Raw genomic sequence first — 54,279 nt, forward strand, 5'->3', positions numbered from 1 at the left:
TCAACCTCATCTGGGTGATCGACAGCCTGCTGCTGCTGGTGGTCGGCTGGGTGTCGCCGAACCTGTTCGGCTACGCCTTCGTCATCGCACAGGCGCTGGCAGTCGGATTGCTGGCCGAACTGCAATGGTTCGGGCTCAGGCACTCGCAGGCGGCCGTGATCTGATGGCCCCGGTTCAGAGGCCGCGCAACGCCAGTTCGGCACCGAGCAGCAACAGGCCGATGAAGAACCAGCGCTTGAAGCGCTCCGCGCTGATGCGTTTGCGCAGCCACTGGCCGGCAGCCATGCCCAGCAGAGCGGGCAGCAGGGCGAGGGCCGACAACCCCAGCACCGCCGGTTGCAGCAGCTCGCCGCTGTGACCCAGCGCTGCCGCCAGGGCCAGGGTCGAGGCGCTGAATGACAGGCCCAGGGCCTGGACCAGATCGTCCTTTTCCAGACCGATAGCCTGCAGGTAAGGCACGGCGGGAATCACGAACACGCCGGTGACCGCGGTGATGGCGCCGGTGGTCGCTCCGATCAGCGGGCTCAGCCAGCGCTCCCTGATCCGCTCCACGCGAAAATGCACCTTGGCCAGGCCGAGCAGTGCGTAGACCACCAGTGCGGCGCCAAGCCAGCGGGTGGCGCCGGGCAGGTCGAGGCTCTGCAGCAGGCCGGCGACCAGCAGCGTACCGAACGCTATCCCCAGTAGCATCGGCCACAGGCGCCGCAGCATCGGCAGTGGGTTGCGTCCGTCGCACAGTTGCCAGATGTTGGTCACCATCGACGGAATGATCAGCAGCGCGGCGGCCTGCAGCGGCGCCATGACCAGACCGAGCAGGCCGACGGCGATGGTCGGCAGGCCGAGGCCGACCACACCCTTGACCGTGCCGGCGAGCAGGAAGGTGGCCAGTATCAGGGGCAGGTGCTCGGTCATCGCGCCGCTCCCCGTTCATGAATGGCACGGCTGTCGGCGGGGGCCTCGTCGCGCTCGAGCATGCCGTAATCGCGCAGCACCTGGGCCACGCGCAGGCGATAGTGGCTGAAGACCTCCTCGCGCCCGGCGGTCTGCGCACGGCGGTGTTCATCGCGCTGGCGCCAGGCCTGGACCGCGGCTTCATCCTCCCAGAACGACAGCGAAAGGATCTTCCCCGGCTGGGTGAGGCTCTGGAAACGCTCGATGGAAATGAATCCCGGCTGCTCGGCGAGCAACGGGCGCAGCTCCGCGGCGAGGTCGAGATAATGCTGTTGCTGGCCTGGCATGGCCTGAACTTCGAAGATCACGGCGAGCATCGGGCTCTCCTGGCTGGCATTGGTTGAGGTTGCCTGCCAGTATCCACATTTGCTGCACGCCATGTTTCGTCGTGAGGTGAATTATGGAATACGCACCGGGTTTCAGTTCGATCGCCGCTCTGCTCGCCGATGCCGGACGCGCTGCCATGGTCTGGGCGCTGATGGACGGCAGCGCGCGTCCCGCCGGCGAGCTGGCCTTGCTGGCAGGGCTGTCGCCATCGTCCACCAGCGCACATCTGGCCAAGCTGGTAGAGGGCGGTCTGCTGGCGCAGCAGCGTCACGGGCGCAATCGCTATTACCGCCTGGCCGGGCCGGAGGTGGGGCAGCTGGTCGAGGCGCTGGCCAATGCAGCACTCGCCGCGCAGCCACGGCAACCTCGTGCCATACCGATCTCACGTGGTACGCCGCAGGCGATGCGCGAGGCGCGCACCTGCTACGACCATCTGGCCGGCGAGCTGGCGGTTGGCATGTTCGAGCGCATGCGTGCAGCCGACTGGCTGAGCGAGGAGGGCGGTGCGCTGAGATTGACCGCAAACGGCGAGCAGGGTCTGCAGGCATTGGGCATCGATCTGCAGCAGGTCAATCGTCAGCGTCGCCAGCGGCTGTGTGCCTGCCCGGACTGGAGCGAGCGCAAGCCGCATCTGGGCGGCGCGCTGGGGGCGGCATTGCTGAAGCTGTGCGAAGGCGAGGGCTGGCTGCGGCGCAGCGGGGGCTCGCGTGCGCTGCAGGTTTCCCCGCAGGGACGCAGGGCGATCATGGCGATCGCCCTGGAGTAGTGGGGCTGCTGTCAGGCCTGGGGGCTGACCGGCTTGCCGCCCTTGGGCTTGAAGTACAGGGTGGTGCCACGGCCCAGGTTGTCCAGGCTGACGTGATCCTTGGCCACCTCGGCCTCGATCAGTTCGTCCTGACCCTCGACCTTGAGGGTGATGCGGGTGATCGCACCGAGCAGGCGGATGTCGCGCACTTCGCCGGCCTGGTAGTCCGGGCTCGGTTCGCTGGCCAGCTCGACTTCGTGCGGACGGAACAGCAGGTGATGATCGCTGCCGACGTAGAGGCGGTTGGCGTCACCGAGGAAGTGGTAGACGAAGTCGCTGGCCGGATGCTCGTAGACCTCGGCCGGAGTGCCGATCTGCTCGATCACGCCCTTGTTCATCACCACGATGCGGTCGGCCACTTCCATGGCTTCTTCCTGGTCGTGGGTAACGAATACGCTGGTCAGGTGCACCTCTTCATGCAAGCGCGCCAGCCAGCGGCGCAGCTCCTTGCGCACCTTGGCGTCGAGGGCGCCGAAAGGTTCGTCGAGCAGCAGCACCTTGGGTTCCACCGCCAGGGCACGGGCCAGGGCGATACGCTGGCGCTGGCCGCCGGACAGCTGTTCCGGGTAGCGATCGCCGAGCCAGTCGAGCTGCACCAGATTGAGCAGTTCGTGGACCTTCTGCTTGATCACCTCTTCGCTCGGGCGCTCGCGCTTGGGTTTCATGCGCAGGCCGAAGGCGACGTTGTCGAACACGGTCATATGGCGGAACAGCGCGTAGTGCTGGAACACGAAGCCGACGTTGCGATCACGCACGTCGTGCTCGGAAACGTCCTCGCCGTGGAAGCCGATGGTGCCGCTGTCCGGGGTTTCCAGGCCGGCGATGATGCGCAGCAGGGTGGTCTTGCCGCAGCCGGACGGGCCGAGCAGGGCGACCAGTTCGCCGCTCTGAATGCTCAGATTGATTTCGTTCAGCGCCTTGAACTGGCCGAACTGCTTGTTGACGCCTTTTACTTCGATACTCATGGCAAATGCCCCTGATTGTTCCGTGGGCCGGGCCGCCTTGGCGGCTCTGCGGCGGTCAGTCGTCTCGGTTGGCTTGCAGTTGGCGGCTCAGACGCGCCTCGCTCCATTGGCGAAGCAGCAATACCACCAGGGCCATGACGAGCAGCAGGATCGCGACGCTGAAGGCAGCGACGATGTTGTACTCGTTGTAGAGAATCTCGATATGCAGCGGCAGGGTGTTGGTGTACCCGCGGATATGCCCGGAAACCACCGAAACTGCGCCGAATTCGCCCATCGCACGGGCAGTGCACAGCACCACGCCGTAGATCAGCGCCCATTTTACGTTAGGCAGCGTGACATGCCAGAACATCTGCCAACCGTTGGCACCGAGCAGGCGCGCGGCCTCTTCCTCGGTGGTGCCCTGCTCCTCCATCAGCGGAATCAGTTCGCGGGCGACGAAGGGGAAGGTGACGAAGATGGTGGCCAGCACGATGCCGGGCACGGCGTAGACGATCTGCAGGTTGTGCGAGTCGAGATACGGCGCGAGATAGCTCTGCGAGCCGAACAGCAGCACGTAGATCAGGCCGGCGACCACCGGCGATACCGAGAACGGCATGTCGATCAGGGTGATCAGGATGCTCTTGCCGCGGAACTCGAACTTGGTCACTGCCCAGGCTGCGGCGACGCCGAACACCAGATTCAGCGGTACCGAGATGGCGGTGGCCAGCAGGGTGAGTTTCAACGCGGAGATGGCGTCCGGTTCGCGGATCGCGTCCCAGAAGAATTCCAGGCCGCGGCTCAGGCCCTGAGTCACCACCATATACAGCGGCAGTACGAGAATCGCGGCGAACACCGCCCAGGCGATGACGATCAGGACAATGGCGCCGACGGAGCGGCTGGCCGGGCGCGCAGCCGCGCTCTGGCCAAGGGTTGCAAGGCTCATGACGGGCTCCTCAGAGTTGCGGCTGGGTACGGCGCTGCAGGATGTTGATCAGCAGCAGCAGGATGAACGACACCACCAGCATGATCACGCCAATGGCGGTCGCACCCGGGTAGTCGTACTGGTCCAGCTTGGAGACGATCAGCAGCGGCAGGATCTCGGTCTTCAGCGGGATGTTGCCGGCGATGAACACCACCGAGCCGTACTCGCCGACGCCGCGGGCGAAGGCCAGGGCGAAACCGGTCAGCCAGGCGGGCAGCAGGCTGGGCAGCAGCACGTGACGGAATACCTGCAATGGATTGGCGCCCAGGCAGGCGGCGGCTTCCTCGACTTCCTTGGGGATGTCGGCCAGCACCGGCTGCAGCGTGCGCACCACGAACGGCAGGGTGACGAATACCAGCGCCAGGGTTATGCCCAGCGGGGTATAGGCGATCTTGAAGGGAAACAGCGAACCGATCAGACCATTGGGCGCGTACAGCGCGGTCAGGGCGATGCCGGCCACTGCGGTGGGCAGGGCGAACGGCATGTCGACCATGGCGTCGATGATCTTGCGGCCGGGGAAGGTGTAGCGCACCAGCACCCAGGCGATGATGGTGCCGAGGATGCCGTTGAGCAGCGCCGCGGCCAGCGCGGTGCCGAACGACAGCTTCAGCGAGAATTGCAGCTGGCGGTTGTTCAGCAATGCCCACCACTGTTCGCCGGTCAGTTGCAGCGAGAAGAGGAACATTGCGCCCAGCGGAATCAGCACGATCAACGCCAGGTAGGTGATGGTGTAGCCCAGGGTCAGCCCGAAGCCGGGTATGACCGGGGAGGTTCGACGAGACATGGGGTGTCCTTTTGTACAGGTCCAGAGTCACGAAGCCCTCCAACCCGGAGGTTGGAGGGCCTTGAGCGGTCGAGCCGAGTTACTGGTTGATCTTGGTGAAGATCTGGTCGAACACGCCGCCGTCGTCGAAGTACTTGGGCTGCGCGTCTTTCCAGCCGCCGAAGTCCTTGTCGATGGTGACCAGCTTGAGGTCCTTGAACTGCTCCTTGAACTCGGCCGCCACCTTCTGGTTGCGCGGGCGGTAGAAGTTCTTCGCGGCGATGCGCTGGCCTTCTTCGCTGTACAGGTGCTCGAGGTAGGCCTCGGCCAGGGCGCGGGTACCCTTGCGGTCGACGTTGGCATCGACCACGGCGACCGGCGGCTCGGCGAGGATCGACAGCGACGGGGTGACGATTTCCAGCTGGTCGCCGCCTTCTTCGGCCAGCGACAGGTAGGCCTCGTTTTCCCAGGCCAGCAGCACGTCACCCAGACCACGCTGGACGAAGCTGATGGTCGAGCCGCGGGCGCCGGTATCCAGCACCGGAGCATGGCGGTACAGCTCGGTCACGAATTCCAGGGCCTTGTCTTCGCTGCCGAATTTCTCGCGGGCAAAGGCCCAGGCAGCGAGGAAGTTCCAGCGTGCGCCGCCGGAGGTTTTCGGGTTCGGGGTGATGACCTCGACGCCATCTTTGACCAGGTCGTCCCAGTCCTTGATGTTCTTCGGGTTGCCCTTGCGCACCAGGAACACGATGGTCGAGGTGTACGGGGTGCTGTTGTCCGGCAGGCGGGCCTGCCAGTTCGGGTCGATCAGCTGCTGGTTGAGGTTGATCGCGTCGATATCGCCGGACAGCGCCAGGGTCACTACGTCGGCACGCAGACCATCGATCACCGCACGGGCCTGTTTGCCCGAGCCACCGTGGGACTGCTGAATGGTCACGGCCGGGTTGCCCTTGGCCTGCCAGAACTTGTTGAAGGCGGCGTTGTATTCGACATACAGCTCGCGGGTCGGGTCGTAGGACACGTTGAGCAGCGGCTGGGCGAAGGCCGGGCCGGCGATCAGGGTGCTGGCCAGTGCGGCCAGGGCGAAACGACGAATGGACATGGTGCAGCTCCTAACTGGTGGAATTCTTGTGTTGGCGTAGTCGGTGTCAGGCGAGGCGAACTGTTTCGAGCCCTCTGGTGGTCCAGTCGGGCTGCATCATGTGTCAGTTGTTCTTGGTGCTCGGCTGTTGCAGGCGGATCTTTTCCTTGCGTTCGATCTGCACTACCTGGCCGTTGTGAACGGTGATTTCCACCGAACCGAATTTCAGGCCATGCAGGGCAGTCTGGATCTCGCGCAGGATGCTGGCTTCATCCTGGCCTTCGAGGTTTCTCAGCGTCGCGGTCATTTCCAGGCTCCTTATGAATTAGGTCGCCACGGCGGCGGTATGGAGTTCCGACGCTGGCGTGGAGCGGATAGTAGAGAGGCTGAAATATTCTTAAAAATACTGTTTTTGAACATTTATATTCTTTTAAGAAATATGGGCGATCATAGACGCCTCATGCCCTTATGTAATAAGCAAAGAAATTCTTATTCTTTTTGTATTGGCTTAACGCTGCCTAGACTGACGCCATTCGATTCAGAGAGGTGCCGTCATGGGCAGCGAAGCAATCCGTTATCTGATCCTGCCGGGCTGGCAGGGCTCGCCCGACGAGCATTGGCAAAGCCACTGGCAGCGCAGCCTGCCCAACAGTTCGCGGGTGGAGCAGGCCGACTGGCTCAATCCGCAGCGCGCGGACTGGGTGGCTGAAGTCAACCGGGCCGTGGCCGCCGATCCGCGCCCGGCAATCCTCATTGCCCACAGCCTGGGATGCGTGACGGTGGCCCATTGGGCCGCGCAGGCGCCGGTCGAGCTTCTGCGTCGGGTACGCGGCGCCTTGCTGGTGGCACCGGCCGATGTCGAGCGTCCGGGTTGCCCCGAGCCGCTGCAGAATTTCGCGCCGATGCCGCGTGATCTGCTGCCGTTTCCCAGCCAACTGGTAGGTTCGGACAACGATGCGGCGGCCAGCGCCCTGCGCGCACTGGAGCTGGCGCGTGCCTGGGGTAGCGAGGCGGCAATCCTGACCGGTGCCGGGCATATCAACGTGAAATCCGGCCATCGCTACTGGGAGCAGGGCTTCGGCTATCTGTATCGCCTGCAGGGCCGTATCGATCAGCAGGCGCGCCTGCGCGCCTGAACAGCCCGTCACGGGCAAACCCTTTCGGAGCGGGATCGGGCCAGGCAGCCGCCCGCTCTTTTTTATGACCTGCCATCCATGGCGGCCGCCCTTCGGTCCGTTGCGGAGCAATGCTGATGATTGCTCCAGGCAATTTTCATTCGCGTACAGGCTGCGCCGGTCAGGTGTGGCTTAGGAGCTGCACATCATGAGTTTTTCACCGGGTTTCCCTCCGCCATTGACCTTCGCCGACTCGGACAAGAGCCCGCTGAGCATCCGCGCCAAGGCGCTGGTATTCGTCGACGAGCGCTCACGTCAGCTGCGCGAGCAGGCCGAGGCCCTGGCGGGCAACGGTCAGCCGCTGCTGATTCTCGGCGAGACTGGCACCGGCAAGGAGCTGCTGGCGCGCTACATCCATCGTCAGAGCGAGCGCGCCGGTCTGTTCGTGGCGGTGAGCTGCGCGGCGATCAGCCCGCAATGGGGGGAGGCCGAGCTGTTCGGCCATGTCGGTGGCGCCCATGTCGGGGCTGCCAGCAGCCGCGCCGGCTGGTTCGGTTCGGCCAATGGCGGCACGCTCTATCTGGACGAGATCGCCGACCTCTCGCGGCCCTTGCAGAGCAAGCTGCTGGCCGCGCTGGAAACCCGCGAGGTGTATCGCGTCGGCGCCAGCCAGGCGCTGCCGGTGGACGTGCGCCTGGTGGCAGCGAGCAGCATCGAGCTGTCCCGCGCCGTGGCTGCCGGTACCTTCGACGAGCGCCTGTATGCCTACCTGTGCGATGGCCAGCTGCAGTTCCCGGCCTTGCGCCAGCGGGTGGGCGATATCCTGCCGCTGGCCGAATACTTCCTCGGTATCCATGCCTCGCGTCTGGGCCTGGCCGTCCCGCAGATCAGCCCGGCGGCGCAGGCCGTGCTGGAAGCGCACCGCTGGCCCGGCAATACCCGCGAACTGGAAAACGTCATCCACTTCGCCCTGCTGCTGGCCGGCAATGGTGAGATCGGGTCGGAACATCTGGAGCTGCCAGGCGTCGCGTAGCCAAGGGCCCGGACTTCATCGGGGCGGGGCCGTTACGGCGCCAGCAGTGATACCGACTTGATCTGCGCCCAGAGCTTTTGCCCGGCGTGAATGCCCAGCTGATCGAAGGAGTAGCGGGTGATCCGCGCCAACAGGCGCTGATCGCCCAGACGCAGGGTCAGCAGCATCTGTGCGTCGAGCGCCTGCCAGCTGTCCACCTGCGCTGGCAGCAGGTTGAGCAGGCTGCTGCCTTCGGCCCGCTGCAGGCCGAGGCTGACGTCGCGCGCCTTGATCTTCACCCGCACCGGGTGGCCGTCGGGTAGCGCTGCATGTGGCAGGCGCAGGCAGGCTTGGCTGCCGGGCAGGCGCAGTTGCAGCAGGTCGTAGGCAGCATCATGACCGCACACTTCGCCATCGATCACCGCTTCGGCATCCTCGTCGCTGGCGAAGGGCAGGTCGGCGCGCAGCAGGGTTTCCTTGAGCGGGCCGCTGGCGCGCACCTGGCCTTCGTCGAGCAGCACCAGGTGATCGGCCAGGCGCGCCACTTCATCTGGCGCATGGCTGACGTACAGCAGCGGAATATCCAGCTCCTCGTGCAGGCGCTCGAGGTAGGGCAGCACCTCCTGCTTGCGCTTGAGATCGAGCGAGGCCAGCGGCTCGTCCATCAGCAGCAGGCGCGGGCTGGTGACCAGCGCGCGGGCGATGCCGACGCGCTGGCGTTCGCCGCCGGACAGCGCCGAGGGCATGCGCTCGAGCAGATGACCGATGCCCAGCAGTTCCAGCGCCTGATCCAGCGCCACCTTGCGCTGTGCGGGCGGGATGCGTTTCTGCCCGTACTCCAGATTCCGGCGCACGCTCAGGTGTGGGAACAGGTTGGCGTCCTGAAACACGTAGCCGATGGCGCGCCGGTGGGCGGGGAGGAAGAACCCGCGCTCGCTGTCCTGCCAGAGTTCACCGGCCACCTGCAGGTAACCCTGCTGCGGGCGATCCAGCCCGGCGAAGCAGCGCAGGCAGCTGGTCTTGCCCGAACCGGAATGACCGAACAGTGCGCTGACGCCCCGCGCCGGCAGGTCGAGGTCCACGTCCAGGCGAAAGCCGGTGTGCTGCAGCAGAAAGCGTGCGCGGATACGCCCGTCATCCGCCATGGGCAGGGGCGCGCTCTTGCCGAGACCGAACATCACCAGGCCCTCAGCTTGCCGCTGCGCCCGCCGTACAGCGCCAGCAGGACGATGAAGGAGAAGGCCACCATGCCGCCGGCCAGCCAGTGCGCCTGGGCGTAGTTCATGGTTTCCACATGGTTGTAGATCTGCACCGACACCACCTGGGTCTTGCCGGGGATATTGCCGCCGATCATCAGCACCATGCCGAACTCGCCAACGGTGTGAGCGAAGGCCAGGATCGATGCGGTGACGAAGCCCGGGCGCGCCAGCGGCAGCACCACGCTGAAAAAGCTGTCCCAGGGGCTGGCGCGCAAGGTCGCCGCGGCCTCCAGCGGGCTCCGGCCGATGGTCTCGAAGGCGTTCTGCAGCGGCTGCACGACGAAGGGCAGGGAATAGAAGATCGATCCCATCACCAGGCCGGTGAAGCTGAAGGTGAAGGTACCCAGACCCAGGCTCTGGGTCAGCTGGCCGAAGAATCCCTTGGGCCCCATGCTCACCAGCAGGTAGAAGCCGATCACCGTCGGCGGCAGCACCAGCGGCAGCGCCACCACGGCACCGACCGGGCGTTTGAGCCAGGAGTCGGTGCGGCTCAGCCACAGTGCGATCGGCGTGCCGATGATCAGCAGCAGCACGGTGGTCAGCGAGGCCAGTTCCAGGGTCAGGACTATGGCATCGAGGTCGTTCTTCGACAGCGGCATGGGCGGGTTCCGGCAACTGGCGTCTGGACAAACGTAGCCCGGACGCAATCCGGGGCCTGCTCAGGCAGATGGCCCCCGGATTTCATCCGGGCTACAGGGATTACAGTTTATAGCCGAACGACTCGATCACCCTGGCGGCTTCCGCGCCTTTCAGGTACTCGACCAGTGCTGTCGCGGCCGGATTGTTCGCGCCTTGCCTGAGGATCACCGCATCCTGCCTGATCGGGTCATACAGGGCCTGCGGCACGATCCAGGCCGAACCGCTGCCGAGCTTGCCGTCCCTGTACACCTGCGACAGCGCGACGAAACCCAGTTCGGCATTGGCGGTGGAGACGAACTGGTGCGCCTGGGTGATGTTCTGGCCCTCGACCAGCTTGGCTTTCACCGCCTCGCTCAGGCCCAGCCTGTCCAGCACCTGCGCCGCTGCCAGGCCATAGGGCGCAGCCTTCGGGTTGGCGACGGCCAGGTGCCTGAACTGGCCGGCTTTCAGCGCTGCATCGGTACCGTCGAGGTAGCTGGCATCGGCCGACCACAGCACCAGACTGCCGATGGCGTAGGTGAAGCGCGAGCCCGGTGCGGTCGCGTTTTCGCTTTCCAGCCTGGCCGGCGTCGTGTCATCGGCGCTGAGCAGCACATCGAACGGCGCGCCGTTGTTGATCTGCGCATAGAACTGCCCGGTGGCGCCGAAGGAGGCGACCAGCTTGTGCCCGGTGGCTTTCTCGAATGCCGGCGCGAGGGCCTGAAATGGCGCGGTGAAGTTGGCGGCCACCGCGACCTTGACCTCGTCGGCCATGACAAAGCTGGTGAACAGCAGACCGAGTGCGAGCAGGCTGTGCATGAGAGGCTTGAGCATATGGCGTCCCTGTTGTCCTGGGCGGGAGGACGAATGCGGCAATCCTACATCGTTATGTCATTTTGTATATAGCGCCGGTAGCGTGCCGCCTTGATGGGCGATGGATGCATCCATGACTATCGGTGCAGTGATCCTGCAGCCGGCGGCACTCAACTGGCCTTGCGCTTGCCCGCAGACAGCCGCGAGACGCCCAGCAGCACCAGCGCCAGGCCGCCGATCTGGTACAGGGTGATGGCTTCGCCAAGCAGCGCCCAGGCGGCGAGCAGCGTCAGCACCGGGCCAAGGTTGCCGAACAGGGCGGCATGGCTGGCGCCCATGCGCTGCACCGCCAGCGCCATCCAGTAGATCGGCAGCACCGTCGACAGCAGCGCCATCAGCGAGCCGTGCAGCCACACCTCGGCCGGCAGGTTGAGCAACTGCGCGGGGTCACGGGTGAGGCCGTAGTGCGCCAGCACCATGATCGCCGAGGCGCCGCCAGCCAGCCCGGCCAGGCGCATCGAGCCGACCCGGCGAATCACCACGCCGGTGCCCAGGTAATACAGGGCGTAGGTCACCGCACTGGCGAACACCCAGGCGGCGCCGAGCAGGATCTGCTCGCTGTCGCCCTCGACGCGGATGTCATGCACCAGCGCGATGCCCAGACCCAGGTAGCACAGGCCCAGAGCGAGGAAGGTGCGCGGCCCCGGTCGTTCACCCATTGCCAGCATCTGCAACAGCAGCACCAGGGTCGGATAGGTGAACAGGATCAGCCGCTCCAGCCCGGCGCTGATGTACTGCAGGCCGTAGAAATCGAACAGACTCGACAGGTAGTAGCCGAACATCCCCAGCAACAGGACGTGCACCCAGTCCCTGGCCGACAGCCGTGCCTGCCCGCTGCCCCGGCTCAACCACAGCAGCCAGGCAAACAGCGGTAGTGCCAGGCCCATGCGCAGGCTCAGCACGGTGACGGCGTCCACTGGCGCTGCGGCATAGGCGAGCTTGACGAAGATGGCTTTCAGGCTGAAGCCGGTGGCCGAAAGCACGGCGAACAGCACGCCGTTGTCCAGGCTGCGTTGGTAGGTGGCGGTCAGTGCGTTCATGAGCGGGGCTGCGGCAGGAATCGAGCTGTTATTCTGAGAGGAAAGCTGCGCGGCCAGAATCGCAATTTCACGAAGATGGCTTTCTGATCTGGAGAAGGCTCCATGCATTTCGATTTGCCCGACCTGCGTCTGATCGCGGCGATTGCCGCCACCGGCAGCCTGAGCAAGGCGGCGGCGACCTTTCCCGTCGCGGTGTCGGCGGCCAGCACCCGCCTGCGCCTGTTCGAGGAGCGCTGCGGGCTGACCCTGTTCGTGCGCAGCAGCGACGGCATGAGCCTGACCCCGGCTGGTCGCCTGGTGCTGGAAGCCTGCCAGGGCGTGCTCAAGGAGGCCCGCCAGCTCAGCGAAACCCTGCAGGAGCTCAATGGCGAGCGGCGTATAACCCTGCGCCTGGCGGCTTCGACGGTGGCCAACAGCACCTTTCTGCCGGCGGCGCTCGGGCCGTTCCTGGCCGATTACCCGGAAGTGGATCTGCAGCTGGCCGAGTACAACAGCAAGGATGTGCTGCAGGCAGTCAGCGACGGCAGCATCGATATCGGCGTGTATGACGGCAACCTGCCCACCGACAATCTGCTGTCGCTGCCGTTTCGCAATGACCGCCTGGTGCTGCTGGTGCCGCAGGGACATGCGCTGATCGGCCAGCCCCCTGCTTCGCTGCGCAGTGCGCTCAACTTTCCCTTCGTCTGCCTGCCGGCCGAGCGCGCGATGCAGCGCTTCATCGAGTACATGGCGGTGCGCAACGCGCTGCCATTGAAGGTGCGGGTGCGCGCGCCGAGCTTCGATGCCATCGCCCAGCTGGTGGCGCAGGGTGTCGGCGTGTCCATGCTCCCCGAGGTGGCCGCGACCCGCTTTGCCCAGGAACTGCCGGTGGCGGTGGTGATGATGGAGGATGTCTGGGCCACCCGCGAGCTGCGCCTGTGCGTGCGCAGCTGGGATGCGTTGTCGTCCCATGCGCGGCAGTTAGTCAGTTATCTCTCGCCCGAGCGGTCATCCGGCGACGACCTGAGTGCGTGACGTAGGAGCGGCTTCAGCCGCGATAGAACCGCTCGCCGCTAAAGCGCCTCCCACGGTGCGTGGTTTGAGCGGCTGCCAGTGCAGTGTGGGAGGGGCTTTCGGCTCTGGCGTCCTGCTTCGCGCTACCTCCTGCATCCATGCAGTCGTAGCCGCGACAGCCCCCACCAGCACTTCCACTGCACATCACTTGAAGAACTGGCTGGGTGTCAGACCGAACTGCTTCTTGAACATGGTGGTGAAGGCGCTGGGGCTGTCGTAGCCCAGCTCCCCGGCGATGTCGATGATCTTCTCGCCCAGTGCGATGCGCTCCAGCGCCAGCAACAGGCGCGCCTGCTGGCGCCATTGGCCGAAGGTCATGCCGGTGCCTTTCTGGAACAGGCGCTGGATGGTCTTCTCATCCAGGCCCAGGCGGTCGCTCCAGTCAGTCAGGGTTGAGCCGTCACCGGGATGATCCTGCAGCGTCGTGCAGATCGGTTGCAGGCGCGGATCGGCCGGCTGCGGCAGGTGCAGCGGCAGGGTCGGCAGGATGCGCAGTTCGTCGAGGATCAGACGCATCACCCGCGCCTCGCGCGAGTCCTCGGCATAGGGATGGGTGATCTCGACGGCAGCGCGGATCAGCTCGCCCAACAGCGGCGAGATGGCCACCGCGCGGCACTCGGTGGGCATGTCCGGCAGGCTGTCAGGGCGCACGAACAGGCTGCGCATCTTGACGCTGCCGACACAGCGGATCGCGTGCACCTGGCCGCTCGGCATCCAGATGCCTCGGCTCGGCGGCACCGTCCACTGGTTCATCGCCGAGGTCACCACCATCACCCCGGATATGGCGTAGATCAGCTGGTGCTTGTTGCGGTGCGAGTGCGGCTCGATGACGGCGTTGACCGGGTAATCCGTGGCGCTGCTGCTGACCAGCCAGGGAGAGGCGTCGATGTCGGCCAGCAGTTTTTCGGGCAAGCGCATGGGTATGCCTTTTTTGCGAGGGTTGTTTCCCGATCTTCGTGAGACAGGCGGTTGAGCGGAGCCTAGCATAGCGCCGTCCCTTACCTCGTCCGGAAGCTTCAAGCATGTCCAGCAGTCCTGCCGCTACCTCCCTGGCTGGTGCTTCGCCCGTCGCTCAGGCCAGCCCCCTGGTGATGCGCGTGATCGGCGCCTGCGCCCTGGCTCACCTGATCAACGACCTGATCCAGGCGGTGTTGCCCGCCATCTACCCGATGCTCAAGCTCAACTACGGCCTGAGCTTCGCGCAGATCGGCCTGATCACCCTGACCTTTCAGCTCACCGCCTCGCTGCTGCAGCCCTGGGTGGGCTATCACACCGACCGCCATCCTAAGCCCTGGCTGCTGCCGGCCGGCTCGCTGTGCACCCTGGTCGGCATCCTCATGCTGGCCTTCGTTGGCAGCTTCCCGGCGATCCTCATGGCTTCGGCGCTGGTGGGTATCGGCTCGTCGACCTTCCACCCCGAAGCGTCGCGCATCGCTCGCCTGGCCTCGGGCGGGCGCTACGGCCTGGCGCAGTCCACCTTCCAGGTCGGCGGCAATGCCGGCACTGCCTTCGGCCCGCTGCTGGCGGCGGCCATCATCATTCCCTACGGCCAGGGCAACGTCGCATGGTTCGGCCTGTTCGCCGCCTTCGCCATCGTCGTGCTGTACGGCCTGAGCCGCTGGTATCGCCACCACCTGACGCTGTTCAAGCTCAAGCAGGGCGGTGTAGCTACTCACGGGCTGTCATCCGGGCGGGTGAAGTTCGCCTTGCTGATCCTGGCGCTGCTGGTGTTTTCCAAGTACTTCTACATGGCCAGCTTCACCAGCTACTTCACCTTCTTCCTGATCGAGAAGTTCGACCTGTCGGTGGCCAGCTCGCAGCTCTACCTGTTCCTGTTTCTCGGCGCGGTGGCAGCCGGCACCTTCTTCGGCGGGCCGATTGGCGACCGCATCGGGCGCAAGCAGGTGATCTGGTTCTCCATCCTCGGCGTGGCGCCGTTCTCCCTGCTGCTGCCGCACGTCGACCTGTTCTGGACGGGCGTGCTGAGCATGGTGATCGGCTTCATACTCGCCTCGGCATTCTCCGCCATCGTGGTCTTCGCCCAGGAGCTGATGCCGGGCAACGTCGGCATGATCGCCGGGCTGTTCTTCGGCCTGATGTTCGGCTTTGGCGGCATCGGCGGGGCGCTGCTGGGCTACCTGGCGGACATCCACGGCATCGAGGAGGTATTCCTGATCTGCTCCTTCCTGCCGCTGCTGGGCATCCTCACTGCGCTGCTGCCAACTCTGAAGGCGCGTTAACCCATCCGTCGCCACACGCTGGCCAGCCAGGGTTGCTGGTCGCGTGGCAGGCCGGCGGGGCGGTAGTAGTGCTCCAGTTCGACGAAGCCGGCTGCCGTGAGTCGTGCGCGCCAGCGTTCCAAGTCGTGGTAGCTGCCGTAGCGCGGGCCGTTCCAGCCTTCCTGATTCTCACCACGCGGGTTGGAGCTGAACAGCACGCCGCCGGGCTTGAGTGCCGCGTGCAGCTGGCCAAGCACACGCGGCAGTTCCTGATCCGGCACGTGGAACAGGCTGGCGTTGGCGAAGATGCCATCGAAATGCGCGGCTGGCAGATCCAGTTCGAGAAAGCTCTGCTGCCACACCTCGCAGTCGCTGTCGGCTTGCGCCATGGCGACGAACTCGGCGCAACCGTCGAGGCCGATGGCCTCATGGCCGAGCCTGCTGAAGGTGCGCAGGTCGCGCCCCGGACCGCAGCCGAAATCGAGAATGCGCCAGGGCTTTTGACCTTCGATATGACGCAGCAGCGCGGCGATGTTCTGGCTCACGTCATGGTCGCGGGTACCTTCGCGAAAGTCCTCGGCGCTGCTCTGGTAGTGGGCCAGGGTGAGGGCGCTGATCTGCGCGAGTTCTTCGGGGCTCAGGGGCATGATGGCGGTCCGCAAAAGAAGGCATTAAACCTGCTGGCGGTGGCTGCTGGCCAGTGAGGCGGGTGATGCCACAAGGCCGCCAATGAACCACCGCTGAGCTTTGACAGTCCCATTTTCCGAGGGGTACAGGCCGGCTGGCTGCAGTCGGGCGCCCACAATCAGGAGAAAATGCGATGGTTACGCACTACAAGGTCTCTGGCCACCTCGCGTGTGGCTCTCATGGTGAAAAGCTGTCCTCCACCAGCGATCTGGCCAAGGTCAAATGCCGCAATTGCCGCAAGACCGAAGTCTTCACCGAAGCACGTCGTAAAGCCCGCAATTCCGCCCGCCGCGCCGCGCGTCGGGAAAAGACTGCCACTGCCGTCAGCGACTGGCGCACCTCCTGGGAGGCGCGTCTGGCCGCCTTGCCAGGTCCGCAGCGTTTGCCGCGTGGTTTCGGCGACCAGGCATACGTCTAGCCGGGTGACGAGCGCTGCAGGCACCTCGGCCGCGAGCCGAGCCGCCGCGCCGGTCGCGGCTGAGGTGCTTCCGGCGTTTCGCTGCCGTGGTCCATCCAGGTCTTGAGTTCGATACGCGCAACAGGCTGTTCCCGCGTTTGCTCCGTAGCTCGGCTTTGCCTTAGATTGGCCGGCTCACCTCGACCGGAACCGCCCGGTCATGCCTCAAGGTCTGCGTCGTGTCTGCTGCTCTGCCCGCTTCCGTTTATCGTCTTCCCGGTTTTCTGTCGTTTCTCATCGCCCGCATCGTCGTGGTTTTCGCGGTGCAGATTCAGGCCGTCGTGGTGGCCTGGCAGGTCTACGACCTGACCCGCGATCCGCTGTCGCTGGCCTATGTGGGTCTGGCCCAGTTCATCCCCATGCTGCTGCTTTTGATGCCGGCCGGCGATCTGATCGACCGCTACGACCGCAAGCTGATCCTCATGCTCAGCTGGGTGGTCGAGGGTGGATGCGCCGCCGCGCTGCTGTGGCTCTCGCTGAGCGAGGCGCCGGTCGCCTGGTATTACGCAGTGCTGGTGCTGTACGGCTGCGGTCGAGCCTTCACCGGGCCTGCGCTGTCGAGCCTGCTGCCGCAGATCGTGCCGCGCGAGCGCCTGGCCGCGGCTATCGCCGCCAACAGCATGATCATGCGCGGCGCGACCATTTCCGGGCCGGTGATCGGTGGTGGTCTGTATGCCCTCGGTGGCGGCGGGCTGACCTATTCGGTGTGTCTGGCGTGCTTCTTCGTTGGCTGCCTGCTGCTGCAGCGGGTGCCGGTACTCTATGCCGAGAAGATGCAGGTGCTGGAATCCGGCGCCTGGACGCGGTTCACCGCGGGCATTCACTTCATCCGCACGCGGCCGATCATCCTCGGCACCATCTCGCTGGATCTGTTCGCCGTGCTCTTGGGCGGCGTGGTGGCGCTGCTGCCGATCTACGCCCAGGAAGTGCTGGAAGTCGGCCCGACCGGCCTCGGCCTGCTGCGCAGCGCCATGGCCATCGGCGAGGTTTCCGTCGGCCTGTACCTGAGCATGAAGCCCTTCAACCGCCATGTCGGCCTGGTGATGTTCGGCGCGGTAGCGCTGTTCGGCCTGGCCAACCTGGTGTTCGCCCTGTCCAGCCTGTTCTGGCTGTCATTTGCCGCGCTGGTGGTGGCCGGCGGGGCGGACATGGTGAGCATGTACATCCGCTCATCCCTGGTGCAGTTCTCCACACCGGACGCCATGCGCGGCCGGGTCAACGCGGTGAACATGCTCTTCATCGGCTCGTCCAACGAGCTGGGTGAATTCCGCGCCGGTACCAGCGCTGCCTGGTTCGGCGTGGTGCCGGCGGCGCTGATCGGCTGCGCCTGCACCCTGACCGTGACGGGCGGCTGGATGCTCGGCTTCAAGAGCCTGCGTCAGGTCGACCGATTCGAGGATGCTTCGCCGAGCAGGGCGGCCTGACATGGCCCCGTACTGCTTCCGCGCTAGGACATGCGCATCGTACAGATGCAATGTGCGCAAAGGATTCGAGTCAAGGCGCTGGCGACCCTCTCCCATAAATGGAGAGGGGTAAAAGCTGCGTGGCATTGGCGCCGGGTGCGCTGTGCGCTGTGCGCACCGCGACTGAATCGGGCCTCTGGCTACCCTAACCGCAGCAGCGGCCTGAGCTTCAGGCCAAGCACGGTACCGATCAGGCAGAACAGGGCGAACACCCAGCCCGACGCTGCACCGGCCATCACTCCGGACAGCAGCGTGCCCACGGTGCAGCCCAGGGCCAGCAGGCTGCCCCAGCCCAATAGCACGCCGCCGAGCAGGCCGCGCAGCCAGTCACGTGGCGCACCGCTGCCAGGGCGGAAATCACCTGCGGCCAGGGCGCTGGCCCAGGCTGCGATCACCAGGCCGATGACGAACAGCCCGTTGTTCGACAGCAGGGTTTCCTTGACCACCGTGGCGCAGCCGGAAAAGCCGTCGAGCCCTTCCAGACGCTCGGGCAGCCAGCCCAGGCTGTTCGCGCCGGTGCGCGCCAGGCTGCCCAGTTCTGCGGTTACCCCCAGCGGAGCGACGCGAAAATAGGCCAGCACCGCCAGGCCGCCGATCAAGACACCGCCGACCCAGGTCGGCCAGCGCGCGCCAAACAGCAGGGACCACAGTCCCCGTGCCCCGACCGCCGCACCTGCCTGGCGGTAGCGCAGCAGCCAGGCAGCCAGCGCTCCGAGCAACAGCAATTGCAGGAGCAGCGAGCCGCCATAACCGAGCTTGCCCGGCAGCCAGAGCACCGGTGCCTCCTGCAGGGCGGCCAGATACAGCGGGTTCCAGCTGAGAAAGCCGAGGGCGAAACCGAGCAGTGCGCCGGCCAGTGCTGCCAGCGAGGCGAAGTGGCCTTCACCCAAGCGATACAGGTGCGCGCTGATGCACGAGCCGGAAATCGCCATGCCGATGCCGAACACCGTGGCCGCCAGGGCCAGCACCCAGCTCAGCGGGCCGATATGCGCATCCGGCGGCAGGCGCCCGCCGCTGGGATCGGGCAGGAAGGCGCCGAACACCGTGTGATACCCGATAGTGCCTACCGCCAGGGCGGCGAGCAGGCCAAGCAGGCCATCCGGCACGCGGCGTTCGATGAAATCGCGGGTGACGCAGAAGAAGCAGAAGCGCGAGCGCTGCAGCAGCAGGCCGAACAGCGCGCCGCTGGCCAGCGAATAGCTGAAGGCGCGGCCTTCGTTGCTGCCGTCGGCCAGGTGCCAGGCCACGGCGAGCAGGACGACGGTCAGCAGACCGGTCAGGGCGGCGGGCAGTGCTGTGCGAGGAGAGGTGATGCTGGCGGTCATGGCTTGTCCTTTCCTACCGTAATGACGAAGCGGCCCTGGCGTGGCGCGCAGGGCCGCTGTTCGAGTAGGGCGGATCAGGTTTCATCTGTCCACGTCACCCACCCTACGGGCTGTAATGCTCCAGGTCTTTTACTTGCCGCCCCAGACGGTGCCGGCCACGTTTACCACCGGCACGCCCACAGCGTTGCCGTACTCGGTCCAGGAACCGTCGTAGTTGCGCACGTCATAGCCGAGAATCTTCTTCAGGGCGAACCAGGTGTGGCTGGAGCGCTCGCCGATGCGGCAGTAGGTGATGATCGGCTTGCTGCCGTCGACGCCCACCGCACCGTAGATCTTCTTCAGTTCATCGGCCGATTTGAACGTCCCGTCGGCGGCTACCGCCTGGCCCCAGGGCACGTTCACCGCGCCGGGTATGTGGCCGGCGCGCACGGCCAGCTCCTGCACGCCTTGCGGAGCGAAGACCTTGCCGTTGTATTCATCGGCCGAGCGGATATCCACCAGCTGCACGTCGCTGCGTTTCTCGGCGGCTGCAACCACGTCCGGCAGGAACGCGCGCAGCTCCCTGTTGGCGGCCTTCACCGTGACGTTGCCGGCTTTCGGCGTGCTGGCGCGGCTATCCAGCTGGCGGCCTTCGGCCTCCCACTTGGCGCGGCCGCCGTCGAGCAGCTTGACGTTGTCGACGCCGTACACGTCGAACACCCAGGCACCCCAGGCGGCGAACCAGTTGTTGTTGTCGCCATAGAGGATGGTGGTGCTGTCGTCATTCACTCCGGCCTTGCGCAGCAATTGCTGGAAGGCTTCCTGGCTGGCGATGTCACGGCGTACCGGGTCGACCAGATCGCTGTGCCAGGCGAAGTTCACCGCACCGGGGATATGCCCGCGTTCGTAAACGCCGGGCACCACGCTGACCTCGATGATGCGCAGCTTGGGGTCCTGCAGGTTCTTTTCCAGCCAGTCGGTGCTGACCAGGTATTCGCTGGCAGCCTGGGCCGTTTGCAGCAGGGTAGCGGCGGCCAGCAGGCCGGCGCCGAGGAGGGTTTTGATCTTCATTGTTGTGACCTCGTGGTCGTTGGCAGTTTTTGAGGCTAGATGAGCGCCGCAAGGGCGAAATATCGATTCTTCCTATGCATATTCCCGGGGCGTGACCTCCTTCCCTAGCCGTACAGCGACGGTTGCGGCCCCTGGCCGCTGAGCAGCCAGTTGCCCAGGTCGCGCACCTTGTAGTCGATCGGGTCGTGCAGGCTGTGTACCCGCACGTTGCGCCAGAAGCGGTCGAAGCCGTAGCGCGAGCTGGTGGCGCGGGCGCCCATGGCTTCGAAGATCTGGCTGGTGATCTCCAGCGCGGCGCGTACCGCCACCACCTTGGCCTCGCTGATGGCCAGCGCCACTTCGGCGCGTTCGGCGGCGGTCAGCGCCGGTTTTTCCCAGGCGGCCTGCAGGCGCTGGGCGGCGTGCTCGGCCAGCGGCAGGGCAGCGCGGTAGCGCAGCCACAGCTCGCCGTAGCGCTGCTGGATGAACGGATCATCACTGGCACTGGCCACGCCCGAAGCCGGCCATGGGCGGCTCTGCTCGCGGGTGTAGCGCAGTGCGGCATCCAGCGCGCCTTGGGCATTGCCCAGATAGAGTTGGGTAAGGATCAGCTGCGACAGGCAGGCACGCAGGGTGGTGCGCGGGCTGGGGCCGACCGGGCCGAGCAGCTCGCTGCTGTCGACGAATACCTGCTCGAACTGCACGGTGCCGCTGTCGGTCTGGCGCTGGCCGAAACCGTCCCAGTCGCTGTTCACCGCCAGGCCCTCGCGTTGACTCGGCAGGACGATGAACACCCGGTCTTCCGGGTTCTTGCCACGCGGTGCGCTGATCACCAGCGCATCGGCGCCGAGCGCACCGGAGCAGAACGACTTGCTGCCGTTGAGCTCGTAATGTTCCTCGCGCGGGGTGAGCTTGAGGCCGGTGTCGCGGCCGTTGGTGGCGTTGCCCCAGAACCAGCGCTCCTGCACCGTGCGGGTCAGCCAGTGGCGCTGCTGCTCGGGGGTGCCGAACAGCAGGATGGTCGCCACCTGCAGGTGCTGGAAGGCGAACAGGTGGGCCAGCGAGCTGTCCACCGCCGCCAGGTAGCGCACGATGCGATAGATTTCCGGCCAGGCCACGCCCTGGCCGCCGTACTGCTGCGGCACGGCCAGGGTCAGCAGGCCGCTGTCGCGCACCAGCTCGCGTTCGACCTGGGCGCTGCCGCCAGCGCGGTCACGCTCCACTGCGCTGGCCGCCAGACGCCGGGCCAGGCGTTCGACCTTGGCCGTGCGGCTGCCGAAATCCACGGGGAACAGGTGGGCGGCGAACAGTGGTTCGTCGCGCAGGCTGGGGTGCAGGCGGGCTTCGGCGTTCATTGCGGGCTCCAGATGCTCACGTCGCGGGCGTCCACCGAGGTCGGCAGCAGGCTGGCGCCGTAGAAGGCGTCGGCAATCTTCTGCTGCTCGGCGAGGCTGTCCGGTTGCACCAGGCGCACCTGGTAGCTGCGCTTGGCGTTGGCCTGCTCGACGATGGCCGGGTCGAGATTGCCCCACAGCGGGCCGAGAATTTCAGCTGCCTGGCGCGGATTGGCGCGCAGCCAGTCGCCGGTCTTCACCAGCTCGGCGAACACGGTCTGCAGCACCTGCGGGTGGCTCTTGGCGAACCTGGCGCTGGTCAGGTAGTAGCGCTGGTAGTCGGCCAGGCCCTTGCCGTCGGCGAGGATGCGGGTCGGCAACTGTTGCTGGGCGCCGCTGAGGAAGGGTTCCCAGGTGACCCAGGCGTCCACCTTGCGGTTCTCGAAGGCGGCGCGGCCGTCGGCCGGGGTCAGGTAGGCGGGTTCGATATCGCTGAACTTCAGACCGGCCTTGTTCAGCGCCGCGATCAGCAGGTAGTGCACGCCGGCCGCCTTGGTCACGGCGATCTTCTTGCCCTTGAGGTCGGCCAGGGTTTTGATCGGCGAGTCCTCGCGCACGATGATCGCCTGGGCGCTGGGGGAGGGCGCTTCCTGGGCGAAGTAGGCGAGGTCGGCACCGGCGGCCTGGGCGAATACAGGCACGGTGTCGGCGACATCGGCGGACAGATCGATATTGCCGACGTTGAGCGCTTCCAGCAGCGGCTGGCCGTTGGGGAATTCGTGCCAGCTGACGCTGATGTCCTGATCGGCCAGCGCCTTTTCCAGCGTGCCTTGGCTCTTCAGCAGGCTGATCAGCGTGGAGGATTTCTGGTAGCCGATGCGCAGTTGCTCGGCGGCCTCGGTGAGCGGAGCGACGAGCAGGCCGATAGCCAGGGAGGCGGCGATCAGTTTGCTGCGCTGGGAATGGGTCTTGGACATGGCGGCTCTCGATACGAACACGTGCCGGCCATGGATGCGGCGGATCACGCGTACTTCAGTGTTCAGGGAAAGAAGTCCGGTGATCCGGTAGGGGGAAGCTAAGCGATATAAAAAGGCGTTGTTAAATAATTTTTAGGAATTAGCTAAGGCCGGTTTGTCAGTCGGCGTGTAGCAGGTGGGCGGTAGAGCTCATAGGTTACGTTTTCGGCCGGGGGCGCGGGGCGGGTTATGCCGGGATTGACCTCATATTCCTTTTTGTTACTACAAAGTGAAAAATAATTCTTTTTAGGGATTAGTCTGCATTTCGTAGATTAGCCGCCAGCCGACAGCGGACCACCGCATCGGGCCCGATCAGGGGCTCTTATGCCAATCCGCCGAGACCTGCGCCAAGCACGCAGTCCTGCCGAGCCCCTGTGCAGTGCCAAACCCGAACAGCACACAGAGCACCTGGAGCATCGAGCATCATGAAAAAAACCACCCTGGCCTTGGCCATCGCCGCCAGCACCCTGAGCCAGGTGGCCTCTGCCGATTTCATCGGTGACAGCAAGGCCACCATCGACCTGCGCAACCTGTACTTCAACTCCGATAACCGTGAGAGTCAGAACTACTCCGGCCAGACTGAAGAGTGGGGCCAGGGCTTCATTCTCAACTTCCAGTCCGGTTTCACCGAAGGTACCGTCGGCTTTGGCGTCGACGCCATCGGCCTGCTCGGCGTGCGCCTGGACAGCGGCGGTCGCAATACCACCCCGGCCAAGGCTGGTCAGGACCGTACTCCGGGTCAGCTGTTCCCGCTGGACACCGACGGCTCGGCGGTCAGCGACTACAGCAAGGCCGGGGTGACTGCCAAGGCGCGCATCTCCAAGACCGAACTGCGTCTCGGCACCCTGCAGCCGAAGCTGCCGGTCGTGACCTTCAACGACGGTCGCCTGCTGCCGCAACTGTTCGAGGGCGGCCAGATCACCTCCAGCGAAATCGACGGTCTGACCCTGACTGCCGGCCAGCTGGAGCACGCCAAGGGCCGTAGCTCCACCGACTCCCGCGGCCTGTCCATTGGCGGTGCCAACAGCGGCGCGACCCGCCAGTTCGTCAATACCTTCTACTTCGCCGGTGGTGACTACAAGATCACCAAGGACCTGACCGCGCAGTACTACTACGGCAACCTGGAAGACTTCTACAAACAGCACTTCCTCGGCCTGGTGCACAACTACGCGCTCGGCGGCGGCAACCTTAAGAGCGACCTGCGCTACTTCTACAGCGATGCGGACGGCAAGAACGGCAGCGTGGCCGGACGTGCCGAAGGTTTCCGCAGCAGCGGCTACTGGAATCCGGGTGACAGCAAGGCCGGTGAAGTGGACAACCGCACCTGGAGCGCGCTGTTCACCTACTCCCACAGCGGCCACGAGCTGAACGCCGGCTACCAGCAGGTTTCGGGCAACAGCGCCTTCCCCTTCCTCAACCAGGGTGATGGCGCCACCGCCTACCTGATCACCGACCGCCAGATCGGCAAGTTCGCCAGCGCCGGCGAGCGTACCTGGCTGGCAGGCTATGGCTACGACTTCGGCAAGCTCGGTGTACCGGGTCTGAAGGCATCGGTGACCTACCTGTCCGGTGACCACATCGACAACGCCACCGGCGACAAGAAGGAGTGGGAGCGTGACTTCCGCCTGGATTACGTGCTGCAGGAAGGCGCCCTCAAAGGGCTCGGCTTTTCCTGGCGTAACGCCAGCCTGCGCAGCGAAGTGGCCAACGACACCGACGAGAACCGTCTGTACGTGACCTACAGCCTGCCGCTGCTTTAACCAACCCCCTGTTGCCATCTCCTGACCGGCCCGCCAACGGGCCGGAAGGCGCTTCCCCCGAAGGAGATGATCATGAAGAAGAACCTCTTGCGTACCGGCCTGGCGGCCCTGATTGCCGCCTGGCTGCCGGCCAGCGTGCACGCCGCACCACCGAAGGAAGTTCGCCTGGACTACGCCTACTACGCCCCCACCAGCCTGGTGCTCAAGCAGCAGGGCCTGCTGGAAAAAGCCCTCGCGCCGCAGGGCATCGCCGTCAAATGGGTGTTCAGCCAGGGCAGCAACCGCTCGCTGGAATACCTCAACGGCGGCAGCACAGATTTCGCCTCCACTGCCGGCCTGGCCGCCGTGCTCAGCCGCGCCAACGGCGCGCCGATCAATACCGTCTACGTTGCCAGCCGCCCGGAGTGGACAGCGCTGGTGGTGCCCAAGGACTCGCCCGTCCAGTCGCTGGCCGACCTCAAGGGCAAGAAGGTCGCCGCCACCAAGGGCACCGACCCCTTCCTCTTCCTCCTGCAGAGCCTGCAGCAGGCCGGGCTGGACAAGAACGACGTGGAAATCGTCCACCTGCAACACCCGGACGGTCGCGTCGCCCTGGAGCGTGGCGACGTGCAGGCCTGGGCCGGGCTCGACCCGCTGATGGCCGCCAGCGAGCTGCAGGCCGGTTCGCGCCTGCTGTATCGCAACCGCGACTTCAACAGCTACAGCGTGCTCAGCGTCACCGAAAAGTTCGCCAAGGAGCAGCCCGAGCTGATCAAGCAGGTGATCGCCGCTTATGAGCAGGCGCGTCAGTGGGCCATCGCCAACCCCGATGCCCTGGCCCAGTTGCTTGCCGACGAAGCCAAGCTGCCGCTGGAAGTGGCCAAGCTGCAACTGTCGCGCACCGACTTCAGCAACGCGCAGCCGGGCGCCGAACACATCAAGGCGCTGAAAGCCGCCGCGCCGATCCTGCTCGACGAGCAACTGGTGCGTCCGGGTACCGACGTCGCCCAGGTGGTCGATCAGCTGATCCAGCCGCAACTGGCCGCTCAGGTGATCGGTGGCAACCTGGCCAAGGCGGGGAACTGACCGATGGGCGCGCTCAACCTCGTCATCGGTCGCTGGGCCGAACGGCTTCCAGGCTGGCGGCCGGCACTGACCGACCTGCGTGGTTGGGTGGTGCCCCTGCTGATTCTGGCTCTGCTGGAAACCCTGGTGCGCAGCGGCGTATTGCCCGCGCACCAGATGCCTGCGCCGAGCCAGGTGGCGCAAACGCTGTACCTGCTGGCGCAGAGCGGCGAGCTATGGCGGCACCTGAACGCCAGCCTGCTGCGCGTCGGCGCCGGTTTTGCCATAGGCGCCGCGCTGGCCATCGCCATCGGCACCTGGGTGGGCCTCAGTCGCCGCGCCGAAGCCTATCTGGAACCGACCTTCCAGGCGTTGCGCGCCATTCCGAGCCTGGCCTGGGTACCGTTGCTGCTGCTCTGGCTGGGCATCGACGAAACGCCGAAAATCGTGCTGATCGCCCTCGGCGCCTTCTTCCCGGTGTACCTGGCCCTGCTCGCCGGCATTCGCAATATCGACCGCAAACTGGTGGAAGTCGGTCGGCTCTACGGCCTGTCGCCGCTGGCGCTGGTGCGCCGGATTCTCCTGCCCGCTGCGCTGCCTAGCCTGTTCACCGGCCTGCGCGGCGCGCTCAGCCTGAGCTGGATGTTCCTCGTCGCCGCCGAACTGATCGCCGCCACCCGTGGCCTTGGCTATCTGCTCAGCGATGGCCGGGAAACCTCGCGTCCGGATCTGGTGATCGCCGCCATCCTGCTGCTGGCGCTGCTCGGCAAACTCAGCGACAGCCTGCTCAAGGCCTGGGAAACCCGAGCCCTGCGCTGGCGTGACAGCTTCCAGGGCGGGGAGGGCAGAGCATGAGTGCGCTGCTGAAGCTGCAGAACATCCACAAGGCTTTCGCCGACGTGCGTGTGCTCGAAGACGTCAGCCTGAGCCTGGCCGCTGGCGAAGTGGTCAGCCTGCTCGGCCCTTCTGGCTGCGGCAAGAGCACCCTACTGCGCATCGCCGCCGGGCTGGATCAGGACTATCAGGGCGGGCTGGAACTCAACCCGCTGCTCAACTTCGGTCGCGGCAGCGGCATCGGCGTGGTGTTCCAGGAGCCGCGGCTGATGCCCTGGCTGAGTGTGGCGCAGAACGTCGGCTTCGCCGATGGCTGGGTGGCTGATGATCAGTGGGTTGAACAACTGCTGCGCGACGTCGGCCTGCACGGACGGGGCGACGCGCTGCCCAAGCATCTCTCCGGCGGCCAGGCGCAGCGCGTGGCCATCGCCCGCGCGCTGTACGGCAAACCGCAGGTGCTGCTGCTGGATGAACCCTTCAGCGCGGTGGACGCCTTCACCCGCATGAAGCTGCAGGATCTGGTGGTGGAGCTGGCCGCCCGCTATGAGATCGCCGTGCTGCTGGTCACCCATGACCTCGACGAAGCCTTCTACCTCAGCGACCGCGTGCTGATCCTCGGCGGCACACCAAGCCGCCTGCAACGCGAACTGGCCGTGCCTCTGACCCGCCCCCGCGACCGCCGCTCGGCGGAACTGGCCTACCTGCGCGGCGAGGCCCTGACCGAGCTGTACCAGTCGCACGCGCTGTAAACGAACTCTTCAAGGTGGAGTACTTTTTCGGGCCGCAAGGCCCGATTTTTTTTGCTCGCGTCAAGCGCACCTGCGTAGCCCGGATGCAATCCGGGGGCTTTGTCAGCGCGAGGCTTCAGAGGTTATGGCGGGTATGAAACCGAACGTTTCATTCGGTTGAGGGTGCTCTACCCAGACTACTTGCTGATGTAGGGCGGCCTCGCTCGCGAAGCGAGCAGCCCGCCAGGCCGTGTCGAGAGCGGAACCTGCGCCCTACGAGCTGTTCCTACCCTTGGCAGGGTGGACAAGCTCTGCGTTGTCCACCCTACGCGGTGGGTATTTCAGCGTAGGGTAGATGACGCTTTTCCCATCCACCATTGGTGATTGCCAGGCGGCTCGCTGTGCCCGGTTAAGTGGGAAGTTTCCGCTGGCTTTTGTGTGGGCAATGGTGGACAAGCTTCGCGTTGTCCACCCTACGCGCTACCAGATTACTTTCCAGACTCCGCCGCCGGTGCATTTGGAGCAATGATAGAAATTGCTCCATTCGGAAGTGCCTTCCAGCCGTTCAACGCCCTTTTTGGCCTTGTCGGCGTTATTGGCTCCCTGCCATGCGTTATGCCCGCAGTCCTTGATTCTCACGAGCACGTCATGGGACGGGGTGTTCCGTGTCTTCTTGTAGTAGCGGGTTTCGCCTTCGGTTGGCGTGATTTTCTCGGATAAATCTTCGGCTTCCGCTTCATCCGCTCCGCTGTCTTCTTTGAGGCGGCTCAACGCATACTCGGCCGCTTCTGCTTTGCTGGCCTGGCGCGCAATCTCTCGGTAGGCTTCATCCAATGATGCCTTTAGCTCTTCGTTCTCCTGGATGAACAAACGCGCCAATTCGATTTCGTCTGAATTCGAGTTGGCGCGCTGCTCCAGCTCCAGAAGCCTGGATCGCGCAGCCTGGTTCTGAATCTCACGAATGACGGCAGGTGGCTCGACGGTAAGCGAGGCGACGCCCATTACGTTGCGTCTCAACAGCGAGCGAAATCGCTGCATGCCCTTGCCATCTGAGTCCTGAGACAACAGGTGGCTGGCAGTCCATACCGAGCTTTTGGGCGAAACAGATCCATCGAAATCCCTTCCGCCTGGCCAGTACAGGCGTACAGCTCCGAGATAACAGGAGTTGGGCTTTCCAAGTTCATCGGTTAACAGCCAGGACGCTTCTTCGTCGATGCGAACGACGCTGGCCAGTCCTGCCAGATCAGAGGCCAGGCGAGTCTCGAGGTTCTCCCAAATGGGCTCTTGCTCGATTTCGGAAACCACAACAATGGGGAGTGTTCTGGCGGGGTCCTGGATTATGGACTTGAGCTTCTGTCCGCCGTCTGTGCCATAGAGCATTTGTGCGGTGGAGTCGGGGATGGGGAAATTTCCGATGTGCCAGTCACTGCGCAATCCAAGAAGCTTTTTGACAATGAAGGGGCAGCGCGGGTCTGTGAATACCGGGGCAATGACCGTGGCTATGTTTTGAACGGCCAAGGTTGCATAGACGACAATCCTGTCCTTGAGCTTGAGAAGGTCAATGGTAGTGATGAACTGCTGTCCTGATGTTGTTGGCTCGAGAAGAGAGAGTTCTCTGAACGTGCCAGCCTCGGACGCGGCGTCTCTGCGCTGGAATTGTCCGTCCGCTGAACCTCTTGTTCTGGATATGAATTTTCCTGAAGAAACAGCAGGGTCGGATGCGCCTTTTTCAATCAGCCATTCGTTCAATGCCTGCTCAATGCGGGCGGCTGACCTGGAGACTTCCTCTTGGGACAGGACTGCAGATTCTAGAAGGTACGCGGAAAGAATCTGCATTACAGGGAGCCCCATTGGTTGTCGGAAAGATTCAGCAATTTAGCGGATATCCATGTCGCGTTGCACACGGAAAATCTGTGCGCAATTTTTCCTGTGTTGCTGCGCGTCCTCGTTTCGCCTGAAGATGTCGCGGCCTCCGCGACCTCTCCACAGCCACCCACAAATTCTGTGAACACCACTGTGGATAACCTTTGCAAAAGCCCTCCACGCCTAGCATCCAAGCGGGTCTCGGCAGGCCGTTCAGTTTTTGTCCAATGACGCTCTGCTGGCGTATCGCCAGGCGGAATATCGCTTTTAATCAATCACTTGGCCCAGGTTTTCAACAGCAGGGCAGGTCGGGGGTGAGTTGCGGGGTGTCGTGCACAACATCTGGGGAAAGCGTTGTGGATAAGATGCGGGAAAACTCGTCCAGGCCAGGTGGGGCAAGGGCTGCGTGGGGCTGGTGATTTTTCGTGCGGTGACGAGCGGCTGTCATCTTTCATGGCTATAGTAGTCGGTCGATTTTTAGCCGTTGGAGCCTTCGATGCCTGACTCGCCTGAACGTCCCGCCCCGGTCAGTTTGCTGCAGGCTTTATGGTTCTGGTTGAAGCTGGGGTTGATCAGTTTCGGTGGGCCGGCGGGGCAGATTTCGATCATGCATCAGGAGTTGGTGGAGAAGCGCCGCTGGCTGTCCGAGCGGCGCTTTCTGCATGCGCTGAACTACTGCATGTTGCTGCCCGGGCCGGAGGCGCAGCAGCTGGCCACCTATATCGGCTGGCTGATGCACCGCACCTGGGGCGGGGTGATCGCCGGAGCGCTGTTCGTGCTGCCGTCGCTGTTGATCCTGATCGCGCTGTCCTGGGTCTATCTGGTGTTCGGCGATGTGCCGCTGGTGGCGGGGATCTTCTATGGTATCAAGCCGGCGGTGACGGCCATTGTGGTGCAGGCGGCCTGGCGCATCGGCGGGCGAGTGTTGAAGAATGCTTGGCTGTGGGCCATCGCGGCGGCGGCATTCGTGGCCATTTTCGCGCTGCAGCTGCCGTTCCCGCTGATCGTGCTGGGGGCGGCGCTGGTCGGCTACATCGGCGGGCGACTGGCGCCGCAGCACTTCGCGGTTGGCGCCGGGCATGGCGAGGCGGGTGGGGCGCATGTGCCCGCGCTGATCGATGACGAGACGCGTCTGGCGCATACGCATTTTCGCTCCGGTCGGCTGGCGCTGATCCTGCTGGTCGGCGCGCTGCTCTGGCTGCTGCCGATGGGCCTGCTGACTCTGGCGTTCGGCTGGCAGGGCACGTTGCCTCAGATGGGCTGGTTCTTCACCAAGGCGGCGCTGCTCACCTTCGGCGGTGCCTACGCGGTGCTGCCGTACGTGTACCAGGGCGCCATCGATCACTACGGCTGGCTGACGCCCCGGCAGATGATCGATGGCCTGGCATTGGGCGAAACCACGCCGGGGCCGCTGATCATGCTGGTGGCCTTTGTTGCCTTCGTCGGTGCCTATGGCCAGCCGGTGTTCGGCAGCGAGTCGGCCCTCGCCAGTGGCGCGCTGGCGGCGGCGCTGGTCACCTGGTTCACCTTCCTGCCGTCGTTCCTGTTCATCCTCGCCGGCGGGCCGCTGGTGGAATCGACCCATGGCCAGATGAAGTTCACTGCGCCGCTGACCGGGATCACCGCCGCCGTGGTCGGGGTGATTCTCAACCTGGCGCTGTTCTTTGGTTATCACGTGCTCTGGCCGCAGGGTTTTGCCGGGGCGTTCGACTGGGTGTCGGCGTTGATCACCCTCGGTGCGGGCGTGGCGTTGTTGATCTTCAAGCGCGGGGTGATCGAGACACTGACGGCCTGTGCGCTGGTCGGCCTGGCCGCGCATCTGGTGCTATAGCGTCAGCGCCAGGCGCAAGCGGTCGCGATGCTGCAGGCCGTTCTCGTACAGCGGTTCGGGATAGTGCTGCAGGAAGTAGTCCGGCTCCACGGCCACCACGCGAAAGCCGGCGCGCTGGTAGAAGGTCAGTTGGTGGCCGAAGCTGCCGGTACCCAGTTCCAGACGTTTCCCACCCAATTGCCTGGCCTGGTCAATGGCATGGCGCAGTAGCAGGCCGCCGATGCCCTGGCCCAGGTGTTCGGGCGCCACGGCGATGTTCATCAGTTCCCAGGTGTCGGCGGTCAGGGCCTGGATTACATAGACGCCGACGGTCGCCTCGCCCAGGCGTGCGACTACGCAATGACCGTCCTGCAGATAACCGGCGATGACGGTGGTGCTGGGGTCGGCTTCCAGCAGCAGCGCCATCGGCGCCTGTTCTCCGGGAACCTTGTGCAGGCTTGGTGTGGTCATGACGGTCTTTCTTTAAAGATGTTTCAGTTATAAATAAATCATTATTTATTCTTTTTGTTTCTCTTTGTTCCTGAGCATAGTGAGCGCCACGCAACAAGCTACTGCCAAGGAGCACGATCATGAGTATCCGTCTGGGCGATATCGCCCCCGACTTCGAACAGGATTCCAGCGAAGGCCGCATTCGTTTCCACGAGTGGCTGGGCGACAGCTGGGGCATCCTCTTCTCCCACCCGGCCGACTTCACGCCGGTGTGCACCACCGAACTGGGTTTCACCGCCAAGCTCAAGGACGAGTTCGCCAAGCGCGGCGTCAAGGTCATCGCCTTGTCCGTCGATCCGGTCGACTCGCACATCAAGTGGATCGACGACATCAACGAGACGCAGAACACTGCGGTCAACTTCCCGATCATCGCCGATGCCGATCGCAAGGTCTCCGATCTCTACGACCTGATCCATCCGAACGCCAACGATACCCTGACCGTGCGTTCGCTGTTCATCATCGACCCGAACAAGAAGGTGCGCCTGACCATCACCTACCCGGCCAGCACCGGGCGCAACTTCAACGAGATCCTGCGCGTCGTCGATTCGCTGCAGCTGACCGACAACTACAAGGTCGCCACGCCGGCCAACTGGGTGGACGGCGACGAGGTGGTCATTGTTCCCTCGCTGAAGGATGAGGCCGAGATCGCCGAGCGCTTCCCGAAAGGTTATCGCGCGGTTAAGCCGTACCTGCGTCTGACCCCGCAGCCGAATCGCTGAGGAGCGGCCATGCACGTTGTCTTGCTGTCCGGCAGCCCCTCGCTGCGCTCGCGCACCGAACTGCTGCTGGATTACGTGCGTCAGCGCCTGGAGGCGCAGCAGGTGGAAGTGAGCCTGCTGCGCGTGCGCGACTTCCCGGCCGAGGACCTGCTGCATGCACGCTTCGACAGCCCGGCCGTGCAGCATCTGCAGGCTGTGGTGGCCAGCGCCGATGGTCTGGTGGTCGGCACGCCGGTGTACAAGGCGTCGTTCACCGGCGCCTTGAAGGTGCTGCTGGACCTGCTGCCGGAGCGCGCCCTGGCGCACAAGGTAGTGCTGCCCCTGGCCAGTGGCGGCAGCCCGGCGCATCTGCTGGCTGTGGATTACGCGCTCAAGCCGGTGCTGGCCGCGCTCAAGGCGCAGGAAATGCTCTCCGGCGTATTCGCCGTGGACAAGCAGATCGCCTACCCGGAAGGGGACAGGCCCGCGCAGATCGATGACGAGCTGCGCGAACGCCTCGACGACGCGCTGGAACAACTGACTGCCGCATTGGCGCGGCGGCCGAAACCGATCGATCCGAACGTATTGAACGACCGGCTGGTAAACGCCCGCTGGAGCATCTGATCCACCCGTAATACCCCGCCTTACTCGCCCGTCAACGGGCAAGCAGGTAGCCAACCAAGACATCACTGCAAAGGAGAGCGCCATGCGCACAATCACTTTGCGTCGAAGCCTGGTCGCCCTGTTTGCCGCGGCCATTTCCTTCGGCGCCATCACTCAAGCTCAGGCCGAAACATTGCGTATCGGCTATCAGAAATACGGCACCCTGGTGCTGCTCAAGGCCAAGGGGACCCTGGAAAAACGCCTGGCCGAACGCGGTGTGGACGTCAAATGGACCGAATTCCCCGGCGGGCCACAGTTGCTCGAAGGCCTCAACGTCGGCTCCGTGGATTTCGGCGTCACCGGTGAGACCCCGCCAGTGTTCGCTCAGGCGGCTGGCGCCGATCTGCTTTACGTCGCTCATGAACCGCCAGCACCGACCGGCGAAGCGATCCTCGTACCGAAGGATTCGTCGATCAAATCGGTGGCCGAACTCAAGGGCAAGAAGGTCGCCCTGAACAAGGGCTCCAACGTGCATTACCTGCTGGTGCGCGCCCTGGAAGATGCCGGTCTCAAGTACAGCGACATCACCCCGGTCTACCTGCCGCCGGCCGATGCCCGCGCCGCTTTCGAGCGTGGCAGCGTCGATGCCTGGGTGATCTGGGACCCGTTCCAGTCCGCCGCCGAGCAGCAGCTGCAGGCGCGCAGCCTGCGTGACGGCAGCGGCCTGGTGGACAACCACCAGTTCTACCTGGCGACCCGTCCCTATGCCGAGAAGAACCCGGAAGTGGTCGGCATCCTGATCGACGAGATTCGCGGCGTCGGCGAGTGGGTGCAGGGCAACCTGGACCAAGCCACCGATCAGGTCGCGCCGCTGCTGGGGCTGTCCCGCGAGATCACCTACAGAGCGGTGGAGCGCCAGGGCTATGGCGCGAAGTTCATCACCCAGGATGTGGTCGAGGCGCAGCAGAAGATCGCGGACACCTTCACCGATCTCAAGCTGATCCCCAGGAAGCTGACCATCAAGGACGTGATCTGGACTCCGCCCGCCAAGCTGGCCCAGGCCCAGTAAGACCGTAGCCCTCGCCCCCAACCCCTCCTCGCTCGTCGAGCCGAGGGTTGGGGGGCCGAATTTCCCGGATTGATCCGGACTATGACGATTTCCGGAAAGGAGACAACTCCATGAGCCTCAACATCTTCTGGTTCCTGCCTACCCATGGTGATGGCAAGTACCTGGGCACCTCCGAAGGTGCTCGTGCCGTGGACCACAGCTATCTGGCGCAGATCGCCCAGGCTGCCGACCGCCTCGGTTTCGGCGGCGTGCTGATCCCCACCGGGCGTTCCTGCGAGGACTCCTGGCTGGTGGCCGCCTCGCTGATTCCGGTGACGCAGAATCTGAAATTCCTGGTCGCCCTGCGCCCGGGGATCATTTCGCCGACCGTGGCCGCGCGCCAGGCCGCGACGCTGGATCGCCTGTCGGGCGGCCGCGCGCTGTTCAACCTGGTCACCGGTGGCGATCCGGACGAGCTGGCTGGTGACGGCCTGCACCTGTCGCATGCCGAACGCTACGAGGCTTCTGTCGAATTCACCCGTATCTGGCGTCGCGTGCTGGAAGGCGAAACCGTCGATTACGACGGCAAGCACATCCAGGTGAAGGGCGCCAAGCTGCTCTACCCGCCGATTCAGCAGCCGCGTCCGCCGCTGTATTTCGGTGGCTCTTCCGATGCGGCGCAGGATCTGGCCGCCGAGCAGGTCGAGCTGTACCTGACCTGGGGCGAACCGCCGGCTGCGGTGGCCGAGAAGATCGCCCAGGTGCGCGAGAAGGCCGCACGCCAGGGGCGCACCGTGCGCTTCGGCATCCGCCTGCACGTGATCGTGCGCGAAACCAATGAGGAAGCCTGGGCCGCGGCGGACCGCCTGATCAGCCATCTGGACCAGGACACCATCGACCGTGCCCAGGCGTCGCTGGCGCGCTTTGATTCGGTGGGCCAGCAGCGCATGGCCGCCCTGCACGGCGGCAAGAAGGACAACCTGGAAGTGTCGCCGAATCTCTGGGCCGGGGTCGGCCTGGTGCGCGGCGGTGCCGGCACCGCGCTGGTCGGCGACGGCCCGACCGTGGCGGCGCGAGTGAAGGAATACGCGGATCTGGGCATCGACACCTTCATCTTCTCCGGCTACCCGCATCTGGAGGAGTCCTACCGGGTCGCCGAGCTGCTGTTCCCGCACCTGGACGTGGCCCAGCCCGAGCGCCCGGAGAGCCGCGGCTACGTCAGCCCGTTCGGCGAAATGATCTCCAGCGACATTCTGCCGAAGGCGGCTTCGGCGAGCTGAAAAGCTTCCCGCTCGCCCCGCTTCGGTCATTGGATGCATTTCGGGAGGATCGGGCGCCAGCCCCCTCTCCCCAACCCTCTCCCCGGAGGGGCGAGGGAGTTGACCGGCGGTGCTAGCAAGTTCACCGGCTCGGTTGGCTCCCCTCTCCCATTTATGGGAGAGGGGCTGGGGGATAGGGCGCTTTCATCAGTCCGAAGCCCGGATGCATCCGGGGGAATACAGACGCTACACAAGGTTTTCGAGGCAACCATGAGCAACACGACCCTTCACAAACTGGCCCTGCGCGCTGCCCCCTGGGCCTTGCCGCTGGGGCTGCTGGCCGCCTGGCAGCTGGCGGTGGCCAGTGGCTGGCTGTCCAGCCGCATCCTGCCGGCGCCCAGCGCCGTGCTGGCCGCCGGCTGGGAGCTGCTGTCCTCCGGCGAAATCTGGCAGCACCTGGCGATCAGCGGCCAGCGCGCCGGTATCGGCTTCGCCATCGGCGGTGGTATCGGCCTGCTGCTGGGCTTTGTCACTGGCCTGTCGAAATGGGGCGAGCGCTTTCTCGACAGCTCGGTGCAGATGATCCGCAACGTGCCGCACCTGGCGCTGATCCCGCTGGTGATCCTCTGGTTCGGCATCGACGAGGCGGCCAAGGTGTTCCTGGTTGCACTCGGCACGTTGTTCCCCATCTACCTCAACACCTACCACGGCATCCGCAACGTCGATCCGGCGCTGGTGGAGATGGCGCGCAGCTATGGTCTGTCCGGCTTCGCCCTGTTCCGTCAGGTGATCCTGCCCGGCGCGCTGCCGTCGATCCTGGTCGGCGTGCGCTTCGCCCTCGGTTTCATGTGGCTGACCCTGATTGTCGCCGAGACCATCTCGGCCAGCAGCGGCATCGGTTACCTGGCGATGAACGCCCGCGAATTCCTGCAGACCGACGTGGTGGTACTGGCGATCCTGCTCTACGCGGTGCTCGGCAAGCTGGCCGACGTCGCCGCCCGTGGTCTCGAGCGCGTCTGGCTGCGCTGGCATCCGGCCTATCAGGCCAAGGCAGGTGGGCAATGACCGCGCTGCACAACATTCGCCAGGGCATTCCGCTGGCGATCGAGAAGATCGAGAAATCCTTTGGCGAGCGCCAGGTGCTCAAGGGCATCGACCTGCACATTCCGGCCGGACAGTTCGTCGCCGTGGTGGGTCGCAGCGGCTGCGGCAAGAGCACCCTGCTGCGCCTGCTGGCCGGCCTGGATAAGCCCAGCGGCGGCCAGTTGCTGGCCGGCACTGGGTCGCTCAACGCGGTACGCGAGGACATCCGCCTGATGTTCCAGGACTCGCGCCTGCTGCCGTGGAAGCGGGTGATCGACAACGTCGGCCTGGGGCTGTCCGGTGACTGGCGCAAGCAGGCCGAGGAAGCGCTGGCGGCGGTCGGTCTGGCCGATCGCGCCAATGAATGGCCGGCAGCGCTGTCCGGCGGACAGAAACAGCGAGTGGCGCTGGCTCGTGCGCTGATCCATCGTCCGCGCCTGTTGCTGCTCGACGAGCCGCTGGGTGCGCTGGATGCGCTGACCCGCATCGAGATGCAGCAGCTGATCGAGCGCCTGTGGCAGCAGCATGGCTTCACCGTGCTGCTGGTGACCCACGACGTGGCCGAAGCGGTGGCCGTGGCCGACCGGGTGATCCTCATCGAGGACGGCCAGATCGGTCTCGACCTGGATGTGCAACTGGTGCGCCCGCGTCCGCACGGCTCGCCATTGCTGGCGGCACTGGAGGCGCGAGTGCTCGACCGTGTGCTGGCACAGCCGGAACTGCCGACGCCGCCTGAACCCGTATCACCCCTGCCTACGCAGCTGCGCTGGGCGCTTTGAGGCCGCAGCCCGGATGCAATCCGGATGCGGCCATGAATTTCCCCGGAATTCATCCGGCTACCTGTAAACGACCTGAGGAGAAACACCATGACCATCAAAGCCATCAACGTGCGCAACCAGTTCAAGGGCACCATCAAGGAAATCATCATCGGCGACGTACTGTCGGAAATCGATGTGCAGACCGCTGCCGGCATCGTCACCTCGGTGATCACCACCCGTTCCGTGCGTGAGCTGGAACTGCAGGTTGGCAGCGAAGTGATCGCCTTCGTCAAATCCACCGAGGTGTCCATCGCCAAGCTCTGATTCCCCTTGCGCCGCCCCGGTCAGCATGACCGGGGCAGGGTGCTTGGCCCTTCGGTTCGCCTGTCCGGGCGACATGACTTATCCTTGCGGCCCACGGCCGATCAGGGTCTTTTGATTCTGGTTATAAGCAGATAAGAAAAAAGTATTTTTCGGCTATATATCTTTTCTGCAGAATCGAGCCATCAAAACGCCTGCGTGCAGGCTCTCTGTCGATAAGGATGCCTTAGATGCTGAAGAAGATCGTTCTGGCCACCGTGGCCAGCGCCACCCTGCTGACCGGCTCGCTGAGCCATGCTGCGGCAGACACCCCGTTCCACAACGCCTCCTACGACATCGCCCGTGAACTGTTCGGCGAGATCAACCCGCTGTTCGTCGAGCACTGGAAACAGCAGAGCGGCAAGGACGTGAAGATCATCCAGTCCTTTGCCGGCAGCTCGCGCCAGGCGCAGGACATCATCCAGGGCAAGAAGGTCGACGTGGTCACCTTCAATCAGGTTTCCGACGTGGACATCCTGGCCAAGCGCGGCCTGCTGCGTGAAGACTGGGCCAAGCAGTTCCCCAACAACGCCTCGCCGTACTACAGCACCACCGCCTTCCTGGTGCGCGAAGGCAACCCGAAGAACATCAAGGGCTGGGACGACCTGATTCGCGATGACGTGAAACTGGTGTTCCCCAACCCGAAGACCTCCGGTAACGCCCGCTACAGCTACCTGGGCGCCTGGCTGTTCGCCAACGAGAAGTTCAACGGTGAGGAGGAGAAGGTGAAAGCCTTCGTCGGCAAAGTGCTGAAGAACGTCGAGAACTTCCCCACCGGCGGCCGTGGCGCCACCGTGGCTTTCGCTCAGAATGGCCAGGGCGACGTGCTGCTGACCTTCGAATCGGAAGTGATCAACATCGCCAAGGGCGAGGAATTCAAATCCGCCAACCTGGAAATCGTGGTGCCGGAAGTCAGCGTGCTGGCCGAATTCCCGGTCGCCATCGTCGACAAGGTGGCTGACGAGCGCGGCACCCGCGAGCAGGCCAAGGCCTTCCTCGACTTCCAGTACAGCAAGGACATCCAGCAGTTGCTGACCCGCTACAACTACCGCGTGCATAACCCGGAAGTGGTCGAGGCGACCAAGGCGCAGTTCGCTCCGGTACGCCTGATCAACCCGAACGATGTCCTGGGTAGTTGGGACGACATCACCGCCAAGCACTTCGACAACGGTGGTATCCTTGACCAGCTTCTGGCCGAGGGCCGTTGATACTCGCCCCGGACAGCTGATTTTCAGGTTCGTTGGCCGCCTTATTGGCGGCCAACTGCATTTGTAGAGCCGGGCTTTTTCGTGAGCAAACCAACGCTGTTCTTCCTGCAAACGCCGCTGCTGCCAGGCTTCGGTCTGAGCTTCGGCGTCAGTGTGCTGTACCTGTCGCTGGTGATCCTGCTGCCGCTGTCGGCGCTGCTGCTGTATGTCAGCGACATGACCTGGGGCCAGTACTGGTTCGCCATCAGCGATCCGCGCGTGGTGCAGACCTACAAGGTGACCATTTCGGCGGCGTTCTACTCGACCCTGGCGGTACTGGTGATCGGCCTGCTGCTGGCCTGGATCATCACCCGTTACGACTTCCCCGGGCGGCGCATCGTCGATGCGCTGGTGGATCTGCCGTTCGCCCTGCCGACTTCGGTGGCAGGCCTGACCCTCGCTGCGCTGCTGGTGCCCAATGGCTGGATCGGCCAGTGGCTGGGTTTCAAGGTGGCCTACGCCTACGCCGGCATAGTCGTGGCGATGGTGTTCACCAGCATTCCCTTCGTGGTGCGCACGGTGCAGCCGGTGCTGCAGGATCTCGGCTCGGAGTACGAAGAGGCCGCGCGCACCCTCGGTGCCAGCCGACTGCAGACCTTCCGCAAGGTGATCCTGCCGACCCTGGCGCCGGCGCTGGTCACTGGTGGTTCCCAGGCGTTTGTGCGCAGTCTCGGCGAGTTCGGCGCGGTGATCATGATCGCCGGCAACATCCCCTACAAGACGGAAGTCAGCTCGCTGATGATCTTCGTCCGTCTGCAGGAGTTCAATTATCCGGCGGCGGCGGCCATTGCCTCGGTGATCCTGCTCGCGTCGCTGATTCTTCTGTTCCTCCTGCAGGTCGTGCAGGGGCGTCTGTTCGCATGGCAACGGCAAGGTCGATGAAAAAGCCTCAGGATTGGCGCCAGTGGGCGCTGGTAGTACTCGGTCTGGCGGTAGTGGTTGTTTTGCTGCTGATGCCGCTGGCCCTGATCTTCACCAAGGCGCTGGGCGGCGGCCTGGAACTGCTGTGGAGCAATCTCAACGAGGACTACATGCTCCACGCCATCGGCCTGACGCTGCTGGTGGCAGTGATCACCGTGCCGTTGAACCTGTGCTTCGGCATCTGCCTGGCGTGGTGCGTGACCCATTACGACTTCCGCGGACGCAAGCTGCTGACCACCCTGATCGACATCCCCTACGCGGTATCGCCGGTGGTTGCCGGTCTCTGCTATCTGGTGGTTTACGGCCTGGAAAGCTTCATCGGCCGCTGGTTCTACGATCACGGCATGCAGCTGATGTTCGCCTGGCCGGGCATCGTCATGGTCACGGTGTTCGTTACCGCCCCCTACGTGGCGCGCATCCTGATTCCGGTGATGCAGACTCAGGGCCAGGATGAGGAAACCGCCGCGATGTGCCTGGGCGCCAGCGGCTGGCAGATCTTCCGCCGCATCAGCCTGCCGAAGATCAAATGGGCGCTGCTCTACGGCGTGGTGGTGACCAACGCGCGTGCGGTGGGCGAGTTCGGCGCGGTGTCGGTGGTTTCCGGCACCATCATCAACCAGACCCTGACCCTGCCGCTGCTGGTCGACCAGCTCAACAACGACTACAAGCCGGCTGCAGCCTTCACCGCCGCGGGCCTGCTGGCCTGCATGGCGCTGCTCACCCTGTTCCTCAAGACCTTCATGGAATGGCGCCAGCGCCGCCTGATGCAGCGCGCCGAGGCGTGACGTCAGGAGTATCGTTCACAGTTGAAGGTGCCAGGCCGCATGCAGCGGCCTGGCGGCAATCGCACGGTGCGGGTTGTCTAGCCGACCGCTGATCCACCGATCGCCTTCAAGAACTGCGCCCCCGTTCAGCGTCTGATGTCGGGTTGGTGGTTCCCGTGCCGCCGGGTGTGGTGCTGTCGCCGGTGTCTACCGGTTGCGGATGGCCGAAGTGATAACCCTGGCCGTAGTTGCAGCCCAGTTCTCGCAGGAAGTCGGCCTGAGCCCGCTGTTCGATGCCCTCGGCGAGGACCTTGAGGCCCAGGGTCTTGCCCAGCGCGATCACTGCACGGGCGATGGCCGCGTCCTCGGGGGCGTCGGGCAGGCCGCGGACAAAGCTCTGGTCGAGCTTGAGCTTGTCCACCGGCAGACGCTTGAGGCGCGCCAGCGAACTGTAGCCGGTACCGAAGTCATCGATCGCCAGGCGCACGCCCAGCGCGCGCAGGCTGGTCAGTATCTTCAGCGCGGCGTCGGGGTCTTCCATGATCGCGCTTTCGGTTACTTCCAGTTCCAGCTGCTCGGGGGGCAGGCCGGTTTCGGCGAGCACGCTGGCGACTTTCTGGGCAAGATCTCCCCGGCTGAACAGCCGACTGGAAACGTTCACCGCTACGAACCTCAGCGAATGTTCTTCGGCATTCCAGCGCACCATCTGCTGGCAGGCCTGCTCCAGTACCCAGGCGTCGATGACGCCGATCATGCCGTTGTCTTCGGCAATCGGGATGAACTCGCTGGGCGGAATCAGGCCGCGTTGCGGATGCTGCCAGCGCACCAGGGCTTCCGTGCCCACCAGGCGGCCGTCCTGCAGGTCGTGCAGGGGCTGGTAGTAGACGCGCAGCTCCTGATGATCCAGAGCCTGACGCAGGCTGCTGGCCAGTTCCACGCGCTGACGGGCATAGTCGGTCAGTTCCTGCACGTAGAAGGCATAGCCTTCGCGGCCGCTACTCTTGGCCTTGAACAGGGCCGAGTCGGCATTGCGCAGTATCTGTTCGACGCTGTCGGCGTCTTCGGGAAACAGGCTGATGCCGATACTTGCACCGATGTAGAGCTCGTGGCCTTCGAGCAGGAAGGGAGCCTCCAGGCTGCGCAACAGGCGCTGCGCCATTTCGGCGGCTTGTGCGGCTTCGGCGCAGTCTTCGCTGAGCAGGCCGAACTCGTCACCGCCCAGTCGGGCCAGGGTGCAACCACTGGGCAGGTCCAGCTGCAGACGCTCACCAACGCTCTTGAGCAGCAGATCGCCGACATTGTGGCCAAGACTTTCGTTGATGTGCTTGAAGTGATCGAGATCGATCAGCAGCACGGCGCCGCACGACTCTTCGATCTTGCTGCGCTCCAGCGCGTGGGCGACGCGTTCGGTAAACAGCAGACGGTTGGGCAGATTGCTCAGTGGGTCGTGGTGAGCCAGGTAATCCAGCTCCCGCTGCGAACGCTTGAGCGCGGTGATATCGGAGAAGACCGCCACGTAATGGCTGATCCGCCCCTGTTCGTCACGAATCACGCGAATGCATTGCCACTGCGGGTAGATTTCGCCGCTCTTGCGTCGGTTCCACACCTCGCCGCTCCAGGCACCGCGGTTTTTCAGGGCCTGCCACAGGCTCTGGTAGAAGTCGGCGTCGTGGCGACCGGATTTGAGTACCGTTGGCCTGCGCCCGAGAATCTCCTCGCTGCTGTAGCCGGTGATGCGGCTAAAGGCAGGGTTGACGTGAACGATGCACTGTTTCGCATCGGTGACCAGCACACCTTCCTGGGTGGCGTCGAACACCGCTGCGGCCTGGCGCAGGCTGTCGTCGATGGCACGTTGCTGGGTGATGTCGGAGGCAATGCCGATGAAGCGTTGGGGCTGACCCTTCTCATCGCGCAGCAAGCGGCCACGGGAGTGAATCCAGCGATAGCTGCCATCGGCATGGCGCAGGCGGTAGATATTCTCGTAGGACTGGTCGTGCAACTCGGCATTGAGCGCGTGCAGCGCGTGTTCCTGATCATCCGGATGCAGGCGTGCGGCCCAGTCCTCGCGGGTATCACCGAGCGTTTGCGGGGTCAGCCCGAGCAATTTGGCGTAGCCTTCGGAAAAGAAGATGCGGCGCTTGGAAACGTCCCAGTCCCAGAGCCCGTCGCGAGTGGCATCCAGTGCCAGGCGCAGACGCTCCTCATTGCTGGCCAGCTGCAGACGTGCAGTGCGGAACTGCTGGGCATGTCGGTGCAGAACCAGGTAAAGCAGCGCGCTGGTCAGCACAACGAAGAGCAGTCCCTTGAACGACTGCAGGCGCTCCTGCAGCTCCACGGAGAGCCCCAGGGTTGCGAGCAGCTGATCACTGAGACAGATCCACAGACCGGCCAGTAGCAGGTAGCCCAGGGTCAGACGCAAGGCGGCGGTGTCGATACGCATGAGTGGGCGACTACGCTCCGTGGAAATGTCGAGCAGTTTAAATGGGGTTGGTCTGAAACATTCTTATCTAAAAGACCAACTGTTTTTCTGGCATGGGTCAGGGATAATGTGAACAGGTTCGTCCTTGTAGGACAAACCGCGTTCCCCTATCAAGAGGCAACACCGCCCATGTGGTACAACGGTTTACTCGACCTGTCGGTCTGGCAGCTGGTGGCTGCGACCCTGCTGATGACACACGTGACCATCGTCAGCGTCACTGTCTATCTGCACCGCTACTCTGCGCACCGGGCATTGGAACTGCACCCGGCGCTCAAGCATTTCTTCCGTTTCTGGCTGTGGCTGACCACTGGCCAGAACACCCGCGAGTGGACCGCGATTCACCGTAAGCATCACGCCAAGTGCGAAACCGCCGATGATCCGCATAGTCCGGTCGTCAAAGGTCTGGGCACCGTACTGCGTAAAGGTGCCGAACTCTATCAGGAAGAGGCGAAGAACCAGGAAACTTTGCGCATTTACGGCAAGAACTGCCCGGATGACTGGATCGAACGCAATGTTTACAGCCGTTACCCGATTGGCGGCGTGATCCTGATGGCGATCATCGACCTGGCCCTGTTCGGCGTACTCGGCATCACGGTGTGGGCCGTGCAGATGATGTGGATTCCGGTATGGGCCGCAGGCGTCATCAACGGCCTGGGCCATGCCATCGGTTATCGCAACTTCGAGTGCCGCGACGCGGCCACCAATCTGGTGCCCTGGGGCATCCTGATCGGTGGTGAGGAGCTGCACAACAACCACCACACCTATCCCAACTCCGCCAAGCTCTCGGTGAGGAAGTGGGAGTTCGACATGGGCTGGGCCTGGATCAAGCTGTTCAGCTTCTTCGGTTTGGCCAAGGTGCAGCGCGTCGCGCCCATCGCCCATCGTGTCGAAGGCAAGGGTCATCTGGACATGGATACCGCCATGGCCATTCTCAACAACCGTTTCCAGATCATGGCGCAGTACCGCAAGCTGGTGATTGCCCCTCTGGTCAAGCAGGAAGTGGCCAAGGCCGACGAATCCGTTCGTCACCTGTTCCGCCGCGCCAAGCGTCTGCTGTCGCGTGAGCCGAGCCTGCTGGAAGATCAGCACCACGCGCGCATCGCCGACATGCTGGCGCAGAGTCAGGCACTCAAGGTGATCTACGAGAAGCGTCTGGCGCTGCAGCAGATCTGGGTCAAGACCAGCAGCAACGGCCACGACATGCTTGAGGCCATCAAGGAGTGGGTGCATGAGGCCGAGGCCAGTGGCATCCAGTCACTGCGAGAGTTTGCCGAGCAGCTCAAGACGTACTCACTGCGACCGGCCAACGCCACTGCCTGATCGCCGCTGGAACCTCGCAAAGGCCCGCCGAACTGGCGGGCCTTTGTGTTTGTCCAACAGCTCGCACTATGCTCAATTCAATGCGAGGCAAGGCGGGATGGCCGCTGTAATGGACGATCAAGGCAACGCTGTTTCCGAGTTGGAAGAACTTACTCTGGCTCTGCTGCATAGTCGGGCTGAAGTCGAGCGCCTGGGCGAGCGCGAGCAGCTGTTCAGCAGCCTGCTCGCCAGCGTCAATGCCGTGCTCTGGGCTTTCGACTGGAGCGAGCAGCGGATGATCTACGTCAGCCCGGCCTACGAGCGCATCTTCGGCCGTTCTGCCGCGTTGCTTCTGGCCGATTACGGCGAATGGCGCAACAGCATCTACCCGGATGATCTCGACTACGCAGCCGAAAGCCTGGCCAAGGTGCTGGAAACCGGCGCGGTGGAGTCTCGCGAGTACCGCATCATCCGCGCCGATGGCCAGCTGCGCTGGCTCAGTGACAAGTGTTTCGTCAGCCCCAGGCTGGGTACCGAGCAGGGCAGTGTGATCGTCGGCATTGCCGAGGACATCACCGAGAAGAAGCGTCTGGAAGGTGAGCTGCATCGCCTGGCTACCACCGATGTGCTCACCCAGAGCAGCAACCGCAGGCACTTCTTCGAGTGCGCCCGCCGCGAATTCGAGCACGCACGCAAGTTCGGCAGCCCGCTGGCCTTTCTGCTGCTCGATCTCGATGATTTCAAGAAGATCAATGACCATTACGGGCATCAGATCGGCGACGAGGTGTTGCGTCGTCTGGCTCAGTGCGGCAGTAATGCCTTGCGCCGCGGCGATCTGTTCGGGCGTATCGGTGGGGAAGAGTTCGCCGCTTTGTTCCCGGGCTGTGAGCAGGACGTAGCCTTGCAGGTCGCCGAAAGGCTGCAGCGTGAGGTGCAACGACTCAGCTTTCAGCATAAGGGCACCAGTTTCGGCATTACCGTCAGCCAGGGGCTGACCAGCCTGCTGGCAACCGATGTCAATCTGGATGCTCTCTACGCTCGCGCGGACGCCGCCATGTATCTGGCCAAGCGACAGGGGAAAAATCAGATCGTACTGGGATGAAGGTGGCGATTTTCCGCCTGGGATTCTGGGATAATAGGCGAAAATTTGCCTACGATGCGTTGCCGTCGATCAAACTTTCGCCTGTAAAAGAACTGTAACCTACTGTTCTAGAAGCATCGCGCGCTTGCCCGAAAGAGCTGGCGCGCTAACTGCATAGGCCCGCCGGATGCCGGCTGGATGTCGGCGCACAATAACAACGACGAGAGAGTACTCATCATGCATCACTCTGCCCGCCTCATTTCGGTCGCTTCGCTGCGTTCGCCGTTGTTTCGTTCTTCCTAGATTTCCACGCACCCCGCTCGCGCCAGGCTAATCTCCTTGGCTCGCGGGGGGGCGTATGCCCGATTCGTGCCGGCCTGCCTCTTCGTGCCGAAGCCTGCGCCGGACGATGCGTCACCTTAAACACACTGGAGAGAAACATAATGAGAAAGACCTCCCTGGCACTGGCCGTAGCTGCCAGCACCCTGGGCCTGAGCCAAGTGGCCTTCGCTGACTTCGTCGGTGACAGCAAAGCCAGCCTCACCCTGCGCAACTTCTATTTCGATCATGACGTGAAGAACACCGCTAATAACGATGCTGCCGCTCGTGAATGGGGCCAGGGCTTCATTCTCAACTATCAATCCGGTTTCACTGAAGGCACCGTGGGCTTCGGTGTGGATGCCGTCGGCATGCTGGGTGTGCGTCTGGATGGTGGCGGCCGTGTTGGCAAGGCCGACCGTGACCGCAACCCGGGTGCTCTGTTCCCGCTGGAAAGTGATGGCAGCGCTGTTGAGGATTTCAGCAAGGGCGGTCTGACCGGTAAGGTTCGTTTCTCCAAGACCGAGGCTCGCATCGGTACCTTGATGCCGAAACTGCCGATCCTGACTTCCAACGACGGTCGTCTGCTGCCGCAGATGTTTGAAGGTGGCATGATCACCTCCAACGAAATCGAAAACCTGACTCTGACTGCTGGCCAGATCGAGCATGCCGTTGGTCGTGCCTCGAGCAATAGCACCAGCCTGTCGATCGATGGTCGTAGTGTTGGCCAGGCTGACTCCAACAAGTTCTACTTCGGTGGTGGTGACTGGAAGATCAACCAGGATCTGACCGCACAGTACTACTACGCCAACCTGGAAGACTTTTATAAGCAGCACTTCGCCGGCCTGGGCCATAACCTGGCTCTGGGCGAAGGCAGCCTGAAGACCGATCTGCGCTACTTCCGCAGCACTTCCGACGGCAAGAACGGCAGCGCTGCTGGCCGCGCCGCCGGCTACACCGCTAACACCACCTTTGGCGATGGCACTGGCGAAGTCGACAATAACACTTGGAGTGCCGCGTTCACTTACAGCCTCCGTGGCCATGCCCTGATGCTGGGTTATCAGCGTGTTTCTGAAGACAGCAACTTCGTTCAGCTGAACCAGGGGGGGGTCGAAGGCTCTGCGGGTGCAAGCGTCTATCTGCTGACCGACCGCCTGATTCACAACTTCACCCGTGCTGGTGAGCGCACCACTTTCGGTCAGTACAGCTATGACTTTGCCAGCCTCGGCGTACCGGGCCTAAAAGCGTCGGTAGCCTACCTGAAGGGCACCAACATTCAGCGCGCGAACGGTGAGCAGAATAAAGAGTGGGAGCGTGATATCTCGCTGGACTACGTTTTCCAAGAGGGCGCTCTGAAAGGTCTGGGTCTTGGTTGGCGTAACGGCATGCTGCGTGGCGACGCTGCAACCGACGCTAATCAGAACCGCCTGATCGTCAGCTACACCCTGCCGCTGCTGTAAGGCGGCCCTGGCGGGGCTTTACTCCCCGCCTGCGTTGTAACGAAAAGCCCGCATCGAAAGATGCGGGCTTTTTTCATTCTGCGCGCGCGACGTTCTCGCTTGCGTTCGCCGATGCAGCGAGAATGGCGCTGGCAAGAGCCATATCCTCGGCGCTCTGCAGTTGGGGGTTGGCGCTGCGCAGTTGCTGCATCGCAGCCTCAAGATGCGGCCCACGGATTTCTCCGTTGCTGGCGACGAAGCTGCTGGCATCTTCTTCGATAGCGGCGACCAGCTTGCGATCCTTGAAGGTCAGATAGGTCGAGGCGGTGGTGGCGCCTGAGGACAGGATGTCGCGCAGCATGCCATCGGCAGCTGCGGTCTGGGCAATCAGGCAGGCACTGAACGCCAGTGCGGCACGGCTCGTTACACGCATGATGAAGCTCCTGTAGGGTAGTTCCTATTCTAGGAGTCTCATTTCTCGCCTGTTGTTCCTGGCAGGCGATGGCCGGTTGCCACGCTAGTCGCTGCGCAACTGGCGCACGCGATGTTGGTACCGCCACCAGAGCAAGGCCGAGATCAGCGCCAGCGCACCGAATAACAGAAACTGCCAGACCCACGGCAGATTGGGGAAGAAATAGGACAACGCGCCGACGCAGACGGCCACCAGCCCCATCCACAGCAGATAACCGCCGGCACCGAACACTTCGAGAATCAACAGCAGGGTGGCCAGTACCAGCCAGTCCCAGAACGACAGGTGTTGCAGATAGCTGATCATGGGTGGACGCGGTTACCCATATCCAAACAGTTCAGTGAATGCCCTTGGGTGTGCATCGCATAGACTCCATTGCCAGATGCATCAATCTAAGCATAGCGGCCCGGGCTCTGCCGCCGACCCCTTCGCAAGGCGGGCAGATGTCGGGCAAACCGTGAGAACTCGAGCATGTTCAAGCGCCTGACTGCTACGGTTTTGCTTGCCATTCTGTCGGGCGATGCCATGGCCGATGGGCTGCTTGAGGGGTTGCATCGCGCGGCACCGCAGCTGCAGAGGCAGGCACTGCAAGAGGCTCTGCAGGCGCTGCGCTGTGCCGAGCGTGGCTGGAGTGGTGTGGCCAGGCGTCTGGCTATCATCGATTATTCGCGCTCGTCGCTGGAGCGGCGCCTGTGGGTCTTCGACCTGACGCACAGGCGAGTGCTGCAACGCGAGTTCGTGGCCCATGGCCGGCAGTCCGGCGAACTGTTTGCCGAGCGTTTCTCCAATCTGCCCGGCAGCCATCAGTCCAGTCTCGGTCTGTTCCGGGGTGCCGAACGCTACATCGGCCGGCATGGCCAATCATTGCGCCTCGATGGTCTGGAGCCTGGTGTCAATGATGAGGCGCGGGGCAGGGCGCTGGTGGTCCATGGGGCTGATTACGTGTCGCCGCAATGGGCGCAACGATACGAACGCATGGGGCGTAGTCTGGGCTGTCCGGCCGTGCAGCAGGAGGTGATCCGGCTGCTGGTGGATCAGCTCGAGGAGGGGCAGTACCTGTTCGCCTGGCATCCGCAGATGAAAGAGGGGCGCTATCGCGACTGTGCGGTGGTCAGCGCTGTTCGCTCTGCGGAGTGACGCGCAGCACTTCCTCGATGGTAGTCAGCCCGGCCGCGACTTTCTGCGCACCGGACAGGCGCAGGCTACGCATGCCGTCCTTGAAGGCAGCGCGGCGCAGGGCCGTGAGATCGGTATCGGCATTGATCAGCGGCTTGATCGCGTCGTTGATCAGCATGATCTCGTAAACTCCGGCACGGCCGCGGTAGCCGGTTTCGCGGCATTCCAGGCAGCCGACGGCATGGTGTGCCTGAGTCGGCAGGGGAGAGCTCCAGGGGCGGGTCAGGCCGTTCCAGGTGTCTTCGTCCAGTTGAACCGGCGCCTTGCAGTGCGGGCACAGGGTACGCACCAGACGCTGCGCCATGACGCCGAGGATGGTGGCTTTGAGCAGGTAATGCGGTACGCCCAGTTCGAGCAGGCGGGTGATGGCGCTGGGGGCGTCGTTGGTGTGCAGGGTGGAAAGCACCAGGTGACCGGTGAGCGCCGCCTGGATGGCCATCTCGGCGGTTTCCAGATCGCGGATCTCGCCGATCATGATGATGTCCGGGTCCTGTCGCATCAGCGCACGCACGCCACTGGCGAAGTTCAGGTCGATGTTGTGCTGCACCTGCATCTGGTTGAAGGCGCCCTCGATCATCTCGATGGGGTCTTCGATGGTGCAGACGTTCACCTCAGGCGTGGCCAGTTGCTTGAGCGTGGTGTACAGCGTGGTGGTCTTGCCCGAGCCGGTGGGGCCGGTAACCAGGATGATGCCGTTGGGCTGGCAGGTCATGCTCTCCCAGCGGCGCAGATCATCGGGGGAAAACCCGAGCTGATCCGGACTCTTGAGCAGCACCTCCGGGTCGAAGATACGCATCACCATCTTCTCGCCGAAGGCGGTCGGTAGCGTGGACAGGCGCAATTCCACCTCGCCGCCGTCCGGGGTCTTGGTCTTGACCCGGCCGTCCTGCGGCTTGCGCTTCTCGGCGATGTTCATCCGCCCGAGGTTCTTCAGGCGGCTGACCACCGCCATGGTGACCTGCGCCGGGAACTGGTAGACGTTGTGCAGCACGCCGTCGATGCGAAAGCGTACGGTGCCCTGCTCGCGGCGCGGCTCGATATGGATATCGCTGGCGCGCTGCTGGAAGGCGTACTGAAACAGCCAGTCGACGATGTTGACGATGTGTGCGTCGTTGGCGTCCGGCTCCTGATCCTGGGCGCCGAGGCTGAGCAATTGCTCGAAGTTGCCGACGCCGCTGGCCTTCTGATCCGTGGCGTTGGCACCGCTGACCGAACGTGCCAGGCGATAGAACTCGGTGGTGAAGCGCTGGATATCGCTGGGGTTGGCCACCACGCGCTTGATCGGACGCTTGAGTACATGGACCAGGTTGGCTTCCCAGCTGTGTACCAGCGGCTGGCTGCTGGCGATGGTGACACTCTCGCTGTCCACCGCCACGGCGAGAATCTTGTGGCGCTGGGCGAAGGCGTAGGACATCAGCGGCGTAATGGCCGGTACGTCGATCTTCAGCGGGTCGATGCGCAGGTAAGGCTGACCGGCGAAATTGGCCAGCCACTGGGTAAGGGTTTCCAGATCGAGCTTCTTGCCCGGCCGCGACAGGTCATCTACCTGCTGCGCGGCAAGAAACTCCAGCGGGTGCTGGGTGTTGTTCAGCGAACTGCGGCGGATCGCCAGGCACTGCTCGGCCACGTCCTGCCCGACCCGGCCCTGGGCTACCAGCTCGCGCAGCAGGTCGCCAAGATCCAGTACACGGTCAGGGGCGGTAGCGGTGAAGGCGGACATGCGGGTTCCTCGGGTCGGCTCGAACAAGGGTAGCAGGTCGTTTTTCAACCACCTCCTAGCCGGCCTAGGATGCCCGAAAAGCGCCGCGAGGGCGAAGCGCTGACGTGACCGAATGCCCGCTTCAGGCCACCTCTGTCACCAGGCTGTGATCCAGATGCTGCCAGGTCACCTCCCAGACGCACACCAGGCCGCGCAGTTTCTGCGCCAGCACACCGGCCCGATGCAGCGAGATGCCGGGCAGGCGCAGGTGGATGTGCAGGTCGTCCCGCTGGCGCTCCATGTGCAGGGCTTCGGGTAACAACTGCAGCTGGGCGAACAGACCCAGCAGGCGGCACATCACGTCTGCTTCGGCATCGGTACGCAGCCGGTATTCGACACAGGCATCGGGGCGATCCTGCCAGGGATCGCGACGGTTGTGGACGGACGAAAACAGGGTGGTATCAGGCATGGCGGCAGCTCGGGCAGGTTTTACCTAAGTTTCCACCTTGTTCGTCCAAAAGTTCTGCCTTGTTTTCTGTGTTATTCCAGGTTTCATGGATAGACTTGCCTAAATAATTTCTTATTGGGGAATTTTTATGCCCGTTGCACTGGATGCATACGATCAGCGCATTCTCGCCCTGCTGCAGGACGACGCCGGCCTCTCCACCGCCGAGATCGCCGAGCGCGTCGGGCTCTCGCAATCGCCCTGCTGGCGTCGTATTCAGCGGCTCAAGGAGGAGGGGGTGATTCGCAAGCAGGTCACTCTGCTCGATCGCAAGCGCATCGGTCTGCACACCCAGGTATTCGCCCAGGTCAAGCTCAATGCCCACGGTCGCTCCAACCTGACCGAGTTCGCCGAAGCCATGCGCGAGTTCCCCGAGGTGCTGGAGTGCCATGTGCTGATGGGAGCGGTGGACTTCATGCTGCGCATCGTCACCCGTGATATCGAGGCCTATGAGCGTTTCTTCTTCGAGAAGCTGTCGCTGGTTCCGGGCATCCAGGAGGTGAACTCCATCGTCGCCCTGTCGGAGATCAAGTCCACCACCAGTTTGCCGCTTGTCTAGGGTTTCACCACCTCAGGGTTGGGCTGCTCCATGGAGCGCTTGCCCGGCGGGGTGAGCCCCATGGACACGTAGATGCTGGTCAGTTGTTCCACGCCCATGTCGGCGGGGCGTATCCATTCCTCCGGCACATAAAGCAGACCACCGCCTACGGGAATCGGCGCAGTGGGAATGAGAATGGCGCAGTAGGCACGGCCTTCCAGTTCCACGGTTTCCGAACTCGGGCGCAGTGCGAGTACGGCGGCGCCGTCACCGCCGAAGAAACACCAGACCGGCGCCATGGTGGTGATGTCCGGATTCTTGCTCTTGTCCAGCAGCCCCACGAAACGGTCGGCCAGGTTGTAGAAATTGCCTATCAGCGGGGTGCGTCGCAGGGTGCGATCGAGCAGCCAGGACAGCGGACGGCGCAGGCCCAGCTGCACGGCCAGGCCCAGCGGATAGAGGCTGGCGAGCAACACCAGGCTGCCCAGCAGATAGGCCATGTAGCCATTGCTGGAAAAGGGCTGGCCGAGCGCCGCGAACAACTGGCCGATCAGGGTCGAGGGCCCTACCAGGCGATTGAGCAGGCTGAAGATCCAGGCGAGCAGTGCCAGGGTCAGCACCAGTGGGAGTAGTGCCAGCAGACCGGTCAGCCAGGTCGTGACGATGGATTGAAGGCTGCGTCTGATCATGCCTCGGTTTCCTTGATGAAGATGCCTGCGACTTTACGTCAGGATGTGCGGCGCCGGGCAGTCATGTTCCTGACAGGCAAAAAAAGCCCGGCGCAAGGGCCGGGCTGAGTGGGTACACGAGGTACCGAAGTAGCAGCGTTCGTTTGAGCGGTTACATGCCGAGCATATTCGGCAGGGCCAGGGATACCGCCGGCACATAGGTGATGATCACCAAGAAACCGAGCAACAGCATCAGCCAGGGCATGGCCGCGCGGATCACCGCGGTCAGCGGCATGCCGGTCACCGCCGAGGTGACGAACAGGTTCAGCCCCACTGGAGGGGTGATCAGGCCGATCTCCATGTTCACCACCATGATGATGCCTAGGTGGATCGGGTCGATGCCCAGCTGCATGGCGATCGGGAACAGGATCGGCGCCAGGATCAGGATGATCGCCGACGGCTCCATGAAGGCACCGGCCACCAGCAGCACGATGTTCACCACCAGCAGGAACTGCCAGGGCTGCAGGCCCAGATCCACCACCCAGGCGGTGATGGTCTGCGGGATCTGCTCGGTGGTCAGCACGTGGGCGAAGAGCATGGCGTTGGCGATGATGAACATCAGCATGATGGTCAGCTTGCCGGACTCCAGCAGCACTTTCGGGCACTCGCGGATCTTCAGGTCCTTGTACACGAACAGGGCGACGAAGCCGGCGTAGACCGCCGCCACGGCCGCAGCCTCGGTCGGGGTGAACATGCCGGTGTAGATGCCGCCGAGGATGATCACCATCAGCAGCAGGCCCCAGAACGCCTCACGGGCGGCGCGCAGCCACTCGCGGAAGCTGGCGCGTGGCAGGGCGGGCAGCTTCTTGACGCGTGCGACGATGTAGATCGCGATCATCAGCACCAGACCGAGCATGATGCCGGGGATCACACCGGCCATGAACAGCTTGCCCACCGATTGCTCGGTGGCGGCGGCGTACACCACCATCACGATCGACGGCGGAATCAGGATGCCCAGGGTGCCGGCGTTACAGACGATGCCGGCGCCGAAAGCCTGCGGATAACCGGAACGCACCATACCGGCGATGGCGATCGAGCCCACAGCCGCCACGGTGGCCGGCGAGGAACCGGACAGCGCGGCGAACAGCATGCACGCCAGCACCGCGCCGATGGCCAGGCCGCCACGGATGTGGCCGACGCAGGCGTTGGCGAAGTCGATCAGACGCTTGGCCACGCCACCGGTGGTCATGAAGGCGCCGGAGAGCAGGAAGAACGGGATCGCCAGCAGGGTGTAGTGCTCGCTGGTCTCGAACAGCTTGATCGCCAGCGAACGCACCGAGTCGGGGCTGAACAGCATGATGGTGATCGAGCCGGCCAGGCCGAGCGAGGCGGCGATCGGCACGCCGATGAACATCAGCAGAAACAGCAGCAGGAAGAGGAACAGAACGGTCATTATTTGGCCTCCTCGTGCTCATTGATCTTCAGCGCATCGGCGGCTTCGTCAGCCAGGCCGAGGCCGGTCTGCTCGTTGCGCAGGATACGCACGAGGATTTCCAGGAAACGGATGAACACCATGGCGTAGCCGAACGGCACGATCAGGCCGATATGCCACTGCTGGATGCCGTAGTGACCGAGGTCCTCGGCGCCGATGCCGGCCTTGAACAGGGTGCTGACCCAGTCGAAGCTGCCGACGGCGATCAGGCCGGCGTAGCCCAGGCAGGCCAGGCAGGCGATCACCCCGATGACACGCTGGATATGGCGCGGGGCGAGCTTGACCAGGGCGTCGACGCCGATGTGGCCGGCGGTACGCACGCCATAGGCCAGGCCGAAGAAGATCAGCCAGCCGAACAGGGCCTTGGTCAGGGCATTGCTCCAGGTCATCGCCTGGGCAAGGTCGAGAATGAAGTCGCCGATAGCGAGCAAAGCCTCGTTACCGCCGAAGAAGTCACCCAGCCAATAGAACAGGGTGTAGAAGTTGTTGAGGATCACATAGACGAAAGTGATCAGCGTCATGGCCGCCAGGAGGAAAGCGATGAAGCCTTCCTCGAAGTGCTCCCAGACGCGCCGCAAGGCGTTCATGGTCGGTTCTCCCGAATGGAAAGGGCGTAGGATGGGACGGCAGCCGGCCCACCGGTTACAACATTGAACGACGCCCATCGCGGACGTCGTGGTGGGTCAGAGTAGCTGCGCTCTGCCCACCCTACGGCTCTCCGGCCTTATTGCTGGTTGGCGGCTTGGGCGGCCTTGATCAGGTCGGCACCGATTTCGCCTTCGAACTTCTTCCATACCGGCTGCATGGCTTCGCGCCACTGGCCGCGCTGCTCTGGAGTCAGAGTCAGGATCTCGGTGGTACCTGCTTCGAGGATGCGCTGCTTGTCGCCTTCGTTGAGGGCGTCAGCCTGCTTGTTCACCTCGACGGTGACCTCGGCGATGATCTTGTTCAGCTCGTCGCGTACGTCAGCCGGCAGACCGTCCCAGAACTTGGTGTTGGTGATCAGCATGTAGTCCAGCAGGCCGTGGTTGGACTCGGTGATGTACTTCTGCACTTCGTGCATCTTCTGGCTGTAGATGTTCGAGTACGGGTTCTCGGCACCGTTGACCACGCCAGTCTGCAGGCCCTGGTAAACCTCGGCGAAGCTCATCTTGCGCGGGTTGGCACGCACGGCCTTGAACTGCTCTTCCAGTACGGCGGAAGCCTGTACGCGGAACTTCAGGCCACGGGCATCTTTCGGCTCGCGCAGCGCCTTGTTGGCCGACAGCTGCTTCAGACCGTTGTGCCAGTAGGCCAGGCCGGTGATGCCCTTGTCGGTCATGGAGGTCAGCAGCTTCTGACCGGATTCGCTCTTCTGGAAGCGGTCAACCGCGGCCATGTCGTCGAACAGGAACGGCAGGTCGAAGATCTGCAGTTGCTTGGTGTAGTGCTCGAACTTGGCCAGGGACGGGGCGATGATCTGGACGTCGCCGA

General features: G+C 63.9%; 56 protein-coding genes (2 of these 56 running past the window's edge). 28 read left to right on the forward strand and 28 right to left on the reverse strand.

The genetic code is table 11. The features are described from left to right. A protein-coding gene (locus tag OEG79_RS01255; RefSeq protein ID WP_264147081.1) for a hypothetical protein crosses the window boundary here: on the forward strand, positions 1-164 show its final stretch. The gene continues 238 nt to the left of window position 1, outside the view; the window shows 164 of its 402 coding nt (coding positions 239-402); its start codon lies off the left edge, out of view; it ends in the stop codon at positions 162-164. 10 nt (positions 165-174) lie between these two features. Here the strand turns inward: OEG79_RS01255 and OEG79_RS01260 are convergent, their stop codons facing one another. Together OEG79_RS01260 and OEG79_RS01265 are read right to left on the reverse strand one after the other, a co-directional pair. Further along, the gene (locus OEG79_RS01260) at positions 175-912 is read right to left on the reverse strand and encodes a sulfite exporter TauE/SafE family protein (protein WP_264147082.1); all 738 of its coding nucleotides are present in this window, start codon (positions 910-912) and stop codon (positions 175-177) included. Then, on the reverse strand, positions 909-1,268 hold the full coding sequence (locus OEG79_RS01265) for an antibiotic biosynthesis monooxygenase family protein (protein ID WP_264147083.1): 360 nt from the start codon (positions 1,266-1,268) through the stop codon (positions 909-911). Before OEG79_RS01265 ends, OEG79_RS01260 begins: the two co-directional genes overlap by 4 nt. 83 nt (positions 1,269-1,351) lie before the next feature. On the opposite strand from OEG79_RS01265, the gene OEG79_RS01270 reads away from it, so the two are divergent. Next, on the forward strand, positions 1,352-2,044 hold the full coding sequence (locus OEG79_RS01270) for an ArsR/SmtB family transcription factor (protein WP_264147084.1): 693 nt from the start codon (positions 1,352-1,354) through the stop codon (positions 2,042-2,044). Between the two features lie 11 nt (positions 2,045-2,055). Here the strand turns inward: OEG79_RS01270 and OEG79_RS01275 are convergent, their stop codons facing one another. From OEG79_RS01275 to oscA, 5 genes are all read right to left on the reverse strand, one after another. Continuing rightward, positions 2,056-3,048, reverse strand: coding sequence for a sulfate/molybdate ABC transporter ATP-binding protein (locus tag OEG79_RS01275; RefSeq protein ID WP_264147085.1), 993 nt, complete (start codon positions 3,046-3,048; stop codon positions 2,056-2,058). A gap of 55 nt (positions 3,049-3,103) precedes the next feature. Then, the gene (gene cysW / locus OEG79_RS01280) at positions 3,104-3,970 is read right to left on the reverse strand and encodes a sulfate ABC transporter permease subunit CysW (RefSeq protein WP_264147086.1); all 867 of its coding nucleotides are present in this window, start codon (positions 3,968-3,970) and stop codon (positions 3,104-3,106) included. A 10-nt stretch (positions 3,971-3,980) separates the two neighbouring features. Beyond that, positions 3,981-4,793 (reverse strand): sulfate ABC transporter permease subunit CysT, encoded by an 813-nt coding sequence (gene cysT, locus OEG79_RS01285; RefSeq protein WP_264147087.1) that lies wholly within the window; start codon positions 4,791-4,793, stop codon positions 3,981-3,983. Between the two features lie 79 nt (positions 4,794-4,872). After that, a complete protein-coding gene (locus tag OEG79_RS01290; RefSeq protein WP_264147088.1) occupies positions 4,873-5,874 on the reverse strand; it encodes a sulfate ABC transporter substrate-binding protein in 1,002 nt (333 codons plus the stop codon). Positions 5,875-5,977: 103 nt separating this feature from the next. Further along, positions 5,978-6,160 (reverse strand): sulfur starvation response protein OscA, encoded by a 183-nt coding sequence (gene oscA, locus OEG79_RS01295; protein WP_116620299.1) that lies wholly within the window; start codon positions 6,158-6,160, stop codon positions 5,978-5,980. A 247-nt stretch (positions 6,161-6,407) separates the two neighbouring features. Here oscA and OEG79_RS01300 point away from each other — a divergent pair, with 247 nt between their 5' ends. Continuing rightward, entirely contained in the window at positions 6,408-6,989 is a 582-nt protein-coding gene (locus tag OEG79_RS01300; protein ID WP_264147089.1) for an RBBP9/YdeN family alpha/beta hydrolase, read from the forward strand. A gap of 187 nt (positions 6,990-7,176) precedes the next feature. Continuing rightward, on the forward strand, positions 7,177-8,001 hold the full coding sequence (locus OEG79_RS01305; RefSeq protein WP_264147090.1) for a sigma 54-interacting transcriptional regulator: 825 nt from the start codon (positions 7,177-7,179) through the stop codon (positions 7,999-8,001). A 32-nt stretch (positions 8,002-8,033) separates the two neighbouring features. Here OEG79_RS01305 and modC read toward each other — a convergent pair whose 3' ends face one another. From modC to OEG79_RS01325, 4 genes are all read right to left on the reverse strand, one after another. Beyond that, positions 8,034-9,158 (reverse strand): molybdenum ABC transporter ATP-binding protein, encoded by a 1,125-nt coding sequence (gene modC, locus OEG79_RS01310; protein ID WP_264148657.1) that lies wholly within the window; start codon positions 9,156-9,158, stop codon positions 8,034-8,036. After that, positions 9,158-9,838, reverse strand: a complete 681-nt coding sequence (modB, locus tag OEG79_RS01315) for a molybdate ABC transporter permease subunit (RefSeq protein ID WP_264147091.1) — start codon at positions 9,836-9,838, stop codon at positions 9,158-9,160. The genes modC and modB overlap by 1 nt, the downstream gene beginning before the upstream one ends. Before the next feature lie 100 nt (positions 9,839-9,938). After that, entirely contained in the window at positions 9,939-10,691 is a 753-nt protein-coding gene (gene modA / locus OEG79_RS01320; protein WP_264147092.1) for a molybdate ABC transporter substrate-binding protein, read from the reverse strand. Between the two features lie 149 nt (positions 10,692-10,840). Next, positions 10,841-11,770, reverse strand: coding sequence for a DMT family transporter (locus OEG79_RS01325; RefSeq protein WP_264147093.1), 930 nt, complete (start codon positions 11,768-11,770; stop codon positions 10,841-10,843). 102 nt (positions 11,771-11,872) lie between these two features. Between OEG79_RS01325 and OEG79_RS01330 the strand changes: the two genes are divergently transcribed. Beyond that, positions 11,873-12,784, forward strand: a complete 912-nt coding sequence (locus OEG79_RS01330) for a LysR substrate-binding domain-containing protein (RefSeq protein ID WP_264147094.1) — start codon at positions 11,873-11,875, stop codon at positions 12,782-12,784. 183 nt (positions 12,785-12,967) lie between these two features. Here OEG79_RS01330 and OEG79_RS01335 read toward each other — a convergent pair whose 3' ends face one another. Continuing rightward, a complete protein-coding gene (locus OEG79_RS01335) occupies positions 12,968-13,741 on the reverse strand; it encodes an AraC family transcriptional regulator (RefSeq protein WP_264147095.1) in 774 nt (257 codons plus the stop codon). Between the two features lie 104 nt (positions 13,742-13,845). Here OEG79_RS01335 and OEG79_RS01340 point away from each other — a divergent pair, with 104 nt between their 5' ends. Further along, the gene (locus tag OEG79_RS01340; RefSeq protein WP_318840827.1) at positions 13,846-15,063 is read left to right on the forward strand and encodes an MFS transporter; all 1,218 of its coding nucleotides are present in this window, start codon (positions 13,846-13,848) and stop codon (positions 15,061-15,063) included. On the opposite strand, the gene OEG79_RS01345 is transcribed toward OEG79_RS01340, so the two are convergent. Further along, a complete protein-coding gene (locus OEG79_RS01345; protein WP_264147096.1) occupies positions 15,060-15,689 on the reverse strand; it encodes a class I SAM-dependent methyltransferase in 630 nt (209 codons plus the stop codon). The two genes, OEG79_RS01340 and OEG79_RS01345, sit on opposite strands and share 4 nt — an antisense overlap. A 173-nt stretch (positions 15,690-15,862) precedes the next feature. On the opposite strand from OEG79_RS01345, the gene OEG79_RS01350 reads away from it, so the two are divergent. After that, positions 15,863-16,147, forward strand: a complete 285-nt coding sequence (locus tag OEG79_RS01350; RefSeq protein ID WP_264147097.1) for a hypothetical protein — start codon at positions 15,863-15,865, stop codon at positions 16,145-16,147. Between the two features lie 218 nt (positions 16,148-16,365). Further along, entirely contained in the window at positions 16,366-17,610 is a 1,245-nt protein-coding gene (locus OEG79_RS01355; protein ID WP_264147098.1) for an MFS transporter, read from the forward strand. 179 nt (positions 17,611-17,789) lie between these two features. On the opposite strand, the gene OEG79_RS01360 is transcribed toward OEG79_RS01355, so the two are convergent. The 4 genes from OEG79_RS01360 to OEG79_RS01375 form a co-directional block, all read right to left on the reverse strand. Further along, entirely contained in the window at positions 17,790-18,974 is a 1,185-nt protein-coding gene (locus OEG79_RS01360) for a YeeE/YedE family protein (protein ID WP_264147099.1), read from the reverse strand. A gap of 129 nt (positions 18,975-19,103) precedes the next feature. Then, complete coding sequence (locus OEG79_RS01365) at positions 19,104-20,024, reverse strand: sulfurtransferase (RefSeq protein ID WP_264147100.1); 921 nt, start codon at positions 20,022-20,024, stop codon at positions 19,104-19,106. Between the two features lie 104 nt (positions 20,025-20,128). Next, a complete protein-coding gene (locus OEG79_RS01370; protein ID WP_264147101.1) occupies positions 20,129-21,358 on the reverse strand; it encodes an acyl-CoA dehydrogenase family protein in 1,230 nt (409 codons plus the stop codon). Further along, positions 21,355-22,314 carry an aliphatic sulfonate ABC transporter substrate-binding protein gene (locus tag OEG79_RS01375; protein ID WP_264147102.1) on the reverse strand — a complete coding sequence of 320 codons (960 nt, stop codon included), beginning with the start codon at positions 22,312-22,314 and terminating at the stop codon, positions 21,355-21,357. The genes OEG79_RS01370 and OEG79_RS01375 overlap by 4 nt, the downstream gene beginning before the upstream one ends. A 464-nt stretch (positions 22,315-22,778) precedes the next feature. Between OEG79_RS01375 and OEG79_RS01380 the strand changes: the two genes are divergently transcribed. From OEG79_RS01380 to OEG79_RS01395, 4 genes are all read left to right on the forward strand, one after another. Next, positions 22,779-24,113 (forward strand): OprD family porin, encoded by a 1,335-nt coding sequence (locus OEG79_RS01380; protein WP_264147103.1) that lies wholly within the window; start codon positions 22,779-22,781, stop codon positions 24,111-24,113. A gap of 72 nt (positions 24,114-24,185) precedes the next feature. Continuing rightward, the gene (locus OEG79_RS01385) at positions 24,186-25,178 is read left to right on the forward strand and encodes an aliphatic sulfonate ABC transporter substrate-binding protein (RefSeq protein ID WP_264147104.1); all 993 of its coding nucleotides are present in this window, start codon (positions 24,186-24,188) and stop codon (positions 25,176-25,178) included. A gap of 3 nt (positions 25,179-25,181) precedes the next feature. Further along, on the forward strand, positions 25,182-26,012 hold the full coding sequence (locus OEG79_RS01390) for an ABC transporter permease (protein WP_264147105.1): 831 nt from the start codon (positions 25,182-25,184) through the stop codon (positions 26,010-26,012). Continuing rightward, on the forward strand, positions 26,009-26,740 hold the full coding sequence (locus OEG79_RS01395) for an ABC transporter ATP-binding protein (protein ID WP_264147106.1): 732 nt from the start codon (positions 26,009-26,011) through the stop codon (positions 26,738-26,740). Before OEG79_RS01390 ends, OEG79_RS01395 begins: the two co-directional genes overlap by 4 nt. 459 nt (positions 26,741-27,199) lie before the next feature. On the opposite strand, the gene OEG79_RS01400 is transcribed toward OEG79_RS01395, so the two are convergent. After that, complete coding sequence (locus tag OEG79_RS01400; protein WP_264147107.1) at positions 27,200-28,555, reverse strand: hypothetical protein; 1,356 nt, start codon at positions 28,553-28,555, stop codon at positions 27,200-27,202. A gap of 523 nt (positions 28,556-29,078) precedes the next feature. Between OEG79_RS01400 and chrA the strand changes: the two genes are divergently transcribed. Continuing rightward, entirely contained in the window at positions 29,079-30,413 is a 1,335-nt protein-coding gene (gene chrA / locus OEG79_RS01405) for a chromate efflux transporter (RefSeq protein WP_264147108.1), read from the forward strand. Here chrA and OEG79_RS01410 read toward each other — a convergent pair. Beyond that, entirely contained in the window at positions 30,408-30,863 is a 456-nt protein-coding gene (locus tag OEG79_RS01410; protein ID WP_264147109.1) for a GNAT family N-acetyltransferase, read from the reverse strand. The genes chrA and OEG79_RS01410 overlap by 6 nt on opposite strands. A 119-nt stretch (positions 30,864-30,982) precedes the next feature. On the opposite strand from OEG79_RS01410, the gene OEG79_RS01415 reads away from it, so the two are divergent. The 10 genes from OEG79_RS01415 (at position 30,983) to cysW (OEG79_RS01460) (ending at position 39,664) form a co-directional block, all read left to right on the forward strand. Beyond that, entirely contained in the window at positions 30,983-31,621 is a 639-nt protein-coding gene (locus tag OEG79_RS01415) for a peroxiredoxin (RefSeq protein ID WP_264147110.1), read from the forward strand. Between the two features lie 9 nt (positions 31,622-31,630). Then, positions 31,631-32,224, forward strand: a complete 594-nt coding sequence (gene ssuE, locus OEG79_RS01420; protein ID WP_264147111.1) for an NADPH-dependent FMN reductase — start codon at positions 31,631-31,633, stop codon at positions 32,222-32,224. 82 nt (positions 32,225-32,306) lie between these two features. After that, the gene (locus OEG79_RS01425; RefSeq protein ID WP_264147112.1) at positions 32,307-33,272 is read left to right on the forward strand and encodes a sulfonate ABC transporter substrate-binding protein; all 966 of its coding nucleotides are present in this window, start codon (positions 32,307-32,309) and stop codon (positions 33,270-33,272) included. A gap of 110 nt (positions 33,273-33,382) precedes the next feature. Beyond that, on the forward strand, positions 33,383-34,531 hold the full coding sequence (ssuD, locus tag OEG79_RS01430) for an FMNH2-dependent alkanesulfonate monooxygenase (RefSeq protein WP_264147113.1): 1,149 nt from the start codon (positions 33,383-33,385) through the stop codon (positions 34,529-34,531). 249 nt (positions 34,532-34,780) lie between these two features. Further along, positions 34,781-35,575: an aliphatic sulfonate ABC transporter permease SsuC gene (ssuC, locus tag OEG79_RS01435; RefSeq protein ID WP_264147114.1), complete on the forward strand. Its 795-nt coding sequence runs from the start codon at positions 34,781-34,783 to the stop codon at positions 35,573-35,575. Then, a complete protein-coding gene (gene ssuB / locus OEG79_RS01440; RefSeq protein ID WP_264147115.1) occupies positions 35,572-36,372 on the forward strand; it encodes an aliphatic sulfonates ABC transporter ATP-binding protein in 801 nt (266 codons plus the stop codon). Before ssuC ends, ssuB begins: the two co-directional genes overlap by 4 nt. An 87-nt stretch (positions 36,373-36,459) precedes the next feature. Beyond that, a complete protein-coding gene (locus OEG79_RS01445) occupies positions 36,460-36,675 on the forward strand; it encodes a TOBE domain-containing protein (protein ID WP_013717671.1) in 216 nt (71 codons plus the stop codon). Positions 36,676-36,902: 227 nt separating this feature from the next. Further along, the gene (gene cysP, locus OEG79_RS01450; RefSeq protein WP_264147116.1) at positions 36,903-37,919 is read left to right on the forward strand and encodes a thiosulfate ABC transporter substrate-binding protein CysP; all 1,017 of its coding nucleotides are present in this window, start codon (positions 36,903-36,905) and stop codon (positions 37,917-37,919) included. Positions 37,920-38,000: 81 nt separating this feature from the next. After that, the gene (gene cysT / locus OEG79_RS01455; protein WP_264147117.1) at positions 38,001-38,840 is read left to right on the forward strand and encodes a sulfate ABC transporter permease subunit CysT; all 840 of its coding nucleotides are present in this window, start codon (positions 38,001-38,003) and stop codon (positions 38,838-38,840) included. Continuing rightward, entirely contained in the window at positions 38,837-39,664 is an 828-nt protein-coding gene (gene cysW / locus OEG79_RS01460; protein ID WP_264147118.1) for a sulfate ABC transporter permease subunit CysW, read from the forward strand. Before cysT (OEG79_RS01455) ends, cysW (OEG79_RS01460) begins: the two co-directional genes overlap by 4 nt. 106 nt (positions 39,665-39,770) lie before the next feature. On the opposite strand, the gene OEG79_RS01465 is transcribed toward cysW (OEG79_RS01460), so the two are convergent. Then, on the reverse strand, positions 39,771-42,083 hold the full coding sequence (locus OEG79_RS01465) for a putative bifunctional diguanylate cyclase/phosphodiesterase (RefSeq protein WP_264147119.1): 2,313 nt from the start codon (positions 42,081-42,083) through the stop codon (positions 39,771-39,773). A gap of 168 nt (positions 42,084-42,251) precedes the next feature. On the opposite strand from OEG79_RS01465, the gene desA reads away from it, so the two are divergent. The 3 genes from desA (at position 42,252) to OEG79_RS01480 (ending at position 46,280) form a co-directional block, all read left to right on the forward strand. Then, a complete protein-coding gene (gene desA, locus OEG79_RS01470) occupies positions 42,252-43,442 on the forward strand; it encodes a delta-9 fatty acid desaturase DesA (protein WP_264147120.1) in 1,191 nt (396 codons plus the stop codon). 109 nt (positions 43,443-43,551) lie between these two features. After that, positions 43,552-44,523 (forward strand): sensor domain-containing diguanylate cyclase, encoded by a 972-nt coding sequence (locus tag OEG79_RS01475; protein ID WP_264147121.1) that lies wholly within the window; start codon positions 43,552-43,554, stop codon positions 44,521-44,523. A gap of 422 nt (positions 44,524-44,945) precedes the next feature. After that, positions 44,946-46,280, forward strand: a complete 1,335-nt coding sequence (locus tag OEG79_RS01480) for an OprD family porin (RefSeq protein WP_264147122.1) — start codon at positions 44,946-44,948, stop codon at positions 46,278-46,280. 73 nt (positions 46,281-46,353) lie between these two features. Here OEG79_RS01480 and OEG79_RS01485 read toward each other — a convergent pair whose 3' ends face one another. Together OEG79_RS01485 and OEG79_RS01490 are read right to left on the reverse strand one after the other, a co-directional pair. Beyond that, on the reverse strand, positions 46,354-46,692 hold the full coding sequence (locus OEG79_RS01485; RefSeq protein ID WP_264147123.1) for a DUF2388 domain-containing protein: 339 nt from the start codon (positions 46,690-46,692) through the stop codon (positions 46,354-46,356). A gap of 84 nt (positions 46,693-46,776) precedes the next feature. Beyond that, positions 46,777-47,034, reverse strand: coding sequence for an NfeD family protein (locus tag OEG79_RS01490; RefSeq protein WP_264147124.1), 258 nt, complete (start codon positions 47,032-47,034; stop codon positions 46,777-46,779). A 165-nt stretch (positions 47,035-47,199) separates the two neighbouring features. On the opposite strand from OEG79_RS01490, the gene OEG79_RS01495 reads away from it, so the two are divergent. After that, positions 47,200-47,865 carry a murein L,D-transpeptidase catalytic domain family protein gene (locus tag OEG79_RS01495; protein ID WP_264147125.1) on the forward strand — a complete coding sequence of 222 codons (666 nt, stop codon included), beginning with the start codon at positions 47,200-47,202 and terminating at the stop codon, positions 47,863-47,865. On the opposite strand, the gene OEG79_RS01500 is transcribed toward OEG79_RS01495, so the two are convergent. Both OEG79_RS01500 and OEG79_RS01505 read right to left on the reverse strand, forming a co-directional pair. Beyond that, a complete protein-coding gene (locus tag OEG79_RS01500; RefSeq protein WP_264147126.1) occupies positions 47,840-49,624 on the reverse strand; it encodes a GspE/PulE family protein in 1,785 nt (594 codons plus the stop codon). The two genes, OEG79_RS01495 and OEG79_RS01500, sit on opposite strands and share 26 nt — an antisense overlap. Positions 49,625-49,745: 121 nt before the next feature. Continuing rightward, a complete protein-coding gene (locus tag OEG79_RS01505) occupies positions 49,746-50,072 on the reverse strand; it encodes a hypothetical protein (protein ID WP_264147127.1) in 327 nt (108 codons plus the stop codon). Between the two features lie 127 nt (positions 50,073-50,199). Between OEG79_RS01505 and OEG79_RS01510 the strand changes: the two genes are divergently transcribed. Then, positions 50,200-50,667, forward strand: coding sequence for an Lrp/AsnC family transcriptional regulator (locus OEG79_RS01510; RefSeq protein WP_264147128.1), 468 nt, complete (start codon positions 50,200-50,202; stop codon positions 50,665-50,667). Here the strand turns inward: OEG79_RS01510 and OEG79_RS01515 are convergent. From OEG79_RS01515 to dctP, 4 genes are all read right to left on the reverse strand, one after another. Next, positions 50,664-51,335, reverse strand: a complete 672-nt coding sequence (locus OEG79_RS01515; RefSeq protein ID WP_264147129.1) for a DUF502 domain-containing protein — start codon at positions 51,333-51,335, stop codon at positions 50,664-50,666. The two genes, OEG79_RS01510 and OEG79_RS01515, sit on opposite strands and share 4 nt — an antisense overlap. 151 nt (positions 51,336-51,486) lie before the next feature. Continuing rightward, the gene (gene dctM / locus OEG79_RS01520) at positions 51,487-52,767 is read right to left on the reverse strand and encodes a C4-dicarboxylate TRAP transporter large permease protein DctM (protein WP_264147130.1); all 1,281 of its coding nucleotides are present in this window, start codon (positions 52,765-52,767) and stop codon (positions 51,487-51,489) included. Beyond that, on the reverse strand, positions 52,767-53,393 hold the full coding sequence (locus OEG79_RS01525) for a TRAP transporter small permease (protein WP_264147131.1): 627 nt from the start codon (positions 53,391-53,393) through the stop codon (positions 52,767-52,769). Before OEG79_RS01525 ends, dctM begins: the two co-directional genes overlap by 1 nt. 137 nt (positions 53,394-53,530) lie before the next feature. Further along, positions 53,531-54,279 carry the 3' portion of a C4-dicarboxylate TRAP substrate-binding protein DctP gene (gene dctP / locus OEG79_RS01530; RefSeq protein ID WP_264147132.1) on the reverse strand. It continues 244 nt past the right edge of the window, so only the last 749 of its 993 coding nucleotides appear in the window; the start codon falls outside the window, past its right edge; its stop codon occupies positions 53,531-53,533.

It is taken from the genome of Pseudomonas sp. Z8(2022), assembly GCF_025837155.1.
In the GTDB taxonomy this organism is placed as follows: Bacteria; Pseudomonadota; Gammaproteobacteria; order Pseudomonadales; family Pseudomonadaceae; genus Aquipseudomonas.

What these genes read in the sequence shown, in the direction of transcription:
- OEG79_RS01260 (WP_264147082.1), bottom strand. Translation starts at nt 912, where the DNA reads ATGACCGAGCACCTGCCCCTGATACTGGCCACCTTCCTGCTCGCCGGC.
- OEG79_RS01265 (WP_264147083.1), bottom strand. Translation starts at nt 1,268, where the DNA reads ATGCTCGCCGTGATCTTCGAAGTTCAGGCCATGCCAGGCCAGCAACAG.
- OEG79_RS01270 (WP_264147084.1), top strand. Translation starts at nt 1,352, where the DNA reads ATGGAATACGCACCGGGTTTCAGTTCGATCGCCGCTCTGCTCGCCGAT.
- OEG79_RS01275 (WP_264147085.1), bottom strand. Translation starts at nt 3,048, where the DNA reads ATGAGTATCGAAGTAAAAGGCGTCAACAAGCAGTTCGGCCAGTTCAAG.
- cysW (WP_264147086.1), bottom strand. Translation starts at nt 3,970, where the DNA reads ATGAGCCTTGCAACCCTTGGCCAGAGCGCGGCTGCGCGCCCGGCCAGC.
- cysT (WP_264147087.1), bottom strand. Translation starts at nt 4,793, where the DNA reads ATGTCTCGTCGAACCTCCCCGGTCATACCCGGCTTCGGGCTGACCCTG.
- OEG79_RS01290 (WP_264147088.1), bottom strand. Translation starts at nt 5,874, where the DNA reads ATGTCCATTCGTCGTTTCGCCCTGGCCGCACTGGCCAGCACCCTGATC.
- oscA (WP_116620299.1), bottom strand. Translation starts at nt 6,160, where the DNA reads ATGACCGCGACGCTGAGAAACCTCGAAGGCCAGGATGAAGCCAGCATC.
- OEG79_RS01300 (WP_264147089.1), top strand. Translation starts at nt 6,408, where the DNA reads ATGGGCAGCGAAGCAATCCGTTATCTGATCCTGCCGGGCTGGCAGGGC.
- OEG79_RS01305 (WP_264147090.1), top strand. Translation starts at nt 7,177, where the DNA reads ATGAGTTTTTCACCGGGTTTCCCTCCGCCATTGACCTTCGCCGACTCG.
- modC (WP_264148657.1), bottom strand. Translation starts at nt 9,158, where the DNA reads ATGTTCGGTCTCGGCAAGAGCGCGCCCCTGCCCATGGCGGATGACGGG.
- modB (WP_264147091.1), bottom strand. Translation starts at nt 9,838, where the DNA reads ATGCCGCTGTCGAAGAACGACCTCGATGCCATAGTCCTGACCCTGGAA.
- modA (WP_264147092.1), bottom strand. Translation starts at nt 10,691, where the DNA reads ATGCTCAAGCCTCTCATGCACAGCCTGCTCGCACTCGGTCTGCTGTTC.
- OEG79_RS01325 (WP_264147093.1), bottom strand. Translation starts at nt 11,770, where the DNA reads ATGAACGCACTGACCGCCACCTACCAACGCAGCCTGGACAACGGCGTG.
- OEG79_RS01330 (WP_264147094.1), top strand. Translation starts at nt 11,873, where the DNA reads ATGCATTTCGATTTGCCCGACCTGCGTCTGATCGCGGCGATTGCCGCC.
- OEG79_RS01335 (WP_264147095.1), bottom strand. Translation starts at nt 13,741, where the DNA reads ATGCGCTTGCCCGAAAAACTGCTGGCCGACATCGACGCCTCTCCCTGG.
- OEG79_RS01340 (WP_318840827.1), top strand. Translation starts at nt 13,846, where the DNA reads ATGTCCAGCAGTCCTGCCGCTACCTCCCTGGCTGGTGCTTCGCCCGTC.
- OEG79_RS01345 (WP_264147096.1), bottom strand. Translation starts at nt 15,689, where the DNA reads ATGCCCCTGAGCCCCGAAGAACTCGCGCAGATCAGCGCCCTCACCCTG.
- OEG79_RS01350 (WP_264147097.1), top strand. Translation starts at nt 15,863, where the DNA reads ATGGTTACGCACTACAAGGTCTCTGGCCACCTCGCGTGTGGCTCTCAT.
- OEG79_RS01360 (WP_264147099.1), bottom strand. Translation starts at nt 18,974, where the DNA reads ATGACCGCCAGCATCACCTCTCCTCGCACAGCACTGCCCGCCGCCCTG.
- OEG79_RS01365 (WP_264147100.1), bottom strand. Translation starts at nt 20,024, where the DNA reads ATGAAGATCAAAACCCTCCTCGGCGCCGGCCTGCTGGCCGCCGCTACC.
- OEG79_RS01370 (WP_264147101.1), bottom strand. Translation starts at nt 21,358, where the DNA reads ATGAACGCCGAAGCCCGCCTGCACCCCAGCCTGCGCGACGAACCACTG.
- OEG79_RS01375 (WP_264147102.1), bottom strand. Translation starts at nt 22,314, where the DNA reads ATGTCCAAGACCCATTCCCAGCGCAGCAAACTGATCGCCGCCTCCCTG.
- OEG79_RS01380 (WP_264147103.1), top strand. Translation starts at nt 22,779, where the DNA reads ATGAAAAAAACCACCCTGGCCTTGGCCATCGCCGCCAGCACCCTGAGC.
- OEG79_RS01385 (WP_264147104.1), top strand. Translation starts at nt 24,186, where the DNA reads ATGAAGAAGAACCTCTTGCGTACCGGCCTGGCGGCCCTGATTGCCGCC.
- OEG79_RS01390 (WP_264147105.1), top strand. Translation starts at nt 25,182, where the DNA reads ATGGGCGCGCTCAACCTCGTCATCGGTCGCTGGGCCGAACGGCTTCCA.
- OEG79_RS01395 (WP_264147106.1), top strand. Translation starts at nt 26,009, where the DNA reads ATGAGTGCGCTGCTGAAGCTGCAGAACATCCACAAGGCTTTCGCCGAC.
- OEG79_RS01400 (WP_264147107.1), bottom strand. Translation starts at nt 28,555, where the DNA reads ATGCAGATTCTTTCCGCGTACCTTCTAGAATCTGCAGTCCTGTCCCAA.
- chrA (WP_264147108.1), top strand. Translation starts at nt 29,079, where the DNA reads ATGCCTGACTCGCCTGAACGTCCCGCCCCGGTCAGTTTGCTGCAGGCT.
- OEG79_RS01410 (WP_264147109.1), bottom strand. Translation starts at nt 30,863, where the DNA reads ATGACCACACCAAGCCTGCACAAGGTTCCCGGAGAACAGGCGCCGATG.
- OEG79_RS01415 (WP_264147110.1), top strand. Translation starts at nt 30,983, where the DNA reads ATGAGTATCCGTCTGGGCGATATCGCCCCCGACTTCGAACAGGATTCC.
- ssuE (WP_264147111.1), top strand. Translation starts at nt 31,631, where the DNA reads ATGCACGTTGTCTTGCTGTCCGGCAGCCCCTCGCTGCGCTCGCGCACC.
- OEG79_RS01425 (WP_264147112.1), top strand. Translation starts at nt 32,307, where the DNA reads ATGCGCACAATCACTTTGCGTCGAAGCCTGGTCGCCCTGTTTGCCGCG.
- ssuD (WP_264147113.1), top strand. Translation starts at nt 33,383, where the DNA reads ATGAGCCTCAACATCTTCTGGTTCCTGCCTACCCATGGTGATGGCAAG.
- ssuC (WP_264147114.1), top strand. Translation starts at nt 34,781, where the DNA reads ATGAGCAACACGACCCTTCACAAACTGGCCCTGCGCGCTGCCCCCTGG.
- ssuB (WP_264147115.1), top strand. Translation starts at nt 35,572, where the DNA reads ATGACCGCGCTGCACAACATTCGCCAGGGCATTCCGCTGGCGATCGAG.
- OEG79_RS01445 (WP_013717671.1), top strand. Translation starts at nt 36,460, where the DNA reads ATGACCATCAAAGCCATCAACGTGCGCAACCAGTTCAAGGGCACCATC.
- cysP (WP_264147116.1), top strand. Translation starts at nt 36,903, where the DNA reads ATGCTGAAGAAGATCGTTCTGGCCACCGTGGCCAGCGCCACCCTGCTG.
- cysW (WP_264147118.1), top strand. Translation starts at nt 38,837, where the DNA reads ATGAAAAAGCCTCAGGATTGGCGCCAGTGGGCGCTGGTAGTACTCGGT.
- OEG79_RS01465 (WP_264147119.1), bottom strand. Translation starts at nt 42,083, where the DNA reads ATGCGTATCGACACCGCCGCCTTGCGTCTGACCCTGGGCTACCTGCTA.
- desA (WP_264147120.1), top strand. Translation starts at nt 42,252, where the DNA reads ATGTGGTACAACGGTTTACTCGACCTGTCGGTCTGGCAGCTGGTGGCT.
- OEG79_RS01475 (WP_264147121.1), top strand. Translation starts at nt 43,552, where the DNA reads ATGGACGATCAAGGCAACGCTGTTTCCGAGTTGGAAGAACTTACTCTG.
- OEG79_RS01480 (WP_264147122.1), top strand. Translation starts at nt 44,946, where the DNA reads ATGAGAAAGACCTCCCTGGCACTGGCCGTAGCTGCCAGCACCCTGGGC.
- OEG79_RS01485 (WP_264147123.1), bottom strand. Translation starts at nt 46,692, where the DNA reads ATGCGTGTAACGAGCCGTGCCGCACTGGCGTTCAGTGCCTGCCTGATT.
- OEG79_RS01490 (WP_264147124.1), bottom strand. Translation starts at nt 47,034, where the DNA reads ATGATCAGCTATCTGCAACACCTGTCGTTCTGGGACTGGCTGGTACTG.
- OEG79_RS01495 (WP_264147125.1), top strand. Translation starts at nt 47,200, where the DNA reads ATGTTCAAGCGCCTGACTGCTACGGTTTTGCTTGCCATTCTGTCGGGC.
- OEG79_RS01500 (WP_264147126.1), bottom strand. Translation starts at nt 49,624, where the DNA reads ATGTCCGCCTTCACCGCTACCGCCCCTGACCGTGTACTGGATCTTGGC.
- OEG79_RS01505 (WP_264147127.1), bottom strand. Translation starts at nt 50,072, where the DNA reads ATGCCTGATACCACCCTGTTTTCGTCCGTCCACAACCGTCGCGATCCC.
- OEG79_RS01510 (WP_264147128.1), top strand. Translation starts at nt 50,200, where the DNA reads ATGCCCGTTGCACTGGATGCATACGATCAGCGCATTCTCGCCCTGCTG.
- OEG79_RS01515 (WP_264147129.1), bottom strand. Translation starts at nt 51,335, where the DNA reads ATGATCAGACGCAGCCTTCAATCCATCGTCACGACCTGGCTGACCGGT.
- dctM (WP_264147130.1), bottom strand. Translation starts at nt 52,767, where the DNA reads ATGACCGTTCTGTTCCTCTTCCTGCTGCTGTTTCTGCTGATGTTCATC.
- OEG79_RS01525 (WP_264147131.1), bottom strand. Translation starts at nt 53,393, where the DNA reads ATGAACGCCTTGCGGCGCGTCTGGGAGCACTTCGAGGAAGGCTTCATC.